We start from the raw sequence: 57,671 nt of genomic DNA, 5'->3' as shown, positions 1-57,671 counted from the left end.
TACCGATTGCAGAAGAACGTACAGAGTATGTAAAAAAGCGTATAGCCAGCTGGGAAGGCTATTTAAAAATACAAGAACGAGATGCAACCATTGATGATATTCATACAGAATTTAAGCAAAGCTATTTCAATGAAGACTTTACACGCTTAACCATTGTATGTCCCTACATAAAGAGTAAAGAATGGAAAAGGTTAGATGGTTTAAGTGTTAGCATTCAAGGAATTCGAGGCGAAATAGGACAGGTTATTAAGGCTAATGCAGGAAAGCAAACGGTAGAAATTGATGTAAAGCCTTTTATACAGGATTTGGCTCGCAAGGACCAGCTGAATCTTCGTTCAAAACAAACGAGCTTTAGTAATTTTGCAACATTAAGCCAAATTCGACGACTACGTAATGGTTTTACAAAGCTAGAAAAGGGTGAGGCAGTAAACCCTAATTTAGAAACAATATTGTTTGAGCGGCGTCCTACAGTTCGCGCATCCAAGCTACGCGAAGATATTGAGTTTCATAATAATTTAAATGAATATCAACGACGAGCCGTTTTAGGTGCACTATCAGTTGAGGATTTGTATGTCATTCAGGGTCCACCTGGTACGGGGAAAACAACTGTCATTTCAGAGATTTGTCAGCAAAATGTAAAAGCAGGCTTAAAAACACTTGTTGCCTCACAGTCTAATTTAGCTGTAGATAATGCATTAGGACGCTTACTGTCCAATCAAGAAATTCGAATTTTACGCTATGGTAGAACGGAAAGTATTGAGGAAGAGGGTAAAAAATTTATAGAGGAAAATGTTGCGCTTCAGTGGCGTGAGCAGACACTTGCTGCGATTGAAGAAGCAATTACAATATTTCCAGAACGTCAGCAAGAGCTAGAAGCAAATCTGGTAAAAGCAAAAGAGGAGCTAGAGAAATTAGAGCAATGGCTAGAGCAATTAACACAGGAAATTGCTGCAAAAGAGCAGGCAGCTATTGAGGAACCCATTTTACAGCAGGAGATTCAAGCATTAAAAAAAGAATTGAAGGCTGCTAAAACAGAGCAACAAACATGTGAGACTCAAAAAGAGCATTATGAAAAACAGCTCGCACAAATTGAGCCAATTGTACAGCAGCTTGAACAGACCCTTGCTGATTACCCTTCAGTCGAGCAACTACAGGGAACGATTCAGGAAACTACTGAAAAAGTGAATCATCTAGAGGCTGCTGCTCAATATAAAGAACTACAAGAACAAAAGCACCAGTTAACACAGCAATTTGAAGAGATACAGCAGAAATATGAAATCGAAAGTAATCGTCTAGTAATCATGAAGGAAGCGCAAAAATATATATACACCTTAACCTCATTTGAGCTTATCCAGCGTTTTTTACAGCATTATCAAATTCGCCCTTCTCATGTACTTTCGCAACAAATTGATCGCTTGCAGCATTTAGAGGATGCGAAAGATTTAGAGGCATGGTCAACGATTAATGCGCGTTTACAAAAAGCAATTGTGAAGCTTGAGGCTTTGGTTACGCATGAAGGCAAGGAGCGTGCCCTTGCTAAAAGTAGACTACAACCGGTACAATCGTTTTCTTTGCAAAACCTTACTGGTGTATTCGCACAATTAAACACGGCTTTTCAAGATGGTCAAGCACCAGCAAGTGATGTTATTGAAAGTTATTTGCTCGGGCTATATATGCGTCGTGATTTTGTTTGGCAAAAGGGTATAGCACTAAAGCAACAGCAAGAGCATAAAGATCAGGAATACGAAACTTTTCGTAAAAATCTTGGAACTTTAATTCATCAGGAATGTGCAATAACTAGCTTTGATGTGCAAAGTTACCAGCGGCAGCTCCAACCATTTATCCAGCATACTGAGCGGTTACAACAATTAGCAAACGCCTTTCAAATTACTGAAGAACCAGAAGAATCTGTAGACTATTTAAAAATTCTTGCCTCACAAGCTAGAGAGTCTCTTCTACAAGCAAAGCAGCAACTGGAGGCAGTGGAACAGGCTAAAGTACAACTCGTTCCTAAACAAGCCTCTTTACAGACTGTCCAAACAAACTTGCAGGAAGTAGAACAGCAGCTAACGCTTATAGAAGAACAAATAAAAGATATTAATATAGCAGGATTGAAGAAAGAAAAGCAACTAGCTACCTATACAAAGCTTTTACAATCTATGCCAGAACGAACGGCTGAAGAGGTGAAGGAAGCTATTCAAACTGCAAAGCAAGCAATCGAAGCATTCCAACATCAGGAAAAACAGCTACCTCTTCACAAAAAACTACAAGAACAATGGCGTGAAAAATTACAAAACGCAACAGAGTATGATTTAGATGAAATTCGAAAATTGTATGTGCGTCATGCGAACGTTATTGGTACAACATGCGTAGCTTCTGCCAGTAAGGAGTTTATGGAAAATTATCCGACCTTTGATGTGGTTATTATTGATGAAGTTTCAAAGGCAACACCACCAGAATTGCTCTTACCAATGCTAAAGGGGAAGAAAGTAATTTTAGTAGGTGATCATCATCAGCTACCACCATTACTTGGGGATGATACGCTGGAGGAAACATTAAAGGCAATGCTAGAAGAAAATCCAAACTTTGAAGGCGCACAGGAATTAAAAAATCTGTTGCGTGAATCATTATTTGAGCGTTTATTTAATAATTTGCCACCAACACATAAGCAAATGCTAGCATTGCAATACCGCATGCATGAGAAAATCATGCAAAGTATCACACCGTTTTATGCGGAAGAAGAAAATGGCTTGCAATGTGGCTTACCAGATTCAGATGCAGCAAGAGATCATGGCTTAGAAGGGCAGTTTATAAAACGTGATGACCATTTACTGTGGATTGATATTCCAACAGAAAAACCTTATTTAGAGGAGCAAGTAAAAGGGGGAACGAGTCGTTTTAATGAAGGAGAATTGCTCACAATTAGACGTATTTTACTAGATCTCAATGAAGCTGTGAAGGCAGCAAAAGAAGCAGGGCGTATGCCGCAGGATGCTCAAAAAAGCGTTGGTGTCATCAGTTTCTACGGTGAGCAGGTAAAGAAAATTAATCGTCTTCTTCAGCAAGAATTACAGCTACCACATCTGCAATTTAGAACAGGGACTGTTGATAAATTCCAAGGGATGGAAATGGATGTCATTTTAGTGAGCATGGTTCGTAATACACCTAAAGGCGGGGATATTGGCTTTGCCAGAGATTATCGTCGATTAAATGTCGCGCTATCTCGTGCCCGTGAGTTACTACTGCTTGTTGGAAGTGCAGAAATGTTTGCAAAACGTGCAAAACATCAAGAGACAAGAGAGATGTATGCGAATTTGTTAAAAACAGTAAAATCCTACGATGGCTTGCGTAATCATGAAGGATTGGTGATGTAGATTGTCAAAATTACAACAACGACTAATGCGTGAGCTTCAGCAGAATCGTAATATTAAAATTGTCAAAACGGCTGAATGGTGTATTCCCATTCGAACAGTTGATGTGACCTATGAGCCTGTTCGTCGTTCAACAATGGATGTCTTAATGACAATGCTTCTGCTTAGTATCCAAGAGGCGGATTTTAGCAACGCACAGGAATTGAGCGAGTTATTGCTTGTAGACCCGTTATTTATTGAAGACTTGGTTTCTTTAATGATTCGAGTAAACCTTGTGAGGAATGAAGATGATTTCTATAGGCTAACTGAAAAAGGTCAGAGGCAGCTAGAACGAGGTATTTTTGAAGAAGAACTAGAGGAAGAAACCTCCACGCTTTACTTTAGTCCTTGCCATCAATCGTTTCTCACTATTGATACAAGTAATGATGAATATGATGAATTGCCAGAGCTTTATCGTTATATTGACAAAGAGGCAGAACAACAGGAACAATTTGAGGAGTCCATGGTGATTGCAGCTTTACAGGAAGCGGATGAAAAAGAGGAAGGTAGCTCTCAGAAAGTCATCGCAAAAATTGTTCAAACAGAGGCGCAACAAATTAATGATAGCCCATGTTTAGAGTTTGTTCTTTATGATAAGGAACAGGATATCGTATTTGTACGAGTATGGAATACATTACTCAATCAATGGGATCATCATTTAGAGCAACAGCTTACAGAAGAAGAACAATTAACATGGCGTGAGCAATATTTATCTTGATTCAATAGGATTTCAATTGCTAAAAAAACGAACGTAAATCGCGTTCGTTTTTTTGTTTTACATTATAAATTTACAAAGTTAGGTGATAATCGAAAAATTTTTTCGATAAAATACTGCATTAGCATAAATTAAACCATTGCTAAGGAGGGGACAGATGTTAACGATTAGTTTATGTATGATTGTTAGAAATGCACAATGTACGATTGAAAGATGCTTAGATTCTGTTCAGCACCTCGTGGATGAGATTAATATTATTGATACTGGCTCAACTGATCGTACAAAAGAGATTGTACAAAATTTTACCTCTCGAATTTATGACTTTTCCTGGTGTAATCATTTTGCCAAAGCACGAAATTTTTCCTTTCAGCAGGCAACAAAAGACTATATTTTATGGCTTGATGCAGATGATGTTATGACAAAGGAAAATCAGCACAAATTCAGCCAGCTAAAGCAAACGTTATTTCCTTCTATTGATGCTGTAACAATGGATTATTATTTGACGCTTGATTGTGATGGGGAAGTGGAGTGTAGTGAACGAAAGTTTCGTTTAGTAAAAAGGGCGAATCATTTTCAATGGGAGGGTGCTGTTCATGAGAATTTAAGGGTGTCAGGGCAGCTCTATCATAGTGATATCGCTGTCACACATTTACCGTTAACGAAAGATATTCATCGCAATATAAATATTTATGAGGCATTAGTAAAGAATGGACATTCTCTTTCAGCAATTGAGACATTTCATTATGCGAATGAACTAAAATTACATCACCGTTATCTAGAAGCTATTAATCAATACAATCTATTTTTGGATAGCAACTTAGGCACTACAGATAATCGCATTGAGGCTTGTTTACAAGTAGGGGAATGCTATCGATGTTTACATGATGATCAACAAGCACAGCAAGCTGTTTTGCAATCTTTCCTATATGATCGACCAAAGCCAGAAGCATGTTGCCGAATGGGCCAATTTTTTATGGAGCAATTAAAACATAAAGAGGCTATTTACTGGTACTCTCAAGCCTTGCAACAAGCTCCTGCCGATACAATGACTATCCAAAAGCATGCTTATTCAACATGGATTCCTCATTTACAATTAAGCCTTTTATACAGGGGGTTACGGTTATTTGAAAATGCCTATCAGCATAATCTAGAGGCACAAAAATGGAAACCGAATCATCAGGAAATAATCAATAATGGGAAATATTTACTTAGTCAATTAAAGATATAAATCTTTCTTATGGAAAAGGTACATCAATAAACAAGACATAAATAGCTTGGCCAATTAACACAGAGACACCTACAACAACCGTCATAAAAATTACATTACGTGGCCTAAAATCTTTTGCTTCCATTAAAAACCTCCCTCGATATAGAATATTCAGTCAATTCAAGATATGTTTAGAAGGGATGAGTATGCATAATAAAAGAGCAAATTCACATATAGAGTGAATTTGCTCTTTTTAATTAATCGAACTTTAACCCCTTCAATGCTTCAGCAAGTGCATTGTTCACAGGCTCCTCGTTGTTTTGCTGCTTTAAGTACTTTTGTACGGAGCGCTTGTCGACCTTGCCTCCGCCTTCTTTTTTGCGTCTTGCTTCAAAGGCTGATAATTTTTCGCGATAGCCACATTTACAAACGAAAATTTGACCATCGCCTTCTCCACGAAGCTCTAATTTTTTATGACATTGTGGACAACGTGCATTTGTGGTACGTGAGACATTTTTACGATGACCACATTCGCGATCTTGACAGACAAGCATTTTTCCTTTCTTGCCATTCACTTCAAGCATCGGTTTACCGCAATCAGGACAGGATTTGGTAGAGATATTATCATGCTTATACTTTTTGTCACTACCCTTAATCTCTGTAACAATTTCCTTTGTGTAATTTTTCATCTCGCTAATAAATACATCTTTTTTTAGCTTACCCTTTGCAATAAGCTCAAGCTTTTGCTCCCATTCTGCTGTCAGGGCAGGGGATTTCAATTCCTCTGGCACTAGGTCGAGTAGTTGACGACCTTTAGAGGTAATGTAAATATCTTTGCCACCACGCTTTTCTATTAAGAAGGAATTGAAAAGCTTTTCAATAATATCTGCACGTGTTGCGACTGTGCCAAGACCACCCGTAGATTTTAATGTGTCGGCTAATTTTTTATTATTCGTTGCCATGTATTTTGTTGGGTTTTCCATGGCTGATAAAAGTGTAGCTTCGTTAAATCGAGCAGGTGGCTTTGTTTGACCAGAAGTTTGGGCAAGAAGCTTTACTTTTAACATATCGCCCTTCTCAATGCGTGGTAGTATTTGTTCCTTTACGTCATCTGCTGTGTCCTCATCATCAAAGCGATGCTCATAAACTTCCTTCCAGCCAGATGATAAAATCGTTTTTCCACGAGCAATAAAGCTTTCATCGCCAATTTTTGCACGAAGTGTTAGTTGCTCATATTCAAAAGCAGGGAGTAGAACAGCTAGGAAACGCTTTACAACAAGATCATAAATTTTACGTTCCTTATCTGTGAAAGCTGAATAATTTACATAGCCCTCTGTTGGAATAATTGCATGATGATCTGATACTTTACTATCGTCGACAAAGGCCTTTGTTGGCTTGATTGGTTTAGTAAGCAGTTTATTGGCGATGGAGCGATATTCACCAATACCACAGGCCTTTAAGCGTTCTGGTAGTGTGGCAACGATATCCTGTGAAATAAAGCGAGAATCCGTACGTGGATAAGTTAACACTTTATGTTGCTCATAGAGTTTTTGCATGAGATTCAATGTTTCTTTCGCTGAGTAGCCGAAGATTTTATTGGCATCCCGCTGCAATTCAGTTAAATCATAAAGTCCAGGTGCAAATGATTTTTTAGGTTTCTTTTCAATGTCCGCAACAATAGCATTGCTATTTCCTATTTTTTTCACCAGTGTATCGATTTTATCTTTATCAAAGCTACGACTATTACCATTTTGGTCTTGCCATGTGAGCTTTAAGTTGTCAGTTGTTTGCGCTTCAATACCATAATAAGTTTGTGCCTTAAAGTTTTTAATTTCATCTTCACGTGCAGCAATTATTGCTACTGTTGGTGTTTGTACACGTCCGCAATTCAACTGTGCGTTAAAGCGGGTAGTTAGAGCACGAGTAGCATTAAGCCCGATATACCAATCTGCCTCTGAGCGAGCTACAGCAGAGGCATATAGATTATCATATGCATTACCTGGCTTTAGATTGGCAAACCCATCTTTAATTGCCTTATCTGTAACAGAGGAAATCCATAAGCGTTTCAAAGGCTTTTTAATTTTCACTTTATCCAGTATCCAGCGTGCTACTAATTCACCTTCACGTCCAGCTTATCTCTATAAGAATGCACATTAATATTTTGTACATAATATTAAAATATGCTAACCTTAAATTCTTGTAAAATTCAGAAAAAGAGGTGTTTTTGTGAAAGATGGGAACCTAATATTTCTAAAGAAAGATGATGTCAAATTTGTTTCAGTACCCATTTGGATTGATTATGTATTTTATAATGATGGGAAAATCGAAAAGAAACAAGTCTGTTTAATAGGTATTAAAAACCCTGAATTAAACATTCACTCCATACATCCTCTAACAGAATTTATTATGTATTTTTGGCAGAATAAAGAGTTCAATACTCAAAAGAAACATTCAAATAACATTGTCAAATTTTTAAATTATTTAATGAGAAATTACAAAAGCTTAAAACTTAATTCAATCTATAATTTACAGCTAAGACACGGGAATTTATATTTAAATAGCTTAACTGAAGAAGGGTTAAAAAAAGAAACTATAAAAAATGCAGAACAAACGCTGGCTTATTTTTATAAATGGCTTCAAGAAAACTTTAAAACAGATTTACCAATAATCACTTTTAAACAAGGAAGGTTTGGAGATTTTATAGATTCACCATTCTCGCCAATCTATCCAGAGAATCAACCAAAAAATATAGAGCATGCCTTTCCTACAAGCTATATCCCTTTGTTCTTCGAAGTTGCAATACATGTTGCAAAACCTATAGCCTTAGGTATTTATCTACAGTTTTTAGGTGGTTTACGTGTAGGCGAAGTAGTTAACTTAACAAAAAATCAAATCCTTAAATCTGTTGACCAACACAGTATTACATTAAAGCTAATGAATAGACATTTAAGAACTGATTTAAAAGAAAATAGTAGTGTTAAAAAGGTACGTCATCAAACAGTTTTTAAATTAAACACTTGGACAAGTTCATTAATCAGAGATCATTTAACTTTATACAAGTCTTCTGACAAAACCAACCCTCTTTTTGTTAATAACGCTGGTCGAGCAATGTCCGCAAGAAGCTATAGACAATATTTTGATAAGGCTAAAAGAGAATTTATAAATCTATTACTTAATAGTCCCGATTTTGAACAAAGACAACTTGGTAGGCACTTAAATCAAATGAAATGGTCTACCCATATCGGCAGAGGAACATTTTCAAATCTACTCGCTGAATTTGCTGAAAATCCATATGATATTTCTCAACCACGTGGAGATAGTGACCTTACCTCTTCATTAGCCTATCTGCAACGTTCTAGTAGAATTCATAACAAATTACAACAAAAGTTTTCAAATTTACATGAAGTTTATATACCTAGTTTAATTGAAAGAGAGGATTAGATATGGATATTTATAGCCTAGATGATGTAAAAAATTTGCTAGGTTTTAAAAGTGCTACTAGTGTTAGAAATTTGATAGATAAAGGTTTGTTTAAAACTGCTCAAAAAATCAATGGGAAATGGACAATATCCAAGGCAGACTTAGAAGAGTTTTTAGAGCATTCAAAGAACAACGAGTTTGTCACTTTTAGTGAAGCAGGAAAAATTTTAGGCAAGAATCCAAGAACTCTATTGGATTGGCATAGAAAAGGCGAGATATTTCCTAATGCTCAGAAAACTGATCGTTTATGGAAAATACCAATGAAAGATGTAAAAGAATTTAAGAATGTATTAGATACCTATTCAAATGATAAATATTATACACGTAAAGACATTTCAGAACTATTAGGAATACAAACAGTTACTGCTACTAAACTAATTAACTCGGGAGTCATTTCATCTAATATATTTAAAATTAATGGTGAATATAACGTCCCTAAAGCAGATTTTGACTTATTTCTAAAGGAGCAAAGAAAATATAATGAAGACTATGTTTATCTAAAGGATGCTGCTACTAAAATAAATACTAGTTTCGCTGCTGTATCACAACGCATTAGAAAATATTTTCCAAATGCAATTAAGGATATTTGGGGAAAATGGAAAGTCCCTCCGAGTGATATTCATAATTATTTAAGTAAAACTAATATTTATAATAAGAACGTTGCATTAAAAGAATTATTGATATTTGTTAACGATCAATATGAAAGTTTTGAACACAAAGAAACATTAAAGCTTTATAAAGCTTTTTTAAAAATCCAATTTAATAAAATGCATGGTTCTCTTGTTTATATTAGAGATAGGGAGAACACTTACAAAAAGTTATTTATTCATCTAACAGAGAATCTTACAGATGAAATCTACCTTTTACATGTAAACGATATAGAACAACTTTTAATAAAAGCTAAAGTAAAATCATTAAAACTGCTTTTACCTAGATTTTTAAATTATTGTTATGCAATCAAAGATATAAGCAGTCCCGAAAAAATTGTCATCGATTTATCTAATAAAAATCAAAACAATCAAATTTATTCACCAGTTATATTCAACCAAATTTACAATTATTCAAAAGACGTATCTAAGCATAAGTTAAATGCTATAGAAAATCAAAGTTATGCAAATATGTGGGCTTACACCATTTTATTGCTTACCGATTTTATTCGGGGAGCAGACTTAATCTTTAAAATGCCTAATATAAATTTGGATTTCATGAAGTCAGGGAATTTTAAATATATCACTCAAAATAATCTTATTTTGAAGGAGTCCCATCTGATAATTAATCAACTTTATACTCATTTCAGAAATAAAAGAGCTAATAAAACCGGAGAATTATTAACTTTTATAGTTTCACCTGACTTAGTTGTTCCATTAGCCCATGCCTTAGTAATTAGTGAATTGCATAGACAAAAAAATAACCAAGTATATTTATTAAACACTTTTATAAGTGATTCAATGTATCAGCATGTCTATACAAGCGGAAACCAATCACATAGAGAGTTCTTCACTAATGCTTCTTTACCAACAGACTTTAAATTTCATAGTCAAAAAATGAATAGAAGTGTAGGTACCTACCTTTTCTTTAGTATTGTGGAAGAAGATGCCGATAATGCCGATTTAGCATTAACATTAACGCAAGGTAGTAGGTCACATAAAGATTCAAACTCTACAGCTATATATATTCAGTTAACTAATAAAGATGGTTATATTAATCGTGTTTCAATTAATTTATTCCGGAGAGGATATTTTGGGTGGTTATATAACTATCTAATTTTAACAGCGATTCAACACCAAGAAATACAGCACACTATCGAAGAACGTACGGCTGCAATTGAAGAACTAAGGAGTAAATATTCACTAAACCAGACAGAAGACCTTGCACAAATGTATTTAGATGTTATCTCCAATGGAGACATTGATAGCTATTTTGAAAGTCGTTCAGAAATCATAGAAATTAATTCTGAAAATTTATCTGATATTTATTCGAAATTTAACAGCATTATAGAGAAAATAAAAAAATATTCAATAGACGATATTAGGAATACTCTTTTGAAATTAGCTAAGGGGGAACTTCCTTCAAAAAATGAATTCGGTCAATGTTTAATCTATCCTAAATGCGAATATCCCTTAGCAAAAAATTGTTTTAAATGCGAGTATTTTATTCCACAATATCTAGTTTTAATAGAACTTAAACAAGAAATAGATAAAGTCATAGATTTGATTAATAAAACTAATAATTACTTTCTACTTAAAAAGCATTCCCATTTTCTTAAATATTATTTATTTTTATGGAAAGAGGCTCGTTTAGCTTATGGAGAAGAAATTGCTAATGCCTATCTTCCAAAAGAACATATAAAGTCTATGATTGAAAATATCGCACATAAGATCTTACTAAAAAATGATTAGAGGTGAATTAAAATTGGAACTAAAAATGAAAATCTCAAGCCCCTCTGATAGTTTAGTAATGCAAAAAATAAAAAAAGTTGATATTTCTACTTTCAAAGAAACTGACTATAAACATATGTTTAATGATTTAAAAAGAATAGATCTAATATATGGGGAATACAAAGCTAATACTTGGAACATATTCGACGAATTACAGGATATGCCAATAGAAATCTCCTTCGAAATAAAAAAATATACACTATTAGTAAAGTACTTAAAACAATTTACATTACTTAGACTACAGAGTTCTAAAAAACCTCTGACCGTCTATAACGAAGTTTACAACATCAAAAAATGTATTATTAATAGTGATGGCTTAAAATCACAGACAAAACTAGAATTATTTTTGTACGAAGAATATACAAAGAGTAAACATCATGGCGGTAACTTAGCTAGCGATTTGAAACTATTTTTATCTTTTATTCACCCCAAAAATGTTGAGGAACTAAAAAGAATTTGCGAAAAATTCCCTATTGTAAAACACCTAAATAGGGAGTTACCTAATTTACAAGATATTTTAAAATTTGATGAGATTTTGAATGATTATTTTAAAACGCATGATTCTGAAACAACCTTCAGGTATTTACCAATTATGCTTTGGTGGTTAATTACAAATATCATTCCACAAAGACCTAGTGAATTTTTAAAACTCCAAAAGGACTGTTTAGAAATTGCTCAAATAGATGGAGAAGATAAATATTTTATTAAGGTTCATAGAATTAAATCGGAGAACACAATAGATTCTCTGGAAATCGATAAACTAACTTTCAATCTTATAAAAAGTAATATGCAAAAGATTACTACGAGATTAAAAAATGATACTCCTTACCTGTTTACTATTGATTTTTACTACCTTGGCAAAACTAGAAAAAATAATAGAAAAAAATCAAATGAACGCTTAAATAGACGGGATTTTTACGCTCTTTTAAACGACTTTTATAAAGTAGTAGTAGAAGGTTTATATAAAATTAATAGAATCGAGAAAATTAGATTTGGGGACACTAGACATTTTGCAATTATTAATATGTGTTTACAAGGATTTAATATGCTTTCCGTAGCAAATATGGCTGGTCATAAAAGTATTTATACGCAGAATGAATATTTCTCTCATGCTAAACAATTTGCAACTTCTTATGTATATTTAATGGCTCAAAAGAATTTAGAATTTGCTTTCTCTAAAAACTTTTCAAACGGATTAGTTGGATGGAAAGAGTTTGTATATGATAAGGGAAAATCAATATCAATAAAAGATTTAAATACAGAAGAAGTAGTTGGACCAATTGAGTATGGAGTTTGTTTAGAATTAAAAAAGGCTTTCCCTAAACACTGTATTACTGACTGTAGATTTTGCCCCAAATTCTATTTCAAGCCAATTATTTCAGAATACGATGAAGGTCTTGAATGGCTAATCAATGGTTCCTCTTTCATGAAAGATAAAATTGAAAATGCAATTGATTTTATGAAAGATATTGTTACCAATAGTATAAATAATAACAATAGAGCAGCTCAAAATTCACTCCAAACTACTTCTAGAAACCTTGTGAATTATATGGATCTAAAAGCTATAGTAGATATGAAGATAATGGGAGAGTGATAAAAACCATGAATTCTAATGACGATATAAAACCTGGGCGTCCTAAAACGCATACAGATGCAGAACTAAGGGAGCTAGCTGTTAATATTAAATATAAATGTAAAGGTAAAAAAATTACCCCTACCCTCTTAGAAAAAGAGACTGGTATTGGTAGAAACACTTGGAGTAGACGTATAAAAAGTTTTATAGAAGAATTAAATAATCCTGTATTACGTTCAATTCCTTTAGACGAATCTATAGAAGTATTTATGCCTAATATTGAAATGATTTTCGAAAAATACGGGAATAATAAAGAACGTCTAATCAGAGAATTATATTCATTAGAAGAGTTAATAGATACTTTGTATTTTGAATTAAAAAATTCAAAAGAAGAAAATAAAAAATTAATGAAATACCAAGCAGAAGCTATTAAGTATAAACACCAGGCTAAGGAACAGCTTCAAAGAGCAAATTATTATGAGGACTTATATAACAAAACTGTCGCTTCAAGTTTGTATCCTCATTTATATTCTAAATCGTCAATTCTAACAGAATTTAATATTACTGAGAAATTAGTAAATATTAATGAAGACACAGTCAATCAAATGACATTTAAAAAAATTGCATTAGAGATAGATGAAAAAATTGGTTCTAATGAAAATTTAACTTTTAGTGATATTAAGAAAAAAGAGAGCGTTATGGAGTTTTTAAAAGATGAATTTGATTTATAAGGCTATTCGTAACAAGTAGTGGAAACTAATTTTTAAAAATTATATTTCATTATACATTTGAAAGATATTGTGAAGAAAGGAATTAATATTTTGATTAATGTATATGTGGATGATTTAAGAGATTGTCCTATTGGTTTTGTCGTGGCAAGAACGTTTCAAGAAGCAATTCACTTACTTGAAAATCACGAAGTAGATATCCTTTCTCTTGATCATGATTTAGGAGAAGATCTACAAGGTAATCTATTGCCAACAGGTTATGATTTAGCTAAATATATTTGTGAAAAAGGGTTACGGGCAAACAAAATATATATTCATACGGACAACCCTGTTGGTAGAGAGAATATGTATCAAACACTGCATGGAGCGAAACGAAGAGGGTTCATTGATTCAGATATTGAAATTTATCACTATTCTATTACCGAAAATAAATATACCGAATGAAGTAATACTAACAATTCGAACAAATTGTTTAGTAAGAAAAGAAAAATAATGGGCAGTCCACTACTTATTACGAATGCCCATTTATAAAAGAGCCTTAGCTGAAAATATTTTTTACAGCTAAGGCTCTTTTGGTTAATCTGTCCCCTTCTATCCATATTTAACCTAACCTCAACATTCCTGCTTTACAAAAGAACATTAATAAATCACTAAAGAATTTTTCAAACTTGATGTATAAAGAGACTTTGGTATCTATTTCTTCACCGTTACATTCAATTACCACCAACCGATCTTTTATTATCGAAGTCATTTTTGATGATTCATTATATGTAAGTGTTTCTATAACCGCACCTTTTCTTAAATCGTCTAACTTTTGATCCCAATCATATCGCTCACTATCGTATTTTTGATAATGCTTCACTAGGCGGATTGAAATTTCTCCACTCTTAATATCATATTCAACATCTCCATGATTTAAAAAATCAATTACAATATTCATTTCTTCATCTGATCCATAAAAGTAATACTTATATACATCATTGCTCATTACAGAACAAAGCTCTGAGAACTTTCTATTAAAATTATCTGTATTAACCATCTTTTAATTTCTCTCCTTACATGGTCACCTCATGCTATTTGCACATTTAAATTAGGTATTCACATCTTAATACTAAAAGATAATATAAAGCAACCAAAAATAACTTATAAGTTAAATATCTTATATTTAAGTGGTATTTTATGTTTCTTCTAGCTCAATTAGGCTTTAATTGAGGTGATTCAAATGAATTTAACAAAAAGAGTAGGTATGAACATTAGGGCAATAAGAAAGGCTCAAAAACTAACAATCGATGAATTGGCAGAGATGTGCGATTTTCAAGCCCCCTACTTATCAGACGTTGAACGTGGGGAAAGAAATATTACTTTACAAACTTTAACGAAAATATTAGACGCTCTACAGGTCGATGCAGCGAGTGTGCTCATACCCGAAGCAAGAGTACAGGGTGATTCACTGAACAATAGAAATGAGATTTTAAGCCTTTTAATAAATACACTGGAAGATAAAGATGCAGATGATATTCGCATGTTATTGAATGTATCTAATGAGATTTTTGGTCGATTTAAGGTAAATTAAAAGTAGTTTGGAGCAAAAGGAGAATCTCTTCATAAAAATGCGGAATTATAACACTAAGAATATACAGGATTTTATACAGAATGAGGAATACATTTCGTAAGCACAAATTCAATCGTTTCAAACTACCAATTCCTCAAATGCTTCTCTTTTTGCTCCTTCTTCTGGTGTTTCCCCATTTTCTATTCCACCACCAGGAAAAACATAATAAACAGAGCTATCTCTAATTCTTTGAATTAACCCAACCTTATCATTTTCTACTATTACTACCGAACCTCTATTTCGCATAGCCGTAACCTCTTTTTCATTCAAATCTTATTAAAGTATTCTGCATCGTTAGTAAAAAAACGACTGCTCTATAGAACAATCGCTACCCGTTAGTTTAAGTACGATCCTTCACAATCTCCTTTAAAAATAATTGAGATAACTACCAATCAGACATCCAACCCCAATCAATAAATACATTGCTTTTGTAAACCAATATGGTAATTTATCTGTCCAAATCGTTATAAATCCCAGAATGATGGAATCAGTTGGACCAAAACCTTCTTCTTAGTGATTATTTTTATTGTGTCTAAACCCAAAAGCAATAAATCCTACACCGAAAATTAATAATAAAAATCTATTCATTATTAAGGAATGAAATATATGTTATATTTGCATCATAAGAAAGGGTGTTTATATGTCTAAAATTGCGGTACTTGCGGAGAAACCTTCCGTTGCAAGAGATATTGCACGAGTATTGAAGTGTAATAAAAAAGGAAATGGTTATCTTGAGGGAGATAAATATATCGTAACTTGGGCTTTAGGTCATTTAGTTACTTTAGCTGATCCTGAAAGCTACGATATTAAATACAAAACATGGGATTTAGAATCATTACCTATGCTACCTGAGAAATTAAAACTTACTGTAATCAAACAAACAGGTAAACAATTCAATGCGGTGAAACATGTATTAGAAAGATCAGATGTTTCAAGCTGTATTATCGGGACAGACAGTGGTCGTGAAGGTGAATTAGTTGCTCGATGGATCTTAGAAAAAGTTAAATTTAAGAAGCCTATCCAACGCTTATGGATTTCATCTGTTACAGATAAAGCAATTAAAGAGGGCTTTGCAAATCTTAAACCAGGTAAAAATTATGAAAATCTATATCATGCTGCTGTAGCCCGTAGTGAAGCAGATTGGTATATCGGCTTAAATGCAACCCGTGCATTAACAACACGCTTCAATGCACAGCTGAACTGTGGGCGTGTGCAAACACCAGTCGTTGCAATGGTCGCAGCACGTGAGGATGAAATTAAAAACTTTAAGCCTCAAACATACTATGGTATTGAAGCAAATACAAAAGATAATTTAAAACTTACTTGGCAAGATGCAAAAGGCAATAGCCGTAACTTTGATAAAGAAAAAATCGATAACATTGTAAAAAAATTAGGTAATAAAAACGCAAAAGTTATTGAAATAGAACGCAAGCCTAAAAAATCATTTGCACCAGGGCTTTATGATTTAACAGAATTACAACGTGATGCAAATAAAATTTTTGGTTACTCTGCAAAAGAAACTTTAAATATTATGCAAAAGCTATATGAGCAACATAAAGTACTAACGTATCCTCGTACTGATTCACGCTATATTTCAAGTGATATCGTAGCAACGTTACCAGAACGTCTAAAAGCATGTGGAATTGGCGAATACCGATCGTTTGCTAACAAAATGTTATCTAAGCCTATAAAAGCAACTAAAGCGTTTGTAGACGATTCTAAGGTGTCTGATCACCATGCAATTATCCCAACGGAGGAATACGTAAACTTCGCAAACTTTAATGATAAAGAACGTAAAATTTATGATTTAGTCGTAAAACGTTTCTTAGCAGTATTATTCCCAGCACATGAGTATGAACAACTAACATTACGTGCAAAAATTGGTGATGAAAACTTTGTTGCAAAGGGTAAAACAATCACTGTACCAGGTTGGAAAGAAGTATATGAAAATCGCTTTGATGATGAAGAATCAAATGACGATTTAAAGGAACAGGTTTTCCCTCGAATCGAAAATGGCTCAACATTAGAAATTCGTTTAATTGCACAAACATCAGGTCAAACAAAGCCACCTGCACGCTTTAACGAAGCTACTCTACTATCAGCAATGGAAAATCCAACTAAGTATTTAGAAACAAATGATAAGCAACTTGCAGATACTTTAAAATCCACAGGTGGACTTGGAACAGTTGCTACGCGTGCAGATATTATCGATAAATTATTTAACTCATTTATGATTGAACAACGTAGTGGTAAAGAAATTTATATTACTTCCAAAGGGCGACAACTACTAGATTTAGTTCCTGAAGAATTACGCTCACCTGCTACAACCGCTGAGTGGGAACAAAAGTTAGAATTAATCGCAAAAGGTAAATTAAAGAAAGAAGTATTTATCAATGAAATGAAGCAACACACGAAAAAAATTGTTGCTGAAATCAAATCAAGTGATAAGAAATATAAGCATGACAATATGTCAACAAAATCATGTCCAGATTGCGGAAAACCAATGCTTGAAGTAAATGGCAAAAGAGGTAAGATGCTTGTCTGCCAAGACCGTGAATGTGGTCATAAGAAAAACGTAGCACGTGTAACAAATGCTCGTTGTCCTCAATGTAAGAAGAAATTAGAATTACGTGGTGAAGGTGATGGCCAAATTTTTGTATGTAAATGTGGGCATCGTGAAAAGTTATCTGCTTTCGAAGCACGTCGTAAAAAAGAAGGCGGCGGTAAAGTAGATAAGCGAAGTGTTCAAAAATATATGAAGCAGCAAGAAAAAGAGGCAGAGCCGTTAAACAACGCATTCGCAGATCTTTTAAAAAATATAAAATTAGATTAAATCTAGGTAATCTGAAAAAACGAGCTATATTGTTAATCCGTTTGGATGACTATAGCTCGATTTTATTTCAACCTTTATATGCTAATTAGATTCAATCCATGAAGGTGGTATTAATGAATTATTATTTCTCCAAGGATCTTCAACTAAAGAACTTTGAAATTTTAGATCTCTTATATTGGCATGGTCTAATACTATGATTTGCATTTTATTGTTTAATTCAGAACAAATTTGAAATAACAAGTCATACAATCGTTTTACAGCGACAGTATCCTCATCGTTTATTTCATCTATATCTCCTTTTAAATTTCTATATATTTCCGGAGGGAAATATACTTGTGTCGGCTGATCAAGAATTAAAAAGCTAGGAACGGGTCTCGATTTTTTGATAAACATTCGATGCAAAGACAATAATGCTGCGATATGACAACCTAACCAGTTTTCCCCGCTGCCCATTCTATTCATAGGTATTGGGCGATCATCTGTATCGACAGTGACAGTTAAATTTTTCAAGTCTAATCTGTATGGAAAACTGGCGTGTTCTAATTTTAAGATTTTTGCCCATTCACTCATTTTAGTACCAATTATATTAAGAAGAGAATTCAATATTAGTTGGCTATTTTCTACATGCAAATCTTTCTCTAAATTTTGAATCTCACTTTCTAATATGCGTAATCTATTGTTTAATTCTTCAATTTGAACATTACTTTCGAACGAAAAATTCTCCAAGTACAAACTGATTCGACCAATAACAATAGCCTGTTTGTGATTTATTTCTTTAACCCTTTCAAATGAATCTAACGTCGAAGTAATTGATTGAATTTTTTTATTAACCCTTTCTATCTCTTCTTTTAAATGAATTTTTTGATTCTCTAATTCTATTTCATTTAACAATAAGTTATTTCTATCATTAGTTATATTTTCAAGTTCACTAGATAGTTTACTTAATGAACTGTTAATAGCTTGAACAGATGGTGGAGCAATATCTAATGCTGAAGAACATAACGGGCAAGTATCCGCATTTTCGATTTCTTTATATAAATTAATCGACTTTAAGTAATCGGTTTGATCGGTTACTTCGTTTGAATAGGAATTAATTGTAGAATTATAAGATTTAATCTTTTGTAATGAAGTTGAAACTTTTTTCAAGGAATTTAATAAGTTTTGACGTTCTTTATATTTTTCATTTAGATTTTCATTTTCTAAAGTAAAATTTTCATTAGGAGACCAAGTAGAAATTAATCTTTTAAGATATTCAAGTTTTTCTGGTAGATTTTTAGACAAGACTTCAGGAGATACCAAATATACGGTGATGGCTTCTTCTAACAAGTTTTCGATTTTTTTGTTACTCTCATCGCTTTTTCTATCTATATTTGAAAGTCTTTTTTCCAGTAATTTTTTTTCCCTTTTTTTGATTCTCAACTCATTTTTTAATTTTAAATCATCTTCTCTGACAGCACCTAGAAAATAAGGTAAGGTATCTTTAATAGTTTGAGGTATAAAGTCTTCTAATTGTCTATAAAATAATAAGTTCTCGTTGGCAATTAAACTTTGATTTTGAAATAAATAAAACTTTGTATGGGTAAAAGTAGCCTCTAAATCATCTCTTGAGTGATGTTCTGGTGGTGTATGTTTATTTGGGGAAATGTTTAGAATGCTAGATAAATACTTATTAATACCTTCATCGTTACTGTTAAAAAACAATTCATTCATATCCGGCGTTGAAATATTTTCACCTACTTTTAAAAAGGCTTGCGACTGACTCATTGCATTTTTATTTGGAGTAGGCTTTGCTATAAAAATTTCTTTTTCACCTGTTATCAAATGAAGTGCAAACCAAGATACTGTATTACGAATTACCCCATCAGGGATAACAAAATCGGATCTTCCTAGGCAATAATCTATGATAGGGATTATTGCTGATTTACCGGTACCAGATTTACCTGTAATAATATTTACTTTTCCGACTTGAAACGGAAGTCTTCTAATTTCTCCCTTACGATTATATAAAATTAATTCTTTAATTTGTAAATTCATGGTTTCACTCCTAAAAGAATGTATATAAGCTCTTTATCACTATTTTTCGCAAACCATTTCCCAACAAAAATAGCTTTATTAATATTTGTCTTAATTTCTTTAGAATCTTGTTTTGAAATAGAAGTAAGTTTTTTATTGCCGAGAATTAAATAACCATTATTATTAAGAATTATTAAATCACGCTGCAGTAAAAAAATTAAAGCTTCTTTAATATAAGGCATAATATCTTTTATAACTAAGGCGTAATCTATTTTTAGTTCTTCATTATTTTGAATCCAATTTTGAAAATGTGTTCGTGTATTAGTTGGAAGTGATTCCCTATATGGCTTTACAAGAATTAATGGCATTAAAATAAATAATAAATCATAAGGAACGCCTTGAGGCTTAGTAGATTGAAATGATTTTATTATTGAATAAATTATCCTTCCTAAGTATGCTGGGTTGTAATAATTAGCAACTTCTACTGGTCTACTACTCCATATTTTCATGAGCTTTTCTCCTGATAAGTTTCATTTTGGGCTAAAAGTTCTTTAAAATTCGGATGCCAACCTAAGGTTAATAAAGCATTATTTGCTAAAATATGATAACTACCTCGAACAACATAGGATTCAGTACAATCAGATCTAATATAATTTTTTGAATCATTCATCCAATCTAATATTTCTATGCCTTTTTCTATTAAAGTTTTTTCATCTGAACTACTAGAAATAAATCTTGTAGCCTTAGTGAAATTTCTATCCCATTCATCAAAAAGTTTATCTTCATATTTTTCTAGTTCACTAATATAAAGTAATTCATCCTTTATCCAACGTGATCGTTGAATAAAAGCCCTATAATAATCCCTAGCTGCAAAGTCAATGGACTTTTTATTTAATTCAAGTAATTTTAGTTGTTCTATAAATAATACATCACCTTTCAAAATTTCTGATTCCCAGTCTGGATAAAGCTCATAATAATCAATTGGTAATGATTCAGGATGAAGTTGTTCTGCATAATCATGAACAATATCTTGAACTTCAAAACCAGAAATAGAGCTTTGAGAGTTTCCTAATAAATGTTCGATAGTTTTACTTAGCCACCACCCTTCCACTCTTTCGTATAAAGCGTTTAACGTTTTGCGTCTAGTAGCAAAAGCTAATTTCAATTTTATTTGAGCCGATATATCAAAGATGTTCGGAGACTGATCGATTATTATTATGGATTTTATTAATTTTAATTGGTCCTCTCTACTTAATTTTTTAAATATCTCATAACTTTTTTTATTTGCATCATTAGTGGATATTTCTGCGAACTCTAATAATAAATCTAATGCTTTCTCAGAATCTCTATTTGCATCATTTTTCATAAAATTAGTAGCAGCATTTTCTGGTGCTACTCCAGTTGTAACCAAGGTTAATAATATTTGTTCGTTAAACAAATTCCCTTGATGAAAAAGTGTTTCGCTCCAAACCCTTATTGTTTTCCATAAATCGCTACAGCCATTAGTCAATGTAGCAGACTTGTTAATATGGTGCTTTAACTGAATTAATTCTATAGGTGTTCCGTTTTTTTCAAATGAAACATCATCTAAGCTTTCGATGCGTATATCCTTATCTAAATTTGTCTCTGAAAGAATTAAATATAGTGCATATCTTATCTGAAATAGGTAACCTAAAGCTGAGGAACCAGCTGAAAATAAATTAGTCATAACACACCTCCATAATTAATTATACAATATTTGTATTTAAAGAGTTAAAATAGTTTATGAGAGGTGATGGTAAAATGGGTATAAAAATTCAAACACCCTATATTTCAAAAGTAACGATTAAAAATTTTAGAAACTTTTTTGATACAGAAGTTGAATTAAATTCAAAGCAAGTAATTATAGGAGAAAACAATGTAGGAAAAACCAACTTTATTAGGGCTTTACAATTAATATTGGACCCTAATTTATCTGATTCAGATAGAGAATTAGAAGAGTCAGATTTCAATGATACTATTGAGAATCCTTTTGATAACAAGCAAAAGATTGAGATTTCGATTGAGGTACAAGGATTTGAAAAACATACTGCTCTACTCGCTGCTTTTTGTGACGGAACTATCTGTACAAATCCAGCCACAATAAAAATTTCTTACGAGTTTGCACCAATCAATGAGAAAGAATACGGATATAGTATATTTCTAGGAGATAATCGAGACCTTCAGTTCACTCATAATCATAGGAAACTTTTAAATTTAAAAGTAATCAATGGATTAAGAGATGCTAACAATGACTTAAAAAACTCAAAGAAATCCCCATTTAATAAATTATTAAAAGCATACGAATTCGATAAGGATTTATTAAATGATATCGCTTTAGACATGAAAGAAACAGGAAATGCAATTTTAGAATTAGAAGAGTTAGCAGATCTCAGTGAAAAAATTAATACTAATCTAATGAAAATTGTTGGCAATCATGTACCATATTCTAAATTAAAGTTAGAAACTATAGATATCAATCCTCACCGTATATTAAATACACTTAAACTAATGATTGGCGTCAATAAGCAACGTTCAGTCTCTGATACAAGTCTAGGTGTAACAAATATTTTATATATTACACTAGTACTCTTATCACTCGAAGACCATACTATTCCGACACTTATCAAATTAAATGATTTTGATGAACTTAAATCAAAAGATTCCTTAGATATATTAGACGTGTTTTATGAAAAAATAACAGATAGATATTACAGACTTAAAGAAAATACAGAAGTGACGGAAGAGCTTTATAAATTCTTTAGTGAACATTTTAGTATAAATCAAAGTCACACTATTTTAGTTATTGAAGAACCTGAAGCACATTTACATCCTATATTACAACGTTCTGTTTATCGTGATGTAATGTCTAATGAGAATTCTATAATTTTAACTACGCATTCTTCTGATATAGTTTCAGTTTCTCCAGTTAATTCTATAGTTCATTTACGTTCTGACGGAGGTGCAACTGAAGTAACTTCAAGTGCAAACATTCCAATTAAGGGGAAAGAGTTGGCGGATATACAAAGATATCTAGATGTTAAAAGAAGTGAACTCTTTTTTGGTAAAGGTGTTATCTTAGTCGAAGGAATTGCAGAAGAGTATTTGATTCCGGTATTGGCTAGAGAATGCGGGATTGATTTAGACTTTTATGGGATAGTCTGCTGTAATATTAACTCTACTAATTTCAAACCATATATATCCTTGTTAAAGGAATTAAATATCCCATATGTAATTTTTACTGATGGTGACTATTATTTTATCGATGATCAAGGTAATAAAAATTACCATGTTTTATCTGAAGATGAACATGAAGAATATGGGTATCTAGGTATAGATTTAGCTAAAGATACACTCATAGAGCTCGGTATATTTGAGGATTCTGATGAAATTGACGAAAAAGATTTACATAAGGAAGGGTATTATTTCAGCGACTATACCTTAGAAGTAGACTTAATGATATCAAGTGAAGAAGATAAAACTATGGAGCAAGCCATTTATGAAAGTTTTTCAAAGTTAACAACTGGCGGTAAAATTCAAAAATCAAATTTTTTATCTAAACTACAAAATGGTGACTATTATTATTGTTTAGCTAGAATCGAAGATAGCTCTAACAAAGTAGGAAAAGGCCGCTTTGCACAAAGATTGTCGACTTATAAAGATTTAAAAGTTCCTGACTATATAGAAATTGGTCTATTAGATTTAGTTAGTCGAATTGAGAGTGATTCTAATTGAAAAACTTTGAAGAAATTCTTAAGTATATAAAACAGGATCCTTACCAGTTAGCTGCTTATCAGAACAATAATTCATTAGTTATTAAAGCTGGCCCAGGAAGTGGTAAATCAACAGTACTTTCACTTAAATTGGCAAGGCTACTAAAAGAAAAAGTTCACTCTCCAAGAAAAGTTGCATGTATTACTTTTAGTAATGAAGCTACGAGTAGCTTAGAAAGAAAAGTTAAAAATATAGTTGAACCAAATGAAAGGCATTATTTTATAAGCACTATACATTCATTTTGCTTATCACAGATTTTAAAGCCTTTTGTTAAACTATTTAACTATGGAATCAAAGAAGATTTTAGAATAATCTCTGATATTGAGAAGAAAGATATTGTAAGAAAAATAAAAGAACAAATAGGTATTCCTGATAAAGAAGTAACCTTAACAGAAATGGATAAAGAACGAACTTACCTTATTAGCGGTTTAAGTCAAATTCAGATTGAAAATTATGATTTAGCCTTAAAAGTTGCTGTAGCTTATGAAAAACATTTGATAAAAAATAATTTGGTTGATTTCATCTCAATTGTAAAAATCTCTACCCAAATGATACAAAATGAATCATATATAAGAAAATGCTTAGAAGCACGTTTTCCTTGGATATTAATTGATGAATATCAGGACTTAGGGAAGCCATTACATGAAATGGTATTATGCCTAACTAAATATACTCGAATTAAAATGATTGCTGTTGGTGATCCAGATCAATCTATTTATGGGTTTAATGGTGCAATACCAGATTTTTTTGAGGAATTAGTTAAGAAAAGCTCTTTTGATGTCATAGAATTAAGACATAATTATAGAAGTGAACAAAAAATTTTAGATGAATCTTCTAAAGTCTTAAACTTACAACAGAAATATATCTCCAAAGCGAAAGTTAACAAAACTGCAGAAATAAATTTAATCAAGTGTAATAGGAATCAAGAAGATCAATATAAATATATAGTGGATAATTTAATTCCAAATTGCATAAAAAATTGTATTCCTTATGGTGAAATTGCAATTTTATTATCTAGCAAAGAAAAATTAAAAAATTGCATGGAACACTTAATTTCTAAAAATATCCCCTATTATATTTCTAACAAAGAGTACCCTAGAACACAACTAATCATTTGGTTAGAAGATTGTATGGCTTGGCTAATTAAAACCCGCAATATTCATTTTCAAGATATTTTTAAACAATGGTTATCAATTAAAAGTTACAAGCCATCTCATTTTAATGAAATTAACAAAGAAAAAACACAGTTATATAGAATATTAATAGAATCGATAAAACTTTCTAATAATCTATTAGACTGGTTAAAGTATATTTATATAAATCTGGAAATTAAAAAATCTTTACAAGGTTCACCACGTTATAGTGAAAATTTCGAAGGATTTAAATCATTATATGTGTCTGTGAAAAAAGGTGATAATGTAAATTTAAGTATGGATGAATTTTCTGTATCAGGTATACAAGGGAATAAAGTAGCCTTACTTACAAGACATAGTTCAAAAGGTTTAGAATATGAAGTTATAATACTCCCATTTGTCGAAGATGGTAGCATCCCCAATTTTTACAATTTTCAGGATGAAAAGAAAATGGAAGAAGAGAAAAGGATACTATTTGTATGTTTAACTAGAGCAAAAACAACTTGTTATTTATTAATGTCAAAAAAGATGAATGGATATCCCAAAAAACTTTCAAGATTTTTAGATGACTTTAACTTTGACACCATAGTAGATCTATAAATTTGTATAATATACAGAATTATTTTTAGAAACAACAATAATTAAAAGCAGCTTTTCTAATGAAAATTAGAAGCTGCTTTTTTAGATAGATGGATGTAAAGGCTATTTTTTATTTCTATGGACATATTTTATAATTCTAATGGTCACTAAACATGTAACAATAAATAGACTGAAAGCTAAACCTATATTAAGTGTATAAATATTATTAAATTCTTTTAAATCATCTATAGATGTATCATTAGATATGAAATTAATAGGCGAAGATAATATTAATGACCACCAAGATAAAAAGTTCGGTATTTCCATTAAAATTAAATAAAATACTAATTTAGGTTTACTTGATATTTTTTCCCAAACATCAACCAAATATGCATTATATATTAAAGTGTAAAATCCAAAAAAATAGACTCCCATAAAAGCTGTTGTTCCATCAATATTCATATACGGGATATTGATATTATATCCTTTACTTAGAATGTACAATAATGCATTCCAAGAGCCTAATGCCCCTAGTATAAATATTGAAAAATTCCATTTGAAATCATCAGTTAAACTCTTTTTAAATATTTTCTTAATCAGAAAAATAATCAAAAAAATTGTAATAAGGGAAAAAAGTATATATGTATACGCAGTAGGTTGATTGTCGAGATATTGTAATGATATGCCTAAATTTGCTTTTAGACTCAAAGAAATTAAGAATCCTAATGCTATAAAAGCAATACACATTACCGTAGCTCCAACACCTTGTACAAATATGTAATTTTTAGGATGTACTATTTCTGACGTATGTTTACTGTTTTTGGAAGGTTGTAAACTTTTTTTGTACTTTTTCATCTTTTTTTTACGTCTTCGTTTCCCCATAATTTATCACTCCGTTTTTTTCCAGCAGAACAAAAATCTATAGAATAATGTACAAAAGTAATTATGAAATTATGTGCATTTATAAAACAAAGGATAATGCCTAAATATAAACCAAAAATGCATTTTAGGATTTATGTACATTTTATTTTTATAGAGATACACCTGGATCTGTAGCAATGATAATTTCATTAACATCATTACGTGAAAGCTGACTTTTGACTGCATTAAATTGCTTTCCAGTTTGCTTTATAACCGTTAATTTTAAACGTTCTGGTAGCATGGGTAGATCTTCTAGATTCCATGTTTTATATTTCACATCATAGCTTTCAGGGTCAGCCAGAGTTACAAGATGTCCAAGCGCCCAAGTAACAAAATATTTATCTCCCTCAAGGAAACCATTTCCTTTTTTATTACACTTCAGTACACGTGCGATATCACGTGCTACAGAAGGTTTTTCAGCAATTACTACGCTCTTTGCCATTGTTAACACCCTTTCATAGTTCCATGGTTTTAAATATAGCATAGGTTGAGTGGGTTCGCAGTTTTACTGCAATGTAAAATGCATTTAGTAAACAAAGAAAAGAAAGGGAAGAAAATTTGTCATGAAAAGCAAAGAAGCTTCATATGGTGTATATGTGATTTTAGCTTTTTAATTTCTGTTCTATGTAAAATTTTTGCTCGTAATTTTGCGAAAAATCTATTTTGTTGCTAGACACCAAATTTTGAGAATGCTATATTTATGTTGTCATAGTATTTTTATAATTAGGAAAAAATAGAATACTTTATGGGTTTGAATGATTTTTCCTGATTATAAGGAGTGATGAAGTATAGAGCTAGATGAAGGATGATAGGGCCTATGGTAAAGAAAACGTTAAAACAAAGAATTGTAGACGCTTCAGTTGAATTGTTTCAACAAGATGGTTATCACAATGTAACAGTGGATCGTATTGTGGAATACATTGGGGCATCAAAGGGTGGATTTTATCATAATTTTAAATCAAAAGATGAACTGTTGTATGAAATTCATGATGTCTTTATTTCATATGTCATTCAACAATCGCAAGCTGCATATGACAAATTCGATACACCCATCACACGTTTGTGTGCCATGCTGCAAACACTGACACAAGTATTTGATATGTATCAAGCACATATTACGATTTTTTATGAAGAAAGTCGTTCACTCTCAGATGAATATAGTGACATCATCCATAAAAAGCGAGATCACTATCGTGATATTTTACAAAGAGTGATAGCAGAGGGTCAGGAAGCAAAGGTTTTTCGTACCGAATTACCTTGTACAATTGTGACAATGGCAATTGTCGGGATGATTAACTGGACATACAAATGGTTTAAGCAATCAGGACCATTAACGATGGAGCAAATCACAGATGTTTTTACCGATATGGTATTACGGGCAATTGTGACAGAACAAGCCATGGAAGAAGCGAAGCAATTTATAATAAAGGGGTAGCCAGTAGGAAACACTGGTTTTATTATTTGTTTTTACAAACCGACTAGTCGGTATTAACTGTAAGTAATTGTTCTTAAGCTACATTACTATGGCAAATTCGACATTAGGGGGATTAGGGATGAATTTTGAATTAACAAAAGAGCAAGAGATGATTCGAGACATGGTGCGTGATTTTGCTGAGAAGGAGATTAAACCGTATGCTCGTGAGGTTGATGAGACATCAACAATGAGAATAGAGAGCTTTAAGAAGATGGCAGAACTAGGCTTATTGGGTATCCCGTTTCCTGAGGAATATGGTGGATCAGGTGGTGATACGGTGTCCTACGCTTTAGCTGTAGAGGAGATTGGTCGAGCATGTGGGGGCACAGGGTTAAGCTATGCAGCTGCTGTTAGCTTAGGAGCCTCTCCAATTTACAACTTCGGCACAGAGGAACAAAAGCAAGAGTGGCTAGTTCCATTAGCTAAGGGTGAGACATTAGGATCATTCGGTTTAACAGAGCCAAATGCAGGTTCAGATGCAGGGGGCACACGTACTACAGCTGTTATCGATGGTGATGACTACATTATTAACGGAGAGAAATGCTGGATCACCAATGCAGGATATGCTCGACAAATTATTGTAACGGCGGTAACAGGTAAACGTGAAGATGGTAAAAAGATTATTTCTTCTATTATTGTGCCAACAAACACACCAGGCGTAACAATCAACTGTAATTATGACAAAATGGGTGTACGTGGCTCCAATACATGTGAAATTGTGTTAGAAAATGTCCGTGTCCCAAGAAGGAATCTATTAGGGGATGAAAAACGTGGCTTTAGCCAGTTTTTAAATACATTGGATGGTGGTCGTATTTCCATCGCTGCTCTTTCTGTTGGAATTGCCCAGGCTGCTTATGAAAAGGCACTAAAATTCGCGAAGGAACGTGAGCAATTTGGTGCACCTATTTCGAAGCTACAGGCGATCCAATTTAAGTTAGCTGATATGGCAATGGAAATAGAGCTTGCTCGTACGTTAGTACATAAAGCAGCATGGTTAAAAGATCAAAAGAAACCATTTGGCAAAGAAGCTGCGATGGCTAAACTATTTGCTTCTGAAATGGGCTTCCGTACATGTAATCAGGCAATCCAAATTCATGGTGGTTCTGGATATATGAAAGAATACGATGTAGAACGTCATTTACGTGATATTAAATTAATGGAAATCGGTGAAGGAACATCTGAAATTCAACGTCTTGTTATTTCTCGTCTAATTGGCTGTTAATCATCATCAGTTAAATTAAATAGCATAAATGAGGGGGATCTTCATGGCAGAACTTGTGTATCAAACAATTGGTCAATTGCTAGATGAACAATCAAAAAAGTACCCGCAGAATGAAGCATTGGTCTATGCTGACAGAAATTTACGCATGACTTATGAGCAGCTAAATCGTCAAGCTCGATACGTAGCAAGAGGTTTAATGGCTCTTGGAATTGAAAAGGGAGACCATATCGCAGTATGGACGACAAATGTTCCAGAGTGGGTACAGCTTCAATTTGGTACAGGGAAGATGGGTGCTCCAATTGTAACGGTAAATACGAATTACCGTGCAAGTGAGTTGGAGTACTTATTGAAGCAATCTGATGCTAAAACGATTTTTTTAATTGAAAATTATCGAGACCATTCTTTTATTAATACACTGCAAGAGTTATGTCCAGAGCTTGAACATTGTGAACCAGGTAATTTGCAATCAAAGCGACTACCTTTATTAAAAAATGTTATTTTAATCGGTGAAACCAAATACCCCGGCGTACTTAATTGGTCAGACGTTTTAACTGCTGCCGAGCAAGTAACAGAAGAACAGCTAGATCGAAGAGAGCAATCTCTCCATTATGATGATGTCATTAATATTCAATATACTTCTGGTACAACAGGCTTTCCTAAGGGAGTAATGCTAACGCACTTTAACTTGGTCAATAATGCTGTCAATATTGCTGAATGTATGCGTTTAACGGCAGAGGATCGTCTATGTATCCCAGTCCCATTCTTCCATTGCTTTGGTTGTGTCATAGGAACATTAGCCATTACAACGAGTGGTGGAACCATGGTACCAGTACAGGAGTTCTCACCTGAAGAGGTACTAAGAACCGTTCAACAAGAGAAATGCACTGCATTACATGGCGTGCCAACGATGTTCATTAGTGAACTGAATTTATCGAATTTTGCATCTTTCGATCTTTCAACTTTACGTACAGGAGTCATGGCAGGATCAAACTGTCCAATTGAAGTTATGAAAGCGGTCATTGAGAAGATGGGCATGAAAGATATAACAATATGCTACGGTCAAACAGAATCATCACCTGTTATTACACAGACAAGAACGGATGACCCGCTAGTGTTAAAGGTGGAGACAGTTGGCCGCGCTTTACCTAACCTAGAAGTAAAGATTGTTGTTCCTGGAACTACCGAGGAAGCTCCGACAAATGAACAGGGAGAGCTATGTACGAGGGGCTATCATGTGATGAAGGGCTATTATAAAAACCAGGAGGAAACAGATCTTGCGATTGACGAGGATGGTTGGTTGCACACAGGTGATTTAGCAACAATGGATGAAGCAGGTTATGTCCGTGTAACAGGTCGTTTAAAGGATATGATTATCCGTGGTGGCGAAAACCTATATCCTCGTGAAATTGAGGAGTTCCTTTATACACATCCGAAAATTTCAGATGTTCAGGTTGCAGGTGTCCCTGACCCTGTTTATGGCGAGGAGGCGGCAGCTTGGATTGTTTTAAAAGAAGGGGAGCAGGCTACAGCGGTTGAAATCCGAGATTATTGTCGGGATAAAATTTCTAGACATAAAATTCCGCGACATATTTTCTTTATTGATAACTATCCAATGACTGCATCTGGAAAAGTTCAAAAATATAAATTACGAGAAGATTTCGTTATGACCGTAAAGTAAGGAGGGGCAGTGACTATGTTCAATAAGGTATTAATTGCAAATCGTGGGGAGATTGCTAGACGAGTGATCAGAACATGCAAGCGCCTAAATATTCATACGGTTGCAATCTATTCAGAGGCAGATGCTAAAAGCTTACATGTGAAAGATGCAGATGAGGCTTTCTGTGTTGGGAAGCCACCGGTTGCACAGAGCTATTTAAATATCGACCGCATTCTTGAAATTGCACTAGAAAGTGGTGCAGAGGCTGTTCATCCTGGCTATGGTTTACTATCAGAGAATGCAAATTTTGCAAAACGTTGTACAGACGCAGGTTTAGTGTTTATCGGGCCAAGTGCTGATGTGATTGCTTCAATGGGCAGTAAATTAGAGGCACGTAAAACAATGAAAGCTGCTGGTGTACCGATTGTAGAGGGTGTAGAAGCGCCTGTGAAGGATGTAGAAGAAGCCACTGACATAGCGGAACGTTTAGGCTATCCGATTATGTTAAAGGCATCAGCAGGTGGTGGCGGTATCGGTATGCAACTAGTTGAAAATGCCGAGGAACTAGCTAAAGCTTTTGAGGGAAATCAAAAGCGTGCACAATCATTCTTTGGTGATGGCACGATGTATATGGAGCGATTCATTGCTAACCCTCACCATGTCGAGGTGCAAATTATTGCTGATCATCAAGGTAATGTCGTTCCATTATTTGAACGAGAATGCTCTATTCAACGAAGAAATCAAAAAGTAGTAGAAGAAGCACCATCACCGTTTATCTCACAAGAGACAAGAGAAAAAATGCTAGAAGCGTCAGTTAAGGCGGCGAAGCATATTGGTTATGTCAATGCTGGAACAATCGAATACTTGGTTGATGAAGATCAAAACTTTTATTTTTTAGAAATGAATACAAGACTACAGGTAGAGCATCCCGTTACGGAGGAAATTACGAAGCTTGATTTAGTAGAGGAGCAATTAAAAATTGCTGCAAAACAACCTCTTACGTTCACTAGAGAAAGTATGACTAAAGAAGGGCACGCGATTGAAGTGCGCATATACGCTGAAAATCCTTCGACGTTTTTCCCGTCTCCAGGTACCATTACGACTCTTGAATTACCGACAGGTGAAGGGATTCGACATGAGTGTGGTGTAGAGTCTGGTTCAGTGGTAACACCATTCTATGATCCAATGATTAGTAAATTGGTGGTGTGGGGGGAAACAAGAGAAATTGCCTGTGAAAGATTAGCACAAGCGCTAAAGACGTATAAAGTGGAGGGGATTCAAACGAATATCCCGATGCTGTTAAAAACCGTCACACATGAACAATTTTTAAAAGGCTATACGACAACAAAATTTGTAGAGCAATATTATTTACCGCAATTAGCAGAAACAAAATAACAATTATCATGTATTCGTGCTTCCATAGAGGGACGAATACATGATTAAAAAATTAGGAGTGAATGATTATGGCAACAGTAAAAGCAAGCATGGCAGGAACAGTATGGAAAATCGTCGTAACAGAGGGCGAGAAAGTGACAGCAGGTCAAGATGTAGCCATTTTAGAATCGATGAAAATGGAAATTCCAATTGCAGCAGAAGAGGATGGCGTAGTGACGAAAATCATTGCCAATGAGGGAGACTTTATTAACGTTGATGATGATATTTTAGAAATTGAATAAGAGGAGGCTTGTTTATGCAGCTACCTAAGCAAGTCGCAATCAAAGAAGTTGGTCCCCGTGATGGCTTACAAAATGAAAAAACGCATATTTCAACAGCTGATAAAGTGCAATTAGTAAATTTATTAGGTCAAACAGGATTAAATTATATTGAAGTGACATCTTTTGTGCATCCCAAATGGATTCCTCAATTGGCAGATGCAGTTGAGGTTCTGCAAGCCATTAAAAGACATAAGGATATTACCTATGCGGCACTTGTACCCAATATGCGGGGCTTAGAACGTGCATTGCAGGCTGAAGTAGATGAAGTAAGTATTTTTATGTCTGCTAGTGAAAGCCATAACCAAAGTAATATTAATAAAACCATAGAAGATACATTTCCCATATTAGAGGAAGTTGTAGTAGGAGCTCAGGCTGTAAAGAAACAGGTTCGAGGTTATATCTCAACGGTTATTGGTTGTCCTTATGAGGGATATATACACCCTGACAAGGTATTACGAGTAACGGAAAAATTATTGGAGATGGGTGTGACGGAAATATCGCTTGGTGACACAATTGGTGTTGGTGTACCGACACAGGTTGAGTTTCTTTTAGAGGAATTGCTAAAAAGGTATCCTGCTGAAAAATTTGCCATGCATTTTCATGATACACGTGGGACAGCATTAGCCAATATTATGAAATCCTTAGAGATGGGTATTACCAAGTTTGATAGTGCGCTTGGTGGGCTAGGGGGCTGCCCATATGCAAAGGGTGCCTCAGGTAATGTAGCCACAGAAGATTTATTGTATTTATTCGATGAGATGGGCATTGAAACAGGCGTAGATCGACAAAAGGTGCTAGAGGCAGCACTCTTTATTGAAGAGAAGTTAGGCAAAGCGGTTGCATCAAAGCAAATGGCTATTGTCCGCAATGAAAGGAGTGCAAATCAAGGATGACACAACTCATTCGATTTGAATTACTAGAGGGTAGTATTGGACTTATTACTCTTTCAAGACCAGAAGCTGCTAACGCTATGTCGATTCAATTACTGCATGAGCTGTCTGACACACTTGATCAAATCAATGGAGATCCAGCAGTGCGTGTAGTCCTTCTAACAGGTGCAGGCGAAAAGGCATTTTGTGCAGGTGCTGATTTAAAGGAACGTAAAGGAATGTCTGATCGACAAGTGAAGCAGATCGTGCAGCTGATTGGTGCCACTGTGGCAAAAGTTGAAACGCTTGCACAGCCTGTCATTGCTGTCCTAAATGGTGTAGCCTTTGGTGGGGGCTTAGAGCTGGCACTAGCTTGTGATTTACGAATTGCGGCTACACATGTAAAGCTTGGCTTAACAGAAACATCGCTCGGAATTATTCCAGGAGCTGGGGGAACACAGCGGCTTCCACGTCTAATTGGTCTTGGTAAAGCAAAGGAATTAATTTATACAGCACGTAGGCTGAATGCCGAAGAAGCTGAAAATTATGGCATTATTGAGTATGTTTATGAAGGACATGAGGTATTAGATAAGGCACAACAGCTTGCACTGGAAATGGCAAAAAATGCACCACTCTCTTTAGTGCAAGCCAAAGTTGCGATCAATCAAGGTGTTGAGGTAGATTTAGCTACCGGGTTAAAAATTGAATCACTTGCATATAGTGCACTGATCCCAACAGAAGACCGGTTAGAGGGCTTACTTGCCTTCCAAGAGAAGCGGGCGCCACAATATTCAGGGAAATAAAACGCAAAGAAATAACTTTGGTGTAATCGATTGGGCAAAGGGAGGAAATAAACATGAGCAATATCTCGACAGAAAATACACCACCTACAATGAAAGATAAAATTTTAGCAGGTGGATTACCAAAATATCATGACAAAAATGCACAGCAAGGCAAGCTATTTGTACGTGAGCGTCTTGAACTATTACTCGATGATGGTCTTCAATCAGAGGATGGGCTCTATGCGAACTGTTTAGCAGGGGATTTACCAGCAGATGGCGTCATCACTGGTATTGGCAAAATCCATGGTCGTACGGTTTGTGTGCTAGCTAACGATTCAACGATTAAAGCTGGTTCTTGGGGAAAACGTACAGTTGAAAAAATGATTCGCATTCAAGAAACCGCTGAAAAGTTGAATTGTCCATTACTTTATTTAGTGGATTCAGCGGGTGCGCGTATTACAGATCAGCTTGAAATGTTCCCAGGACGCCGAGGCGCAGGACGCATTTTCTACAATCAAGTCAAACTGTCAGGAAAAGTTCCGCAAATTTGTTTATTATTTGGTCCTTCCGCAGCGGGTGGTGCCTATATTCCTGCATTTTGCGATATCGTGGTGATGGTAGAAGGGAATGCTTCTATGTATTTAGGTTCTCCTCGTATGGCTGAAATGGTTATCGGTGAGAAAGTAGATTTAGAAACAATGGGTGGCGCAAAAATGCACTGTTCCGTTTCGGGTTGTGGAGATGTGCTTGTTAAATCCGAACAGGAGGCTATTACTTATGCGCGCAAATATTTAGGATACTTCCCGAATAATTATGCAGAGCGTAGCAAGGTAGAGGCTCCTAAACCACCAGCTTCATTTGATAAATCTATTGAAGAATTAATTCCTCAAAATCAAAATGTACCATTTGATATGTATAAGCTAATTGATCGTATTATTGATGAAGATTCGTTTTGTGAGGTGAAGAAATTATTTGCACCAGAATTAATTACAGGCCTTGCACGAATTAATGGACAATCCGTTGGGATCATCGCTAACCAACCACGCGTTAAGGGAGGCGTGCTATTCCATGATTCTGCTGATAAAGCGGCGAAATTTATTTCACTTTGTGATGCATTCAATATCCCACTGTTATTCCTAGCAGACGTTCCAGGCTTTATGATTGGTACTCAGGTAGAAAAAGCAGGAATCATCCGTCATGGTGCTAAAATGATTTTTGCCATGAGTGAGGCCACTGTTCCTAAGCTAACGGTCATTGTGCGTAAAGCGTATGGTGCAGGATTATATGCAATGGCTGGCCCTGCGTTTGAACCAGACTGCTGTATTGCTTTATCAAATGCACAAATTGCCGTAATGGGACCAGAGGCTGCTGTCAATGCCGTCTATGCCAATAAAATTGCAGAACTTCCAAAGGAAGAGCAAGCAAGCTTCATTGCTGAGAAACGTAAAGAATATCAAGAGGAAATTGATGTGTATCGCTTAGCTTCAGAGCTTATCATTGATGATGTGATTGAGCCTAATGAGCTGCGTAAGGTACTAGAAAATCGCTTAGAACTTTATATGTCAAAATACTTATTATTCTCACAACGTAAGCATGGGGTAAATCCAGTTTAAACATACTTATTAGAAGGCTGTCTCTGCTGGTAGGAGACAGCCTTTTTGGATGATAATTTTTTCAGCTACTTGCAAGCTATAGTTGAGCATATTAAAATATGGGAAGGAATAAAAGGGAAGTGGGTGTTAAGCTTGTCTAAAAACAACATAGCGGATGTTCAAAATAATGCCAAGCTCCCATTACCATATCGGGATGTCATTGATACATATTATTTACCGCTAAAGGTTGCAGGTTGGATTTTATTTAGTATCTATTCATTTATGGCTTTTTATAAATTGGTTATTGATCGCTTAGTAGATGTAGTCGTCATTTTATTTAAGGGAGATTACTCTATAGGTGACTTAGGATTGTTTGATTATAGTAGCTGGCGATTAACTACTAATTTTATTCCCTTCGAAACGATTCTCCGTTATATAAACTACTCTCAATATTTTAATTGGGAAATTATAATCGTTAACTTACTTGGCAACTTATTAATTTTTACTCCAATGGGCTTTTTACTGCCATTACTATCGAAGAAATTCCGAAAAGCGTGGGTTATTATTTGTTTAGGCTTTATTTCTAGTCTTGCTGTCGAAACCGTACAATTTATTTTTACCGTTGGTTCTGCGGATATTGATGATTTAATTTTAAATACGATTGGTGCATGGCTTGGTTACTTAGCCTATAAAGGTATATTGATTAGACCCAAAAAATGAGAAAAGCAGTCCAGTATGAAGGGGCTGTTTTTTTATGTTGATTAACACCATTTATTTAGTGTATATAGTAATAAATTTATTGAAAAGGGCATGTAGCTAATAAATGAATATGAAAATATTAGATAGATAAGGTTCTTTATACCTATTTTCGGAAATGATTAGTATCTCTTTAGGAGGTTAGTAGTAATTAGTGCTTGAATTTAATAGTGAAAATTCCGATAATGAGTGTACAGAAACTATTTAAATGGTATAGATAGAGTGTGAGAAAGAATGTTCATATCTATTAACTTATTCGCATATGAAGATAGAAGGGTGAGGTGAAAACTATGAAAATATCAAATTTAATGGAACAAGAAAGAATTTCATCCCAGCATAATCGTAAAAAAATACTTCAGCGTAAAGAGGCAGGAGATGCCTATAGAAAAAATGCGATGTATTTTCAGCCAAAGAAAAATCCATTATTGATTGAACTTGAAAATTTATTATTAGGGCGTACTGACCAAGATTTGTATGACCAGCAGCAAGAAGAGTCAAAAGAAGTAACTCCTCAGCAGAAAGCCATAATGGAAGGTTTACAGCAAACAGAAAAGAATGTAAGGGCCCATGAGCAAAGCTATAAAGTAGGAATGAATGATAACGCTGATCTCTCGCATATATCCGATTCAGAACTAGGTAACACAATGCACATTTTAGAGCAGGTACGTAATGCAGCATTGTCATCAGCAGAGCCTTCTACTCAAGATTTACGTGTGGCGCAAAGCATTGATGCTCAAATACAGCATATGTTAAATAATTCAAATTTTGATGAGGTTGCCACAAATGAAAGTGAACCATCTTTTGTGCGTGACATCATTGAAGTGAAGGTTCCTGAACGTTACTCGAAGGAATTGAAATTGGACCCATTTGCAGATACAATTTTCGGTAAGAACTATGAGACTGCATTCAAGTTAAGAGCATTTAAACAGGTATCAGAAAGATATGCGGCTCACGTTCAAATGGCGAAAAATGGCTATCGTCCAGACAAAGATTCTATGTTCTCTTTGATAGCCTGATGCTGTAGATAGGAGATTGTTGACATGGCAAAGGCAAAGCATGCGAAAACGAATGCGATTCGTTTATTAGAACAACAAAAAATTCATTTTGATGTGATGGAATATGAAACAGGGGACGGTCAAGTAGATGGTGTTTCTGTAGCTGAGAAGATAGGACAGCCTGTTGCTCGGGTATTTAAAACATTAGTAGCAAAAGCAAGTGCCCAAAAGTTATTTGTATTTGTTATTCCAGTAGCTGATGAGCTTGACTTAAAAGCAGCCGCGAAGGTAGTTGGGGAAAAGAAAATTGAAATGTTAGCGGTAAAAGATCTACTTAGCCATACTGGTTATGTTCGTGGTGGATGTTCACCAGTAGGGATGAAGAAGTTATATCCAACGGTCATCGATGCATCTGCTCAAGAACAAGGTAGTATAATCGTTAGTGCAGGGAAAATTGGTATGCAAATTCATGTACAATTAGAAGATCTGAAGAATATAACAAAGGCACAACTTGCCTCAATTACAACTACCCATGAGTGAGAGAATGGGTAGTTTTTTTACGCGGTAAGATAAACGGTTTAGTTCAAGCACTATAGCTTAATTTTGGTTGAAAGTATGATACAGTAATAGCAATATTATTCATAGAGAGAAGGATAAGGAATGCGTAGAATAATGGGGTGGCGTTGGACCTTTTTTATTGGTGGCTTAGTGGTGATGTCACTTGGCATCACGATGTCGATAAAGGGGAAAATTGTTGGCACAAGCCCATGGGATGTTTTACATGTAGGTCTATTTCAAAATTTTGGGTTAAGTATTGGCACATGGTCTATTGTAACAGGACTCTTTATAGTTGCTTCAACATCCATTGTTTTGCGTCAATGGCCAAAGATAGGTACTTGGCTCAATATGCTGTTAATTGGCTCGTTCATTGATGTATTTAACTGGATGTTGCCCTCAACGGATGTATTTGGCTTACAAATTACATATTTTATTATTGGCTTATTTGTTTTGAGCTTTGGCTGTGGAATGTATATCGCACCGAATATGGGCGCAGGACCGAGGGATACCTTAATGATGATACTTGTCGAAAAGTTTGGTGGATCTATTAAAACAGCAAGAATGGGAATTGAAGTACTTGTAACCATTATTGGCTGGCTTCTAGGAGGACCAGTTGGAGTAGGGACGGTATTGATTGCCTTAACTTCAGGCTATATTGTGCAATATTCATTACCGTATTGTCGTAAAATATTGATGAAATGTATTGGAAATATGGAGGGCATGAAGCCATTCTATTAAACCATGAAGCTACTTAGATCTGTAAAGGATAGAAGTAGCTTCTCATTTTTTTTAGGGTTCTTTCATATAATGCATGGCATAAGCTAAAGGAGGAACGACATTTGAACGGAAATGTAACGTATTATTTTGGACACGCATTGACTGGCCAAGGTGTGAAGCATTTATATAAAGAAATGATGGAAGAGGCGTCTCTCGTTTATTTTTTGCAAGGGCCTGCCACATTTAAAGGTTCAGAACTGTTAAAAGAACTAGGATACTTCTATGTGAAACAGGGCTTTGCTGTCGAGTGGTTTAAGCATGCTTTATTAGAGGAGGTTGTTGAGGCCGTTTATATAAAAGGCTGTAACAGACTTTTTGTATGGGCATCTGAGTGGAATATCGAGCCAACTTTACTCGGTACAAAGCATCGTGTCATGTCTTTCTATGAATGCTTAGAAGACATACAGCTTAAAAAGGTTGGAGAACAGCTTGCAGAGGCGATGCAAGAGCGTGCAACATGGCGTGAAAAATGCATAGCGAAACTGGATCGAGCAATCAAGCTACATGATGACTGGGAGGTTGTCACACAAAGCTGTATGAACTGGCAGGCATTAAATGAACAGGTGGAAAATTTAAAGTCGGAAGTGTTCCAATCTATTATTCTGAATAAAACAGGTATGCGGACACATCGTTTACTGGGAACGCTAACTCCTAGAGGTGCGGAAAATACAGTGGATAGTATCACCAAAAGTATCACGACTCGCTTCATGATTAAAGGTAAGCCAGGTACAGGCAAATCTTCACTAATGAAAAGCTTAGCCGATGAAGCAAATGCAAGAGGGCTTGATGCACAAATTGTTTGGTGTGGCTTAGATGCGGGATCTGTAGATATGGTCATTATCCCAGAGCTTAATTTCTGTATTTTTGATAGCACAGAGCCTCATATCTTTGATCCAGAGGATGGTAGGTTAGGGGATAAGATATTTGATATTGGTCAACATTGTGCGCTGTCAGAGGAAGCAGAAACGGCGATCGAGGCAGTGCGAGCACAATACAAAGAAGCTATACAGGATGCGATGGGCCATTCCAAACGATATGCAGAAGCTGAATATACCGTTCGTCGTTTATTAGATAATTGTCTATCGGCTTCTTTATGGCGCGAAAAAACAGCGCCACTATTCGAAAGATTAACAAAGTAATGTAGCTAATGGCTTGCATGTGCTAAACTAGGAGCGAGAACAGTTTTCCTAGGAAAGGATGATACGCTTGTCAAAAGTATTGAATGCATTTTTAGATGAAAACCTACAAGCCCTACATGAACAAGGCTTATACAATGAAATCGATCCAGTAGAGGGAGCAAATGGCCCAATTATTCAGGTCCGTGGCAAAAATCTTGTTAACTTATCCTCTAACAACTATCTTGGTTTAGCAACAAATGAAGAATTAAAGCGTATTGCCAAAGAGACAATTGATAAATACGGTGTTGGAGCAGGTGCTGTTCGTACAATCAACGGGACACTTGACTTGCACGTAAAATTAGAAGAAAAGCTTGCTGAATTTAAAGGAACAGAAGCGGCTATTTCTTATCAATCTGGATTTAATTGTAATATGGCAGCTATTTCAGCTGTAATGGATAAAAATGATGCCATTCTATCAGATCAATTAAACCATGCATCTATTATTGATGGATGTCGCTTATCGAAGGCAAAAATCATCGCGTTTAATCACTCTGATATGGGGGATTTACGTGCAAAGGCAAAAGCGGCAAAGGAATCAGGTTTATACAATAAAATCATGGTTATCACAGATGGTGTCTTCTCAATGGATGGTGATATTGCTAAATTACCTGAAATTGTGGAAATAGCTAAAGAGTTTGATTTAATCACGTATGTGGATGATGCACATGGTTCGGGTGTAACAGGTAAAGGAAAAGGAACTGTGAAGCATTTTGGATTAGAAAAAGAAATTGATTTCCAAATTGGTACATTATCAAAAGCCATTGGTGTAGTAGGTGGCTATGTAGCAGGTAAGAAAAATTTAATTGATTGGCTAAAAGTTCGCTCACGCCCATTTCTATTCTCAACAGCATTACCACCAGGTGATGTAGCCGCTATTACAGCAGCCGTGCAAATGCTGATTGATTCAACAGAGCTACACGATAAACTGTGGGATAATGGTAATTATTTAAAAGCGGGGCTTGAGAAGCTTGGCTTTAATATTGGTGCGTCTGAGACACCAATTACACCATGCATCATTGGGGATGAAAAATTAACACAGGAATTTTCAAAACGTTTATTTGAAGAAGGCGTTTATGCAAAATCAATTGTCTTCCCAACAGTTCCAAAAGGTACAGGACGCGTTCGAAATATGCCAACAGCAGCACATACAAAAGAAATGCTTGATGATGCAATTGCGATTTATGAGAAGGTTGGTCGTGAATTAGGCGTTATTCAATAAGAAAAAGGCTTCCTCATGGATGGGGAAGCCTTTTTTGCATGATAGAAAGAAAAAAGTGAAGGATAGAATCAAAAAAGTGACCGATAGAAGCCTAAATCTAATGGATAGCGATCTAAAAATAGGTAATCTCTTTATTTTGCCCCAATTATTTTGCCTGCCTTGAGCTGTTGAATAGCTTGATCAGAAATATTTAATGCCTGTAAAACTTCTTCATTATGTTGTCCTAATGTAGGTGCTGCACTTGTTAGTTGTCCAGGTGTTTGTGAAAACTTTGCTGGGAATCCCAATGTTCTCATTGGTCCGGCAGTAGGGTGTTCATAGGACAGTACCATGCCACGCTCTAGTATATGGGGGTCATTTAATGTTTGGTCATAAGAATAGATTGGACTAGATGGTACACCGTGCTTATCCAACAGTTCGAGCCAGTAGATAGCCTTATGCTTGATTAGCTCGCTTTCAATTTCTGCTTCTAGCTCCCTCACATGTTGGGCACGTGAATAGTTGGTAGTAAAGAGAGGATTGTCTAACCAATCAGGTCGATTGACAACCTTTACCGCAAAAATCTCCCATAGCTTTTGATTGCCAGCACCTACTAGAATATAGTCATCCTGTGTTTTGAAACCTTGATAGGGCGCAGACACACGATGGGCGGTTCCTGTTCGATCAGGTAACTCACCCCTTCCGAAGTAAGCAGCGGCCTCCCAAACAGTCCACGCAAGACCTGACTCCACTAAGGACACATCAATATATTGACCTTCACCACTACGAAGCTTATAAATATAGGCCATTAAAATCGATTGTAAGGCTGTTTGTGCAGCAGCAATATCATTCACCGCAAAGCCAACTTTTACAGGTCGTCCATCTGCTTCACCTGTCATATGCATTAAGCCACTCAGACCCTGGGCCATAATATCATAGCCACCCTTTTGACTATAAGGACCTGTTTGACCATAACCGGAAATAGAGCAGTAAATTAGGCCAGGATTGATGGCTTTTAATGTATCATAATCAATACCAAGCTTTTTCGTGACACCTGGTCGATAATTTTCCACAAGTACATCAACAGATTGGATCAATTCTTTAAATAAAGCCAGTCCCTCAGTCGTTTTTAAATTGATGCAGACACCCTTTTTATTACGATTAACCATCATATACATATGACTTTCTTCATTAACGAATGGACCCATTGTACGGGTATCGTCTCCATTTGGGTATTTTTCAATTTTGATAACTTCTGCACCCATATCTGCTAATACCATGGTGCAATAAGGACCTGCTAAGACTTGTGATAAATCGATAACCTTTAATCCTTGTAATGCTTGTTTCATTTAACCTCAGTCCCATCCTGTTTGACTAATGTGATATTACGTAATCCTTTGACAGAGGTGGAACCTGCTAATGCGATGGAAACCTTTAATTCATCATAAAGATTGGTCATCACCTTTTCGACGCCTTGTTGTCCTTCAAGGGCTAACCCATAGACGAAAGGACGTCCAATTGCAATGGCATCTGCTCCTAAAGCAAGTGCTTTTAAGGCATCCATACCACGATACACACCACTATCTAATATAATAGGAATTTGTCCATTCACAACTTTCGCAATAGCAGGAAGGGCATCAAGTGAACCAATTACGCCATCTAATTGACGGCCACCATGGTTTGATACAATAATGCCATCAATACCATTGTCGATAGCAAGCTTTGCATCTTCAGGATGTAGAATTCCCTTCAATAAAATAGGAAGGTTAGTACGTTTTTTTAACGCTCGAACATGCTCCCAATTAAGCGTTGGGTGGAAGACATTTTGCAAGACACCTTGTACATAGGACTCGAATGAATCATCAGGTAAAGCGGCTGTAAAAACAGGATCATTCATATAATTACCTCTTGCATAGCCTAGCTTCAATGGTGAAAATTGATTGCGTACATCTTCTTCACGCCAGCCAAGCATTACGGTATCGACAGTTAAAACGATCGCTTCAAATCCAGCTTTCTCCGCACGTGCAGCCATACTAAAAGCAATTTCTTCATTAGTAGACCAATATAATTGAAACCATTTTGTTGCGGAAGGGGCAGCCTGAGCAACTTCTTCAAGAGCAAAAGTGGAAACAGTGCTTTGTATATAAGGGATATTTAAAAACTGGGCAGCACGTGCAACGGCAAGCTCACCTTCATCGTGAACCATTCCATTCATGCCTACAGGAGCAAAAAGCAAAGGAGTTGGATATGTTTTACCAAACAAATGAACCGATGTATCAACGTTTGACACATCATTTAAAAATCGGGGAACAATGGAATACTTCTCAAAAGCTGCACGATTATTGCGCAGTGTTTGTTCACCGCCAGCACCTGAACGGATGTAGCCAAAAGGGCCAGCTTCGATTTTTTTCGCTACGGCCTTTTCTAAATCTGCAAAGCAAATGGGAAAGGGGGCTTGTGCAGTGATATTTTTTAAGAGTAGATCGCCATCAGTTATGTTTGTCATCATTACTACCTCACTTATTTATTGAAAATAGGCTTTCTTTTATTTAAAAAGGCTTGTATACCTTCGTTATAATCGTCTGAACTAAATGAATCCAAAACTAACTGTGCCAGCTCATCGTTTTCTTCATTTTCACCATCAACAATTGCTTGGATAATTTTTTTGATGCCTGCGTTTGCAATGGATGATTTACTTAATAAATGTTCAGCGAATTGCAATGTCGCCTCATTAATATCCTCTGGTTCGTGGAGGGCCGTGATTAAACCAATATTTTTTCCTTCTTTAGCTGTAAAAATAGTAGCTGTGTACAAAATTTCCTTTGCCTTAGCGACACCAACAATATTGATGAGACGTTTCGTGCTTTCTAAATTATAGACAATACCTATGTTTGCAGCGGTGATGCCTAGCTTACTCTTAGGTGTTGCTATTCTAAAATCACAAGCGTTTGCTAACTCTAAGCCACCACCAATTGCTAAGCCCTGAATCATAGCAATTGTCGGGTGCGGAAATTTATAGAGAGCATCGATCGCCTTTAGAGCCAATTCATTATAGGCTTTGGCATTGTCTGTAGCATAACGAACATCTAAAAATTCGCTAATATCTGCCCCAGATGAAAAGGCTACTTCATTGACACCGCGAACAATTAAAAGTTTGATGGAAGAATCTACACGGAGTAGCTCTAGTTGGTCTACTATGGCTTGAAACATTGCCCCTGATAAAGAATTTCGTTTATCTGGGCGGTTTAATACTAACGTTGCAATATAGCCATTTTTCTCTACATAAATTTCCTTTGTCATCTTCATTCTCCTCTTAATCTTTTTTCAACTTCGCGGCGAAGCGGTTACCAATGGATTGAATGCTCTGTACAAGGATGATTAAGATAAAGACAGTTGCATACATCACATCAACCTCATAGCGTAAATGACCATAACGATAGGCAAGGTCACCTAAACCACCAGCACCAACCATTCCTGCCATTGCTGTTGCACCAATTAATCCTATTGTGGCAATTGTTAAGCCTAAAATAATAGATGGTCGAGCTTCACGTAATAGGACATGCCAAATGATATGGCGACGTTTAATACCCATGGCTGTGTAGGCTTCTACCACTCCTGAATCCACTTCTAAAAGCGCAGATTCCATCAGTCGTGCAATATAAGGAGCTGTGTAAACAACTAGCGGAACGATTACACCTTTAACACCAATTGTTGTACCTACAATTAACTTAGTAAAAGGTAAGATGAAGAATAATAAAATGATAAATGGAACAGAGCGAACAATATTGATAAATAGATTAAAAAACTGATAGAAAAATTTATTTTCAAAGGATTGTCCTGGTCGTGTTAAAACGATTAATAGCCCTAATGGAATGCCAATCAGAATGGAGAACAATAATGAAATTCCGACCATTTGAAATGTTTCGATAATTGCTTTGCCAATAACATCTGACCAATCTGTAAAGAAACTTTGGATACTACTCATTGAACGCACCTCCTAATTCTTCCACTGCCACGCCATTTTCTGAAAAATACGTTAACGCTTTTTGGACAATCTGCGTCTCGCCATGTAAATGCACCACAATATTGCCGACAATACCGTTTTTTAATTCAATAATATTAGCTGTTAAAATATTTGGTTGCACATCGTATACCTTAGTGACTTCTGCTAATAATGGCTTACCAGTACTTTCACCAAGGAATGTTAAACGGATTACACTTCCTGAAACATTTAATTGCTCAATAAGAGAAGGGGATAAATTACGTTGTGAAATTGTATTCAAAAACTTTCGCGTTGTAGGGTGCTTTGGTTTTGCAAAAAGTTCAATCGCTGTGCCGAATTCTACAACTTTCCCAGATTCTAGAACAGAAACCTCATCACAAATTTTTTGAATGACATTCATTTCATGTGTAATGAGCAGAATTGTAATTCCTAATTCACGGTTAATCTTTAACAACAATTCAAGAATGGCTTCCGTTGTTTCAGGATCAAGTGCACTTGTTGCTTCGTCACTAAGTAAAATTTCTGGTTCCTGTGCTAAGGCACGCGCAATAGCCACACGCTGTTTTTGACCACCTGAAAGTTGATTGGGGTAACTGTCTAGTTTATCTGTTAAACCGACAATTTCAGCATACTTAGCTACTCGGCTTTTTACTTCCGCCTCTTTATAGCCTAGTAGCTTTAAGGGAACTGCAATATTATTGTAAACTGTTGCTGTTTTTAATAGATTAAAGTGCTGGAAGATCATCCCGATTTTTTGGCGTGTTTGACGTAATTCGTGAAGAGAAAGGGTCGTAATGTCTACATTGTCTATCACTACTTTTCCTGCTGTAGGACGTTCTAGTAGATTAACGCAACGAATGAGTGTACTTTTACCAGCACCACTATAGCCGATTACACCATGAATTTGTCCCTTTTTTACGTGAAGATTGATGCCATCCACAGCTTTTATGATGCCTTTTTTCGACTTGAATTCTTTTGAGATATTTTGTAATTGAATCATGCGATTGTATGCTCCTTTCTCTACCTTCTAAAAAGCAAGAATCTGCTCGTTTTCCTATAGAGGAATTTCGGCAGATTCTTCGGCTTATAGAAGCTTCCTGAATGTATTACCAACTAGGGATTACTGAACCTTTGAATTCCTCTTCGATGAATTGACGTACTTCATCAGATTGGTAGGCCTCAACGAACTTTTTAATTGTTGGATCATTTTCATTTTCAGCACGCACGACAATATAGTTTACGTATGGAGAATCAGTAGATTCCAATAAAATAGAGTCATCTTTAGGGTTAATGCCAGCTTCTAATGCAAAGTTTGTATTAATAGCTGCTACATCTACTTCACTAAGTTGTTTAGGAATTTGAGCGGCCTCTAATTCAATGAATTTTAAATTCTTTTTGTTTTCTTCTACATCACGGATCGAGGCTGTTAAGTCTGCGCCCTCTTTTAACTTAATATAGCCAGCTTCCTGTAAAACAAAGAGGGCACGGGCTCCATTCGTTGGATCATTTGGTAAGCCAAACGTTGCTCCGTCAGGAATGTCATCAAAGGATTTATATTTTTCTGAGTAGATACCCATTGGATTTAAAATCGTTTTGCCCACTGGTACTAACTCTGTATCATGATCTTTATTAAATGTATCCAGGAAAGGCTCGTGTTGATAGCTGTTCGCATCAAGATCACCTTCAGCTAAGGATGTATTAGGTAAAACATAGTCAGAAAATGATTTTAGCTCTACTTCTAGCCCGTTTTCTTTTGCTACTTTAGCAGCTACTTCTGCAATTTGTTCGTGTGGACCAGAAGTGACGCCTACAACGATTTTCTTTTCATCAATTCCTTCAGCTTGGCTTTTACTATCTTCTTTAGAGCCACAGCCTGCTAAAGCTGCTACTAATGTTAAACTTGCTAAACCTACTAAAAATTTATTTTTCTTTTTCATGAAAATACCTCCAAGATTGTTTTTATCGGTTTTTTGAAAATAAAAAAACTCTCTTACAAATTAAGAGAGGCTCATGAAAAGATGTCCTCTCTTATCTATCAAACGAAGATCGTTTGCAGGATTTAGCACCTTCCTTTAAAAAGGAGGTTGCCGAGCTTCATAGGGCCAGTCCCTCAGCTACTCTTGATAAGAGATTTATAATATTTTTTTGTAATTCCGATAGAACTAATATAATTTATAGGGTATAGTAAGTCAATAAATAATTTTTAAATTTTTTATATAATTATAATATTTCGACACAAAAGAGGGATAACAATGTCTGTAAGAGTTAATTATGGTATAGGTTCATTTGGTAAGGTTATTAGTGCTCGTTTTCTAACGGGAACAGATATCATTGAAGGGATTGAAGCGCTTTGCGAAGAGAATAATATAGAGTCAGCAACAATTGTAAGCTGTATTGGCAGCTTTCAAAAAAGTAGCTTTGTTTATTTAGTGCCAGATGCAACAGCTCAAATTCATGTTCGTTTTAGTAATGTGATTGAAAAAGAGGGACCACTAGAATTTATTCAAGGTTCAGGTGTGGTGTGTAAGCGAGATGGTGGATATGAGACACATTTCCATGGTTCTATGAGTGATCAATGTGGTGTAGTATCGGGTGGGCATTTAATAAAAGGGGGAAATCCTGTTATAACTGCTGACATCGTGTTGGCAGAGGTACAAGGTATTCAACATATTCGAAAATGGGATGATGAAACAGGTCATGTTCAATTTTATCCATTAGAAGATGGTTTAGGGCAACCAAGGAAAATTGAAAAATAGTAATAATCCTGTAGCTAGAGATAGCTACAGGATAAGGCACATTATCTATTAAACAATTGTAATTGCTCGATTCTATGGATTGCTTCACGTAAGCGCTCCTCACTAACTAGCAACCCTACGCGCACATAGCCTTCACCATATTGACCGAAGCCATTACCTGCTGCTACAGCGATATCAGCTTTTTCGAGCAATAGATCAGCAAACTGTTCACTTGTATAGCCTAGTGGTACAGGGAGCCATGCGAAGAAGGAGCCTTTTGGAGCCGTAACATGCCAGCCAATTCTTCTAGCTTCTTCAATGAGTACATTTCGGCGACGCTCATAAGTAGCTCGTAGTTCATCCGCACATTGCTGGGAAGCTGTCAGTGCTACTGCTGCAGCTTGTTGAATGGCAGGGAACTGACTACAAAACAGATGATCCTGAATAAGATTAATAGCAGCAATAATCTCGGCATTCCCTACAGCGAAGCCTATACGCCAGCCAGCCATATTATAGGTTTTCGATAATGTATACATTTCAACTCCTACTTCTTTTGCACCATTTGCTTGAAGGAAGCTAACTGGTTTATTACCGTCAAATCCTATTGCCCCATAAGCAAAATCATGTGATACGATAATATTGTGTTCCTTCGCAAAGCGAACGGTCTCTTCAAAAAACGCAAGTGATGCTGTACCACCTGTAGGGTTGTTTGGGTAATTTAAGTAAAGAAGCTTTGCCTTTTCTTTCACTTCATCAGGTAATGCATGATAATCAGGTAAGAAATCATTTTCAGCAAAAAGGGGCATTACTTCAAAATTGACGTCTCCTAGTACGACACCTGATAGGTAATCTGGATAGCCAGGGTCTGGTAAGAGCATCGTGTCACCAGGGTTTAACACAGCTAAAGGTAGCTCTACTAGACCAATTTTTGTTCCACCAAGAATCGCTACCTCTGTATCAGGATCTAGTTCTACCTGATATTCACGTTGATAAAAGTCGGCCGCCGCTTGGCGTAATTCAGCGAGACCTCTAAATGGTGAATATTTGTGGTTTTGAGGATTTTCAGCCGCTTCCTGTAATGCTTGAATGATGTGAGTAGGCGTTGGCTGATCGGGATTTCCTTGCCCAAGGTTAATGACATCACGCCCTTCTTCTAGGGCCAAGTTTACTTTTTGAACGAGTGCTGCAAAAAATTGAGTGGGTAGTTGCTGTAGTTTTTTAGAGAATTCCATGCATAATCACCTTTTTCAGAATATAATAATTATTATTGAAGAATATGAAGCAAATAGTATTACTTTTTCTGTTAATTGTCTAGAGGAGGAATAGAGATGAAAATCGGTTGTATTCAATTAAATGTTGGCTTTGGCAAAGTGGAAGAAAATTTTGCACGTGCTGAAGAGAAGATTCGAGAAGCTGCAAAACAAGGGGCAGAAATTATTGTGTTACCTGAAATGTGGAATACAGGCTATGCTTTGGAAAAACTACCTGAGCTAGCAGATATCGATGGTGAGCGGACACAAGCCTTTTTAGCTAAACTAGCTAAGGAACTAGATGTACATATTGTAGGTGGCTCTGTTTCAACAAAGAAAGGCGACAAATTTTATAATACGATGTATACCTTTGATCGTAATGGAGAGCTTGTAGGGGAATATAGCAAGGCACATCTTTTCCGTTTAATGGACGAGCATCTTTACTTAGAGGCAGGGAATGAAATGAATCGTTTTGCTCTAGGTGACATTGAAGCTGCTGGTGTTATTTGCTATGATATTCGCTTCCCAGAATGGTTACGAGCCCATGCATTACAAGGAGCAAAGGTATTATTTGTACCAGCGCAGTGGCCAACTCCAAGGATTGACCATTGGAAAACATTGCTACAGGCTCGGGCAATTGAAAATCAATGTTTTGTCATAGCCGTTAATCGTATTGCAAAAAAGATAGAAAACTTTAATGGGCAATCCATGATTATTCAGCCTTGGGGAGAGGTACTTTGGGTTGGTGCTGAGGACGAGGAAGTAGCGGTGATCGATGTAGACTTTTCTATTGTTGATGAAGTACGTGGAAGAATCCCTGTTTACGATGATCGCAGACCTGGACTGTATCAGGATGTAGTTGTGAAAGGGTAATAAAGGGCACGCTTATGAGGGGAGATAGCCTTTTAAGCGTGCCAACTTTTTTCTAGCTCTTATCCTCGATCAATGAATTGGCTAGTAGCATAAATTCAAGTGTAATGCGGTTATGCCCATTCATAAAATTTTTGCCTAGTAAACTTTCAAGCTTTTTTAAGCGGTGATAGAGTGTTTGACGAACAATAAATAATTGATTCGCTGTTTGCTGTTTAGAGCCATTTGTTTGTAAATACACCTGCAATGTTTCGAGAAGCTTACTATTATATTTTTTATCGTATTCAATAACGGGCTGTAAATAGTCGTAAATCACTTCCTGTAAATCCACCTGCATTTGTAATTTATAGATTAAATGATATAAATGCAGATCATCATAAAAGAACGAGGACGTTTGTACTTTTCGACAAATATATAAGGTTTCTAGTGCAGTTTGATAGCTTTTAGGAATTTCATCTACATCACAAACGACCTTCCCAATAGCTATCTGATAACCTTGTGCCTGCTGCTTTTTATAGAATTCAGTTTTGACCAAAGAGGAAAACATGTTGTTTAGCATATCACGAATGGCTTTACTATCTTTTGTATGCAGTAAAATAAAAATAACATAGCTTTTTCTTTCAAATAAAAATGGAATAAAGCCATGTTGCTCAAAGAGATTACGATAATAAAGCTTACTATAGACTACATCCTCCTGTGCCTTTGTCAACGTATTAGGAGAAGCCAAAATAAAGACAGTGCCACTAGAATGTGTATAGTTAGTATAATGTGTAACGATAAATTTATAAATTTCCTCCTTAGACAGTTTTTGATCAATCCAATCAGCTAAAATCGAAGCATCCTCAATATTCTTTTTTTCCTCAATATAAAACTCTCGCATTAAAAGCTGTGCCAATGCTGTTGCTGTGCGATCTAATATTAATAATTCAAATTCGGAGAAAAGCCCATCTTCTCGATAAATTGATAAATCGGCATAATGTTGATCAAATAGAAAAATAGGCTCATGTTTAAACTGCTGAGTCGATGTATTCAATGTTAGGAATTGCTGCCGCTTTTTATGAGCCATATTTGGGAAAAAGACAGGTTCTCTTCCCTTAATGGAGAACATAATTTGTATTTTTAATTCATTATACATATTTTGTAAAATGTCATCCGTGTTTTGTCCCAATACTGCATTTTTGTTCAATGTTTGTGAGTAAGCTTCTAGTGAAGAAATCAATAGATATTGCTGATTGATAATTTGGCTATGTAAATCCTGTGTAATACGAACAAAAGGAACTGCTTCATGGAAAACAATAATAGGAAACTGGTGACGGTTGGCAAGTGTTAAAATCGCTTCAGGAACTGCTTGAATAGAGGTGCCATATTCAATACAAAGGGCAGCACAATTTTTTTGAATGATGGCTTCTATAAAGGATACAAAGTCCTCAATACTATGTTGGAGACTAAGCCCTGTAGTTAATACTAACTCTTCACCAACTAAAAAATTATCAACATGTATGATTTCTAGTACATGTGCCCATTTAACGCTCCTTGTTAATCCCTCATGACCTGCAACTACCTCTGCATTTTGAAAATATTTATTCTGTAAAACGTCTAGTACTTTTAGTTGAAATGGGCTCATTTTTGCCCCTCCTTTTGACATGCGTGTCTGTGGTTAGAATTCAATAATTTCTGCTTGGTGATAAAAATTTACTCATAAAATCGTTTAAAAATTATTTTAAGAATATTTAGTCTATTTTACATTATGTATAAAACAAAAGTATAGAATTTTACAGTTTGTCTATTACTTCAACGTTATGAAAGATGTAAGATTTTTGTAAGCGATCAAGCAATCTACTAAAAGAGGTGACAGATATGGGGCAACAAACGCATTTACAAAGAGGATTAAAGAAGCGGCATATGACGATGATTGCGATTGCCGGTGTAATCGGTGCTGGACTATTTATGGGGAGTGGCTCGGTCATTAACCTAGCTGGTCCAGGGGCAATTTTATCGTATATATTTGCAGGAATTATCGTTGTATTAGTTATGCGTATGCTAGGTGAGATGGCGGCAGTCAATCCAACGAGTGGCTCGTTTGCTCACTATGCACATGAAGCCATTGGTCCGTGGGCAGGTTTTATGATTGGATGGTTGTACTGGTTTTTCTGGGTGATTGCCATTGCTTTAGAGGCAACAGCAGCAGCTGCCATTATTCAATATTGGTATGATGGGATTCCTTTATGGCTATTAAGTCTGTTATTAACTGTAGCACTTACATTAACAAATGTTCTTTCTGTCAAAGCTTTTGGTGAGTTTGAGTATTGGTTCTCTCTTATTAAGGTTGCAAGTATAGTCGTTTTTCTAGGTCTTGGTGCATTTATTATCTTTGGTATTGCTCCAAACTTTACTGCTGTTGGTATGACCAACTTAGTTGAGCAGGGTGGTTTTTTACCAAATGGTTTTGGTGCTGTTCTAATGGGTGTCGTTATCGTTATTTTTTCATTTATGGGGACAGAAATCGTTGCGATTGCTGCTGGTGAATCGGATGAACCGTTAGCCGCTGTCACAAAAGCTACCAATTCTATTACTTGGCGTATTTTAATTTTCTATGTAGGCTCTATTGCAGTTGTAGTGACGCTATTGCCTTGGCATTCCTCAGATATTTTAACAAGTCCTTATGTAGCGGTACTTGATTATATTGGTATTCCTGCAGCTGCACAAATTATGAATTTTGTTGTTTTAACTGCAGTATTATCGTGCCTAAATTCTGCACTTTATGCTACATCAAGAATGGTATTTTCTTTAGCGGAAAAAGGAGAAGCACCAAAAGCATTTTTAAAATTAAACAAAAATGGTGCACCTGTCAATGCCATACTTGCCGCAACATTTTTCTCATATATTGCGGTCATTATGAACTATGTGTCGCCAGATAAAGTATTTATGTTTTTATTAAGTTCTTGTAGTGCTATTACGTTGATTCTTTATTTAATCATTGCCTTTTCACAATTAAGAATGCGACGGAAGATTGAGCAAGAAAATCCAGAGCTATTAAAGGTGAAAATGTGGCTATTTCCATATTTAACATATTTAACAATAGTAGCAACAACAGCATTACTCATTGCGATGTTCTTTATAGAGTCTATGCGCTCACAAATATTATTTACATGCGTTATTGTGGCCATTGTGATGATTTTCTATATGCTGACTCAAAAGAAAAAGGTGATCAAACAAGCCGAAGAATCAAGTTCTCTTTTCACAAAAGACGAGTTTGATTTTGAACAATAAGACGAAAAAAGGAGTGGTCCATTATGACAGTTCAACAAGAAATGAAAACGCTAACACATTTTATCCAAGGAGAAGAGGTCACAGGCACAAGTAACAGATTCTCTGAAGTATATAATCCGTCAACAGGTGAGGTTATTGCAAGAGTACCCCTTGCTTCAAGAGCCGAGGTAAAGCATGCTATTCAGTTAGCTAAGGAAGCCTTTCCAGCATGGAAAAAAACATCAATTGGGAAGCGGGTAGAAGTGCTACATCGTTTCCGTCAGCTGTTAGTAGAAAGACAGGAAGAACTTATCAATGTGATTTGCCAGGAAAGTGGAAAAACTAAGGAAGATGCGAAAGGTGAAATTGTCCGTGGGATTGAATCTGTGGATATGGCGATCAGTGCCCCACAACTGCTAAAAGGAGAGTATTCCGTCAATGTAGGTGGAAATATTAATGCTTTTTCTGCCAAATCGCCTCTTGGTGTAGTAGCAACCATTGCACCATTTAATTTCCCTGTTATGGTACCACTGGCTATTACAAGTATGGCTGTTGCGGTAGGAAATGCCGTTATTCTAAAGCCATCTGAACGTGTACCTATTTCAGCATTATATTTGAGCCAATTATGGAAAGAGGCAGGTCTACCAGACGGTATTTGGACAGTGGTTAATGGAGATAAAGAAGCAGTCGATGAACTATTAGAAAATAAAGAGATTCAAGCCATTTCATTTGTTGGCTCAACGCCTGTTGCTGAATATATCTATCAAACTGGGACAAAGCACAATAAACGTGTCGCTGCATTTGGTGGTGGAAAGAACTTTATGATTGTTATGCCTGATGCCAATTTAGAACAGACAGCAAATGCCTTTTTAGGAGCAGCATATGGCGCAGCATCTCAGCGTTGCATGGCTATTTCTGGTGCACTCGTTGTAGGGAAGGATACGGAGCAACGATTTACGGAAATATTGAAAAATAAAATTTCCGAACTAAAGGTAGGGCCTTATACAGAGCAAGACGTCGATTTTGGTCCTGTTATCACTAAACAATCAAAGGAAACGATTATACGTTATATCGATGGCGCAGTCAGTGAAGGAGCGAATCTTGTCATTGACGGAAGAAATCCAAAAGTATGTGAATCGTCAAATGGTTTTTATCTTGGTCCTACTTTACTTAATCATGTCACACCAGAAATGACGATCTTCAAAGAGGAGGTCTTTGGTCCAGCACGTATTGTAGTAGGGGTTGATTCACTACAAGAGGCTATTGATTTAATAAATGATCATGAGCTTGGCAATGGTGTCACAATGTTTACAAGCAGTGGAGCGGCAGCGCGTAAATTCCAAGAAGAAATTGAGGTGGGCATGGTAGGGGTAAATGTGCCAATCCCAATCCCAGTTGGCTATCATAACTTTGGTGGGTGGAAACGATCTAAGTTTGGTGAAGGGCATATGTTTGGTCCAGATCAGGCGAGGTTCTTTACAAAGGCAAAAACGATTTCTGAACGTTGGCCCGACGAGACAGAGGATACAACAAGCTCCTTTGCGTTCCCAAGTAATAACGATGCGAAAAACTAAAATAATAATAAGGGGTGTTTGGCGATGACGCAGATCAATCTTAAAAGCGATGTTTTAGCAAAGGATGAGCAATATGTTTGGCATTCGATGAAACCCTATAATCCGCAAGCCACGTATGTAGTAGAGAAATCTGATGGCGCAAGAATCACTGATACAAATGGTACGGAATATATTGATGCGATGGCTGGGCTATGGTGTGTCAATGTTGGCTATGGTCGTAAAGAATTAGCGGATGCAGCACATGAACAAATGATGAAAAATGCTTATGCACCTTTATCTCAGGGACATTTACCAGCAGTCGAATTAGCCGAAAAACTTAATGAAATGCTTGGTGGAGATTATGTTATTTTCTTCTCTAACAGTGGTTCAGAGGCGAATGAAACAGCTTTTAAAATAGCTCGACAATACCACCAGCAAAAAGGACAAAGCTCGCGCTATAAAATCGTCTCTCGCTACCGTGCTTATCATGGGAACTCATTCGGTGCATTAGCGGCAACAGGGCAGGCGGAGCGTAAATATAAATATGAGCCTCTATCACCTGGCTTTATCCATGTTGCACCACCTGATCAATATCGTGAGCATGAAAGTGAGACTATTGCACCATTAGATTTAGCGAGTGTAAAGGCCGTAGACAAAACGATGACCTGGGAGCTGGGCGATACAATTGCAGCAATGATCTTAGAGCCTATTATTACAGGTGGTGGTGTCATTATGCCTCCAGAAAACTATTTAAAAGGTATTGAAGAAGTATGCAAAAAACACGGCGCTTTAATGATTGTGGATGAGGTTATTTGTGGCTTTGGTCGTACAGGGAAGCCATTTGGATTTATGAATTATGGTGTAAAGCCTGATATTATTACAATGGCCAAAGGAATTACAAGTGCCTATTTACCATTATCAGCTACAGCGGTAAAGCGTGAAATATATGAGGCGTTTACTGGATCAGATGCATACGGCTATTTCCGCCATGTAAATACATTCGGTGGCTCACCGGTGGCATGTGCAGTCGCATTAAAAAATATTGAGATTCTTGAGCAAGAGGCTTTATTTGACCGTTCCAAGGAGATTGGTGCAGCAGCACTAAAAACACTGCAACAAGAATTACAGCATCACCCAAATGTAGGAGATGTACGAGGCAAAGGCTTATTGATTGGAATTGAATTAGTGGTAGATAAAGTTTCGAAAGAACCTTTACCTGTAGAGAAAGTGAATGCTGTCATTGCAGCATGTAAAGGGCAAGGGGTCATCATTGGGAAAAATGGAGCTACTGTAGCAGGATTTAATAACGTCTTAACGTTATCACCACCACTTAATATTGCACAAGAAGATCTTGACCGCATACTAAATGTGGTTGTGAATAGTATAAATACGCTATAGCAACTATTCATGTAGGTTCTAAAAGCCATGTAATAAGGGCTTTTAGAACTTTTATATTGGACTTTGGGGCAAGAAAAAATTCTAGGGATAATTATTATAGTTCTATAAAAATAATTATAAAATTCTGAAATTTATTTAAAAAATAGTGGAAATATTAGATTTCGTAGTTTATAGTTGTTAAAAAATAATTAATTTTCTGATAATAAGAAATATCCTAAGAGGGAATATTTTTTTAATCATTTATTTTCAGCGATGGAATAAATATACCTTGTATGTTGAACTATACTTTCTGATTAAATGCAATTGTGATAGTTGAGGGAGCAATTTTTCCTGAAATGAATTGTCTAATCGTAAGAAAATATAGTTTATTTTTTGCCTACTTATTTTCATCAGTGGAGAAAATAACTGTTTTTTGGTAATTATATTTCTTAATTTAAGTTATAAGAAATATTTTTATATATTTTTACAAAGGGAGTAGATGAGATGAATTATGTTAAAAAATTGGTTTTTGTAATTCTATGTACGTTGCTTTTAGCGGCATGCGCAGAGAAAGAGAATTCTAACGCATCAAATACTGGGGACAAGTCTACTACAGATTCAGGTACAGCTAGTTCAAAAAATGAACTTGTTATCGCTGTAAATGAAAACTTTATTTCAATGGATCCGCATAACACAGGGGATACGAATTCGAGTTCTGTACAGGAGACAATGCTAGAAGGATTGTTAGGCTTTAATGCAGATGGTCAAATTATTAAGGTTTTAGCAGATGACTACTCAATTAGTGAAGACGCGCTAGTCTATACGTTCAAACTTAAAGAAGGGGTTACTTTCCATGACGGGGAGCAGTTTAATGCTGAAGCTGTAAAGGTCAACATTGAACGAATCATGAATGATGAAAGCTTACGTTTATATTCTCGTGGTTTTAGCTTAATCAGCAATGTTGAAATTCTAGGTGACTATGAAATTAAAGTTACTTTAAAAGAACCATATGGACCAATGATTACGCGATTCGGCGTTGCCAAAATGATTAGTCCAAAAATGATTAAAGAAAATTCAGCAGACATACCTAAAAAACCTGTTGGTACAGGACCATATAAATTTGTTGAATGGGTACAAGGAGACCATTTAACAATTGAAAACTTTGATGGCTATTGGGATGGGGGAGAACGTGTTGCTAAAATCACCTATAAACCAGTGCCAGAAAACGGCTCGCGCGTAGCGATGCTAAAAGCGGGCGATGCTCAGGTTATCTATCCAGTGCCAGCACAAAATATTGATGAGCTTTCTAATAGTAAAGATGTAGAGGTAAATAAGGTTCCTTCTACAATTGCACATTACGTTTCATTAAATACCTATAAAAAACCTTTGGATGATATTAAAGTTCGACAAGCCTTTAACTACGCAGT

General features: G+C 35.6%; 45 protein-coding genes, 3 pseudogenes and 1 riboswitch (2 of these 49 running past the window's edge). Of the genes and pseudogenes, 32 read left to right on the top strand and 16 right to left on the bottom strand.

The genetic code is table 11. The features are described 5' to 3' along the window. The 3 genes from QH639_RS25775 to QH639_RS25765 form a co-directional block, all read left to right on the top strand. Positions 1–3,374 carry the 3' portion of a DEAD/DEAH box helicase gene (locus tag QH639_RS25775; protein ID WP_281115462.1) on the top strand. Its footprint begins 409 nt before the window's first position, so the window shows 3,374 of its 3,783 coding nt (coding positions 410–3,783); its start codon lies beyond the left edge, outside the window; it ends in the stop codon at positions 3,372–3,374. A 1-nt stretch (position 3,375) separates the two neighbouring features. Beyond that, positions 3,376–4,128 (top strand): hypothetical protein, encoded by a 753-nt coding sequence (locus QH639_RS25770; protein ID WP_259419738.1) that lies wholly within the window; start codon positions 3,376–3,378, stop codon positions 4,126–4,128. Between the two features lie 154 nt (positions 4,129–4,282). Further along, positions 4,283–5,353: a glycosyltransferase family 2 protein gene (locus QH639_RS25765; RefSeq protein ID WP_131520716.1), complete on the top strand. Its 1,071-nt coding sequence runs from the start codon at positions 4,283–4,285 to the stop codon at positions 5,351–5,353. A 236-nt stretch (positions 5,354–5,589) separates the two neighbouring features. Here the strand turns inward: QH639_RS25765 and QH639_RS25760 are convergent. Then, positions 5,590–7,464: pseudogene (locus QH639_RS25760) on the bottom strand (DNA topoisomerase III); the annotation flags it as partial. Positions 7,465–7,558: 94 nt separating this feature from the next. Between QH639_RS25760 and QH639_RS25755 the strand changes: the two are divergent. The 5 genes from QH639_RS25755 to QH639_RS25735 all read left to right on the top strand — a co-directional run bounded on the left by QH639_RS25755 (position 7,559) and on the right by QH639_RS25735 (position 13,995). After that, positions 7,559–8,773, top strand: a complete 1,215-nt coding sequence (locus QH639_RS25755; protein WP_089933070.1) for a site-specific integrase — start codon at positions 7,559–7,561, stop codon at positions 8,771–8,773. Between the two features lie 2 nt (positions 8,774–8,775). Continuing rightward, complete coding sequence (locus QH639_RS25750) at positions 8,776–11,211, top strand: helix-turn-helix domain-containing protein (protein ID WP_281115461.1); 2,436 nt, start codon at positions 8,776–8,778, stop codon at positions 11,209–11,211. Positions 11,212–11,224: 13 nt separating this feature from the next. Beyond that, entirely contained in the window at positions 11,225–12,844 is a 1,620-nt protein-coding gene (locus tag QH639_RS25745; RefSeq protein ID WP_281115460.1) for a site-specific integrase, read from the top strand. An 8-nt stretch (positions 12,845–12,852) separates the two neighbouring features. Then, on the top strand, positions 12,853–13,554 hold the full coding sequence (locus QH639_RS25740) for a hypothetical protein (protein ID WP_281115459.1): 702 nt from the start codon (positions 12,853–12,855) through the stop codon (positions 13,552–13,554). Positions 13,555–13,644: 90 nt separating this feature from the next. Beyond that, positions 13,645–13,995, top strand: a complete 351-nt coding sequence (locus tag QH639_RS25735) for a cyclic-phosphate processing receiver domain-containing protein (RefSeq protein WP_281115458.1) — start codon at positions 13,645–13,647, stop codon at positions 13,993–13,995. 157 nt (positions 13,996–14,152) lie between these two features. On the opposite strand, the gene QH639_RS25730 is transcribed toward QH639_RS25735, so the two are convergent. Beyond that, complete coding sequence (locus tag QH639_RS25730) at positions 14,153–14,590, bottom strand: hypothetical protein (RefSeq protein ID WP_281115457.1); 438 nt, start codon at positions 14,588–14,590, stop codon at positions 14,153–14,155. 183 nt (positions 14,591–14,773) lie between these two features. Between QH639_RS25730 and QH639_RS25725 the strand changes: the two genes are divergently transcribed. After that, positions 14,774–15,124: a helix-turn-helix domain-containing protein gene (locus QH639_RS25725; protein WP_281115456.1), complete on the top strand. Its 351-nt coding sequence runs from the start codon at positions 14,774–14,776 to the stop codon at positions 15,122–15,124. A 120-nt stretch (positions 15,125–15,244) separates the two neighbouring features. Here QH639_RS25725 and QH639_RS25720 read toward each other — a convergent pair. Continuing rightward, positions 15,245–15,409, bottom strand: a pseudogene (locus tag QH639_RS25720) (NUDIX domain-containing protein); the annotation flags it as partial. A 394-nt stretch (positions 15,410–15,803) separates the two neighbouring features. Here QH639_RS25720 and QH639_RS25715 point away from each other — a divergent pair. Further along, the gene (locus QH639_RS25715) at positions 15,804–17,996 is read left to right on the top strand and encodes a DNA topoisomerase III (protein WP_281115455.1); all 2,193 of its coding nucleotides are present in this window, start codon (positions 15,804–15,806) and stop codon (positions 17,994–17,996) included. Positions 17,997–18,077: 81 nt separating this feature from the next. Here the strand turns inward: QH639_RS25715 and QH639_RS25710 are convergent, their stop codons facing one another. The 3 genes from QH639_RS25710 to QH639_RS25700 are packed head-to-tail and all read right to left on the bottom strand — an operon-like array spanning position 18,078 to position 21,717. Then, positions 18,078–20,030, bottom strand: coding sequence for a DUF3732 domain-containing protein (locus QH639_RS25710; protein WP_281115454.1), 1,953 nt, complete (start codon positions 20,028–20,030; stop codon positions 18,078–18,080). After that, positions 20,027–20,518, bottom strand: coding sequence for a three component ABC system middle component (locus QH639_RS25705; protein ID WP_281115453.1), 492 nt, complete (start codon positions 20,516–20,518; stop codon positions 20,027–20,029). The genes QH639_RS25710 and QH639_RS25705 overlap by 4 nt, the downstream gene beginning before the upstream one ends. Further along, positions 20,515–21,717 carry an ABC-three component system protein gene (locus QH639_RS25700; protein WP_281115452.1) on the bottom strand — a complete coding sequence of 401 codons (1,203 nt, stop codon included), beginning with the start codon at positions 21,715–21,717 and terminating at the stop codon, positions 20,515–20,517. Before QH639_RS25700 ends, QH639_RS25705 begins: the two co-directional genes overlap by 4 nt. Before the next feature lie 74 nt (positions 21,718–21,791). On the opposite strand from QH639_RS25700, the gene QH639_RS25695 reads away from it, so the two are divergent. Both QH639_RS25695 and QH639_RS25690 read left to right on the top strand, forming a co-directional pair. After that, a complete protein-coding gene (locus QH639_RS25695; RefSeq protein ID WP_281115451.1) occupies positions 21,792–23,762 on the top strand; it encodes an AAA family ATPase in 1,971 nt (656 codons plus the stop codon). After that, positions 23,759–25,534 carry an ATP-dependent helicase gene (locus tag QH639_RS25690; RefSeq protein ID WP_281115450.1) on the top strand — a complete coding sequence of 592 codons (1,776 nt, stop codon included), beginning with the start codon at positions 23,759–23,761 and terminating at the stop codon, positions 25,532–25,534. Before QH639_RS25695 ends, QH639_RS25690 begins: the two co-directional genes overlap by 4 nt. 102 nt (positions 25,535–25,636) lie before the next feature. Here QH639_RS25690 and QH639_RS25685 read toward each other — a convergent pair whose 3' ends face one another. Together QH639_RS25685 and QH639_RS25680 are read right to left on the bottom strand one after the other, a co-directional pair. Then, positions 25,637–26,395 (bottom strand): hypothetical protein, encoded by a 759-nt coding sequence (locus QH639_RS25685; protein ID WP_281115449.1) that lies wholly within the window; start codon positions 26,393–26,395, stop codon positions 25,637–25,639. Between the two features lie 160 nt (positions 26,396–26,555). Then, a pseudogene (locus QH639_RS25680) lies at positions 26,556–26,876 on the bottom strand (toprim domain-containing protein); the annotation flags it as partial. A gap of 375 nt (positions 26,877–27,251) precedes the next feature. On the opposite strand from QH639_RS25680, the gene QH639_RS25675 reads away from it, so the two are divergent. From QH639_RS25675 to QH639_RS25610, 14 genes are all read left to right on the top strand, one after another. Further along, positions 27,252–27,869, top strand: coding sequence for a TetR/AcrR family transcriptional regulator (locus QH639_RS25675; RefSeq protein ID WP_131520718.1), 618 nt, complete (start codon positions 27,252–27,254; stop codon positions 27,867–27,869). Between the two features lie 118 nt (positions 27,870–27,987). Then, entirely contained in the window at positions 27,988–29,130 is a 1,143-nt protein-coding gene (locus QH639_RS25670) for an acyl-CoA dehydrogenase (protein ID WP_281115448.1), read from the top strand. 43 nt (positions 29,131–29,173) lie between these two features. Next, positions 29,174–30,808: an AMP-binding protein gene (locus QH639_RS25665; RefSeq protein ID WP_131520719.1), complete on the top strand. Its 1,635-nt coding sequence runs from the start codon at positions 29,174–29,176 to the stop codon at positions 30,806–30,808. Between the two features lie 15 nt (positions 30,809–30,823). Then, positions 30,824–32,182, top strand: a complete 1,359-nt coding sequence (locus QH639_RS25660) for an acetyl-CoA carboxylase biotin carboxylase subunit (RefSeq protein ID WP_131520720.1) — start codon at positions 30,824–30,826, stop codon at positions 32,180–32,182. A 68-nt stretch (positions 32,183–32,250) separates the two neighbouring features. Continuing rightward, positions 32,251–32,463 (top strand): acetyl-CoA carboxylase biotin carboxyl carrier protein subunit, encoded by a 213-nt coding sequence (locus tag QH639_RS25655; RefSeq protein ID WP_004225532.1) that lies wholly within the window; start codon positions 32,251–32,253, stop codon positions 32,461–32,463. A 14-nt stretch (positions 32,464–32,477) separates the two neighbouring features. Next, entirely contained in the window at positions 32,478–33,395 is a 918-nt protein-coding gene (locus QH639_RS25650; RefSeq protein WP_131520721.1) for a hydroxymethylglutaryl-CoA lyase, read from the top strand. Next, entirely contained in the window at positions 33,392–34,174 is a 783-nt protein-coding gene (locus QH639_RS25645; RefSeq protein WP_259419752.1) for an enoyl-CoA hydratase, read from the top strand. Before QH639_RS25650 ends, QH639_RS25645 begins: the two co-directional genes overlap by 4 nt. Positions 34,175–34,227: 53 nt before the next feature. Continuing rightward, positions 34,228–35,766 carry an acyl-CoA carboxylase subunit beta gene (locus QH639_RS25640; protein ID WP_004225528.1) on the top strand — a complete coding sequence of 513 codons (1,539 nt, stop codon included), beginning with the start codon at positions 34,228–34,230 and terminating at the stop codon, positions 35,764–35,766. 45 nt (positions 35,767–35,811) lie between these two features. Further along, positions 35,812–36,465, top strand: a complete 654-nt coding sequence (locus QH639_RS25635) for a VanZ family protein (RefSeq protein WP_131520724.1) — start codon at positions 35,812–35,814, stop codon at positions 36,463–36,465. Between the two features lie 326 nt (positions 36,466–36,791). Then, a complete protein-coding gene (locus QH639_RS25630) occupies positions 36,792–37,517 on the top strand; it encodes a hypothetical protein (protein WP_237899204.1) in 726 nt (241 codons plus the stop codon). 24 nt (positions 37,518–37,541) lie between these two features. Further along, positions 37,542–38,036 (top strand): Cys-tRNA(Pro) deacylase, encoded by a 495-nt coding sequence (ybaK, locus tag QH639_RS25625; protein WP_131520726.1) that lies wholly within the window; start codon positions 37,542–37,544, stop codon positions 38,034–38,036. Positions 38,037–38,156: 120 nt separating this feature from the next. Further along, positions 38,157–38,792, top strand: a complete 636-nt coding sequence (locus QH639_RS25620; RefSeq protein WP_131520727.1) for a YczE/YyaS/YitT family protein — start codon at positions 38,157–38,159, stop codon at positions 38,790–38,792. 101 nt (positions 38,793–38,893) lie between these two features. Then, positions 38,894–39,970 carry a nucleotide kinase gene (locus tag QH639_RS25615; protein WP_131520728.1) on the top strand — a complete coding sequence of 359 codons (1,077 nt, stop codon included), beginning with the start codon at positions 38,894–38,896 and terminating at the stop codon, positions 39,968–39,970. A gap of 58 nt (positions 39,971–40,028) precedes the next feature. Further along, positions 40,029–41,228: a glycine C-acetyltransferase gene (locus QH639_RS25610; RefSeq protein ID WP_193767354.1), complete on the top strand. Its 1,200-nt coding sequence runs from the start codon at positions 40,029–40,031 to the stop codon at positions 41,226–41,228. A 131-nt stretch (positions 41,229–41,359) separates the two neighbouring features. Here QH639_RS25610 and QH639_RS25605 read toward each other — a convergent pair whose 3' ends face one another. From QH639_RS25605 to QH639_RS25580, 6 genes are all read right to left on the bottom strand, one after another. Next, positions 41,360–42,556, bottom strand: coding sequence for a CaiB/BaiF CoA transferase family protein (locus QH639_RS25605; protein ID WP_131520730.1), 1,197 nt, complete (start codon positions 42,554–42,556; stop codon positions 41,360–41,362). Next, a complete protein-coding gene (locus QH639_RS25600) occupies positions 42,553–43,713 on the bottom strand; it encodes an alpha-hydroxy acid oxidase (protein ID WP_131520731.1) in 1,161 nt (386 codons plus the stop codon). Before QH639_RS25600 ends, QH639_RS25605 begins: the two co-directional genes overlap by 4 nt. A gap of 14 nt (positions 43,714–43,727) precedes the next feature. Then, the gene (locus QH639_RS25595) at positions 43,728–44,507 is read right to left on the bottom strand and encodes an enoyl-CoA hydratase/isomerase family protein (RefSeq protein WP_281115447.1); all 780 of its coding nucleotides are present in this window, start codon (positions 44,505–44,507) and stop codon (positions 43,728–43,730) included. Between the two features lie 13 nt (positions 44,508–44,520). Continuing rightward, positions 44,521–45,192: a methionine ABC transporter permease gene (locus QH639_RS25590; protein ID WP_004225517.1), complete on the bottom strand. Its 672-nt coding sequence runs from the start codon at positions 45,190–45,192 to the stop codon at positions 44,521–44,523. Beyond that, positions 45,185–46,210 (bottom strand): methionine ABC transporter ATP-binding protein, encoded by a 1,026-nt coding sequence (locus QH639_RS25585; protein WP_131520733.1) that lies wholly within the window; start codon positions 46,208–46,210, stop codon positions 45,185–45,187. The genes QH639_RS25590 and QH639_RS25585 overlap by 8 nt, the downstream gene beginning before the upstream one ends. 106 nt (positions 46,211–46,316) lie before the next feature. Beyond that, positions 46,317–47,147, bottom strand: coding sequence for a MetQ/NlpA family ABC transporter substrate-binding protein (locus QH639_RS25580; RefSeq protein WP_131520734.1), 831 nt, complete (start codon positions 47,145–47,147; stop codon positions 46,317–46,319). Positions 47,148–47,235: 88 nt separating this feature from the next. Next, positions 47,236–47,340, bottom strand: a riboswitch (SAM riboswitch). Positions 47,341–47,462: 122 nt separating this feature from the next. Here QH639_RS25580 and QH639_RS25575 point away from each other — a divergent pair. Beyond that, a complete protein-coding gene (locus tag QH639_RS25575; protein ID WP_131520735.1) occupies positions 47,463–47,966 on the top strand; it encodes a PPC domain-containing DNA-binding protein in 504 nt (167 codons plus the stop codon). Positions 47,967–48,007: 41 nt separating this feature from the next. On the opposite strand, the gene QH639_RS25570 is transcribed toward QH639_RS25575, so the two are convergent. Then, a complete protein-coding gene (locus QH639_RS25570) occupies positions 48,008–49,177 on the bottom strand; it encodes a pyridoxal phosphate-dependent aminotransferase (protein WP_131520736.1) in 1,170 nt (389 codons plus the stop codon). 96 nt (positions 49,178–49,273) lie between these two features. Between QH639_RS25570 and QH639_RS25565 the strand changes: the two genes are divergently transcribed. Then, positions 49,274–50,068, top strand: a complete 795-nt coding sequence (locus QH639_RS25565) for a carbon-nitrogen family hydrolase (protein ID WP_259419755.1) — start codon at positions 49,274–49,276, stop codon at positions 50,066–50,068. Positions 50,069–50,120: 52 nt separating this feature from the next. Here QH639_RS25565 and QH639_RS25560 read toward each other — a convergent pair whose 3' ends face one another. Beyond that, positions 50,121–51,689 carry a PucR family transcriptional regulator gene (locus QH639_RS25560; RefSeq protein ID WP_131520739.1) on the bottom strand — a complete coding sequence of 523 codons (1,569 nt, stop codon included), beginning with the start codon at positions 51,687–51,689 and terminating at the stop codon, positions 50,121–50,123. A 233-nt stretch (positions 51,690–51,922) separates the two neighbouring features. Here QH639_RS25560 and QH639_RS25555 point away from each other — a divergent pair, with 233 nt between their 5' ends. From QH639_RS25555 to QH639_RS25540, 4 genes are all read left to right on the top strand, one after another. Next, positions 51,923–53,335 carry an amino acid permease gene (locus QH639_RS25555; protein WP_237899213.1) on the top strand — a complete coding sequence of 471 codons (1,413 nt, stop codon included), beginning with the start codon at positions 51,923–51,925 and terminating at the stop codon, positions 53,333–53,335. A 23-nt stretch (positions 53,336–53,358) separates the two neighbouring features. Beyond that, positions 53,359–54,888, top strand: coding sequence for a CoA-acylating methylmalonate-semialdehyde dehydrogenase (locus QH639_RS25550; RefSeq protein ID WP_259419758.1), 1,530 nt, complete (start codon positions 53,359–53,361; stop codon positions 54,886–54,888). A 24-nt stretch (positions 54,889–54,912) separates the two neighbouring features. Beyond that, the gene (locus tag QH639_RS25545) at positions 54,913–56,265 is read left to right on the top strand and encodes an aspartate aminotransferase family protein (RefSeq protein WP_237899217.1); all 1,353 of its coding nucleotides are present in this window, start codon (positions 54,913–54,915) and stop codon (positions 56,263–56,265) included. Positions 56,266–56,748: 483 nt separating this feature from the next. Next, positions 56,749–57,671, top strand: the 5' portion of a protein-coding gene (locus QH639_RS25540; RefSeq protein ID WP_259419759.1) for a glutathione ABC transporter substrate-binding protein. The gene runs 661 nt beyond the window's last position; only the first 923 of its 1,584 coding nucleotides appear in the window; the start codon lies at positions 56,749–56,751; the stop codon falls past the right edge of the window.

Origin of the sequence: Lysinibacillus sp. 1 U-2021, from assembly GCF_029916965.1 — a bacterium.
In the GTDB taxonomy this organism is placed as follows: Bacteria; Bacillota; Bacilli; order Bacillales_A; family Planococcaceae; genus Lysinibacillus; species Lysinibacillus capsici.
The sequence above is the reverse complement of the archived record's forward strand: the minus strand, read 5'-3'. Positions and strand labels throughout refer to the sequence as shown.

Coding starts and splice junctions, on each gene's coding strand:
- QH639_RS25765 (WP_131520716.1), top strand. CDS start 4,283: ATGTTAACGATTAGTTTATGTATGATTGTTAGAAATGCACAATGTACG.
- QH639_RS25750 (WP_281115461.1), top strand. CDS start 8,776: ATGGATATTTATAGCCTAGATGATGTAAAAAATTTGCTAGGTTTTAAA.
- QH639_RS25740 (WP_281115459.1), top strand. CDS start 12,853: ATGAATTCTAATGACGATATAAAACCTGGGCGTCCTAAAACGCATACA.
- QH639_RS25730 (WP_281115457.1), bottom strand. CDS start 14,590: ATGGTTAATACAGATAATTTTAATAGAAAGTTCTCAGAGCTTTGTTCT.
- QH639_RS25725 (WP_281115456.1), top strand. CDS start 14,774: ATGAATTTAACAAAAAGAGTAGGTATGAACATTAGGGCAATAAGAAAG.
- QH639_RS25715 (WP_281115455.1), top strand. CDS start 15,804: ATGTCTAAAATTGCGGTACTTGCGGAGAAACCTTCCGTTGCAAGAGAT.
- QH639_RS25710 (WP_281115454.1), bottom strand. CDS start 20,030: ATGAATTTACAAATTAAAGAATTAATTTTATATAATCGTAAGGGAGAA.
- QH639_RS25705 (WP_281115453.1), bottom strand. CDS start 20,518: ATGAAAATATGGAGTAGTAGACCAGTAGAAGTTGCTAATTATTACAAC.
- QH639_RS25700 (WP_281115452.1), bottom strand. CDS start 21,717: ATGACTAATTTATTTTCAGCTGGTTCCTCAGCTTTAGGTTACCTATTT.
- QH639_RS25695 (WP_281115451.1), top strand. CDS start 21,792: ATGGGTATAAAAATTCAAACACCCTATATTTCAAAAGTAACGATTAAA.
- QH639_RS25685 (WP_281115449.1), bottom strand. CDS start 26,395: ATGGGGAAACGAAGACGTAAAAAAAAGATGAAAAAGTACAAAAAAAGT.
- QH639_RS25675 (WP_131520718.1), top strand. CDS start 27,252: ATGGTAAAGAAAACGTTAAAACAAAGAATTGTAGACGCTTCAGTTGAA.
- QH639_RS25670 (WP_281115448.1), top strand. CDS start 27,988: ATGAATTTTGAATTAACAAAAGAGCAAGAGATGATTCGAGACATGGTG.
- QH639_RS25665 (WP_131520719.1), top strand. CDS start 29,174: ATGGCAGAACTTGTGTATCAAACAATTGGTCAATTGCTAGATGAACAA.
- QH639_RS25660 (WP_131520720.1), top strand. CDS start 30,824: ATGTTCAATAAGGTATTAATTGCAAATCGTGGGGAGATTGCTAGACGA.
- QH639_RS25655 (WP_004225532.1), top strand. CDS start 32,251: ATGGCAACAGTAAAAGCAAGCATGGCAGGAACAGTATGGAAAATCGTC.
- QH639_RS25650 (WP_131520721.1), top strand. CDS start 32,478: ATGCAGCTACCTAAGCAAGTCGCAATCAAAGAAGTTGGTCCCCGTGAT.
- QH639_RS25645 (WP_259419752.1), top strand. CDS start 33,392: ATGACACAACTCATTCGATTTGAATTACTAGAGGGTAGTATTGGACTT.
- QH639_RS25640 (WP_004225528.1), top strand. CDS start 34,228: ATGAGCAATATCTCGACAGAAAATACACCACCTACAATGAAAGATAAA.
- QH639_RS25630 (WP_237899204.1), top strand. CDS start 36,792: ATGAAAATATCAAATTTAATGGAACAAGAAAGAATTTCATCCCAGCAT.
- ybaK (WP_131520726.1), top strand. CDS start 37,542: ATGGCAAAGGCAAAGCATGCGAAAACGAATGCGATTCGTTTATTAGAA.
- QH639_RS25620 (WP_131520727.1), top strand. CDS start 38,157: ATGCGTAGAATAATGGGGTGGCGTTGGACCTTTTTTATTGGTGGCTTA.
- QH639_RS25610 (WP_193767354.1), top strand. CDS start 40,029: ATGATACGCTTGTCAAAAGTATTGAATGCATTTTTAGATGAAAACCTA.
- QH639_RS25605 (WP_131520730.1), bottom strand. CDS start 42,556: ATGAAACAAGCATTACAAGGATTAAAGGTTATCGATTTATCACAAGTC.
- QH639_RS25600 (WP_131520731.1), bottom strand. CDS start 43,713: ATGACAAACATAACTGATGGCGATCTACTCTTAAAAAATATCACTGCA.
- QH639_RS25595 (WP_281115447.1), bottom strand. CDS start 44,507: ATGACAAAGGAAATTTATGTAGAGAAAAATGGCTATATTGCAACGTTA.
- QH639_RS25590 (WP_004225517.1), bottom strand. CDS start 45,192: ATGAGTAGTATCCAAAGTTTCTTTACAGATTGGTCAGATGTTATTGGC.
- QH639_RS25585 (WP_131520733.1), bottom strand. CDS start 46,210: ATGATTCAATTACAAAATATCTCAAAAGAATTCAAGTCGAAAAAAGGC.
- QH639_RS25580 (WP_131520734.1), bottom strand. CDS start 47,147: ATGAAAAAGAAAAATAAATTTTTAGTAGGTTTAGCAAGTTTAACATTA.
- QH639_RS25575 (WP_131520735.1), top strand. CDS start 47,463: ATGTCTGTAAGAGTTAATTATGGTATAGGTTCATTTGGTAAGGTTATT.
- QH639_RS25570 (WP_131520736.1), bottom strand. CDS start 49,177: ATGGAATTCTCTAAAAAACTACAGCAACTACCCACTCAATTTTTTGCA.
- QH639_RS25565 (WP_259419755.1), top strand. CDS start 49,274: ATGAAAATCGGTTGTATTCAATTAAATGTTGGCTTTGGCAAAGTGGAA.
- QH639_RS25560 (WP_131520739.1), bottom strand. CDS start 51,689: ATGAGCCCATTTCAACTAAAAGTACTAGACGTTTTACAGAATAAATAT.
- QH639_RS25555 (WP_237899213.1), top strand. CDS start 51,923: ATGGGGCAACAAACGCATTTACAAAGAGGATTAAAGAAGCGGCATATG.
- QH639_RS25550 (WP_259419758.1), top strand. CDS start 53,359: ATGACAGTTCAACAAGAAATGAAAACGCTAACACATTTTATCCAAGGA.
- QH639_RS25545 (WP_237899217.1), top strand. CDS start 54,913: ATGACGCAGATCAATCTTAAAAGCGATGTTTTAGCAAAGGATGAGCAA.